The 50,188-nt window shown below is 67.3% G+C and carries 41 protein-coding genes, 1 pseudogene and 1 riboswitch; of the genes and pseudogenes, 18 read left to right on the top strand and 24 right to left on the bottom strand.

The features are described from left to right. Nucleotides 1–659: 659 nt before the first annotated feature. A complete protein-coding gene (locus tag ACTOWK_RS21535) occupies nucleotides 660–1,007 on the bottom strand; it encodes an antibiotic biosynthesis monooxygenase family protein (protein ID WP_441332133.1) in 348 nt (115 codons plus the stop codon). Further along, on the bottom strand, nucleotides 1,004–1,348 hold the full coding sequence (locus ACTOWK_RS21530) for an NIPSNAP family protein (protein WP_441332132.1): 345 nt from the start codon (nucleotides 1,346–1,348) through the stop codon (nucleotides 1,004–1,006). The genes ACTOWK_RS21535 and ACTOWK_RS21530 overlap by 4 nt, the downstream gene beginning before the upstream one ends. A gap of 104 nt (nucleotides 1,349–1,452) precedes the next feature. On the opposite strand from ACTOWK_RS21530, the gene ACTOWK_RS21525 reads away from it, so the two are divergent. Beyond that, the gene (locus ACTOWK_RS21525) at nucleotides 1,453–2,142 is read left to right on the top strand and encodes an ArsR/SmtB family transcription factor (protein WP_441332131.1); all 690 of its coding nucleotides are present in this window, start codon (nucleotides 1,453–1,455) and stop codon (nucleotides 2,140–2,142) included. A gap of 40 nt (nucleotides 2,143–2,182) precedes the next feature. Here ACTOWK_RS21525 and ACTOWK_RS21520 read toward each other — a convergent pair whose 3' ends face one another. The 12 genes from ACTOWK_RS21520 to ACTOWK_RS21465 form a co-directional block, all read right to left on the bottom strand. Next, a complete protein-coding gene (locus tag ACTOWK_RS21520) occupies nucleotides 2,183–2,962 on the bottom strand; it encodes a YdcF family protein (RefSeq protein WP_441332130.1) in 780 nt (259 codons plus the stop codon). A 16-nt stretch (nucleotides 2,963–2,978) separates the two neighbouring features. Beyond that, entirely contained in the window at nucleotides 2,979–4,232 is a 1,254-nt protein-coding gene (locus tag ACTOWK_RS21515; protein ID WP_441332129.1) for a glycosyltransferase family 4 protein, read from the bottom strand. A gap of 6 nt (nucleotides 4,233–4,238) precedes the next feature. Then, nucleotides 4,239–5,891 carry a heparinase II/III family protein gene (locus ACTOWK_RS21510; RefSeq protein ID WP_441332128.1) on the bottom strand — a complete coding sequence of 551 codons (1,653 nt, stop codon included), beginning with the start codon at nucleotides 5,889–5,891 and terminating at the stop codon, nucleotides 4,239–4,241. A 43-nt stretch (nucleotides 5,892–5,934) separates the two neighbouring features. Further along, nucleotides 5,935–8,088, bottom strand: a complete 2,154-nt coding sequence (locus ACTOWK_RS21505; protein WP_441332127.1) for a bi-domain-containing oxidoreductase — start codon at nucleotides 8,086–8,088, stop codon at nucleotides 5,935–5,937. Nucleotides 8,089–8,204: 116 nt separating this feature from the next. Continuing rightward, a complete protein-coding gene (locus ACTOWK_RS21500; protein ID WP_441332126.1) occupies nucleotides 8,205–9,302 on the bottom strand; it encodes a hypothetical protein in 1,098 nt (365 codons plus the stop codon). After that, entirely contained in the window at nucleotides 9,299–10,630 is a 1,332-nt protein-coding gene (locus ACTOWK_RS21495; protein WP_441332125.1) for a hypothetical protein, read from the bottom strand. Before ACTOWK_RS21495 ends, ACTOWK_RS21500 begins: the two co-directional genes overlap by 4 nt. Nucleotides 10,631–10,694: 64 nt before the next feature. After that, on the bottom strand, nucleotides 10,695–11,285 hold the full coding sequence (locus ACTOWK_RS21490) for an acyltransferase (protein ID WP_441332124.1): 591 nt from the start codon (nucleotides 11,283–11,285) through the stop codon (nucleotides 10,695–10,697). Continuing rightward, nucleotides 11,282–12,571, bottom strand: coding sequence for an oligosaccharide flippase family protein (locus tag ACTOWK_RS21485; RefSeq protein ID WP_441332123.1), 1,290 nt, complete (start codon nucleotides 12,569–12,571; stop codon nucleotides 11,282–11,284). Before ACTOWK_RS21485 ends, ACTOWK_RS21490 begins: the two co-directional genes overlap by 4 nt. A gap of 34 nt (nucleotides 12,572–12,605) precedes the next feature. After that, nucleotides 12,606–13,862: a UDP-N-acetyl-D-mannosamine dehydrogenase gene (gene wecC / locus ACTOWK_RS21480; protein WP_031372786.1), complete on the bottom strand. Its 1,257-nt coding sequence runs from the start codon at nucleotides 13,860–13,862 to the stop codon at nucleotides 12,606–12,608. A gap of 171 nt (nucleotides 13,863–14,033) precedes the next feature. Then, on the bottom strand, nucleotides 14,034–16,274 hold the full coding sequence (gene wecB, locus ACTOWK_RS21475) for a non-hydrolyzing UDP-N-acetylglucosamine 2-epimerase (RefSeq protein ID WP_441332122.1): 2,241 nt from the start codon (nucleotides 16,272–16,274) through the stop codon (nucleotides 14,034–14,036). A 1,133-nt stretch (nucleotides 16,275–17,407) separates the two neighbouring features. Beyond that, a complete protein-coding gene (locus tag ACTOWK_RS21470) occupies nucleotides 17,408–19,633 on the bottom strand; it encodes a polysaccharide biosynthesis tyrosine autokinase (RefSeq protein WP_441332121.1) in 2,226 nt (741 codons plus the stop codon). A 36-nt stretch (nucleotides 19,634–19,669) separates the two neighbouring features. Next, on the bottom strand, nucleotides 19,670–20,086 hold the full coding sequence (locus tag ACTOWK_RS21465) for a low molecular weight protein-tyrosine-phosphatase (protein WP_441332120.1): 417 nt from the start codon (nucleotides 20,084–20,086) through the stop codon (nucleotides 19,670–19,672). Here ACTOWK_RS21465 and ACTOWK_RS21460 point away from each other — a divergent pair. From ACTOWK_RS21460 to ACTOWK_RS21445, 4 genes are all read left to right on the top strand, one after another. Further along, the gene (locus tag ACTOWK_RS21460) at nucleotides 20,076–20,720 is read left to right on the top strand and encodes a hypothetical protein (protein ID WP_441332119.1); all 645 of its coding nucleotides are present in this window, start codon (nucleotides 20,076–20,078) and stop codon (nucleotides 20,718–20,720) included. The genes ACTOWK_RS21465 and ACTOWK_RS21460 overlap by 11 nt on opposite strands. A 358-nt stretch (nucleotides 20,721–21,078) precedes the next feature. Next, the gene (locus ACTOWK_RS21455) at nucleotides 21,079–22,185 is read left to right on the top strand and encodes a polysaccharide biosynthesis/export family protein (protein ID WP_441332118.1); all 1,107 of its coding nucleotides are present in this window, start codon (nucleotides 21,079–21,081) and stop codon (nucleotides 22,183–22,185) included. 34 nt (nucleotides 22,186–22,219) lie between these two features. Continuing rightward, nucleotides 22,220–23,131, top strand: a complete 912-nt coding sequence (locus tag ACTOWK_RS21450; protein WP_441332117.1) for a capsule biosynthesis GfcC family protein — start codon at nucleotides 22,220–22,222, stop codon at nucleotides 23,129–23,131. A gap of 41 nt (nucleotides 23,132–23,172) precedes the next feature. Beyond that, nucleotides 23,173–25,524 carry a YjbH domain-containing protein gene (locus ACTOWK_RS21445; RefSeq protein WP_441332116.1) on the top strand — a complete coding sequence of 784 codons (2,352 nt, stop codon included), beginning with the start codon at nucleotides 23,173–23,175 and terminating at the stop codon, nucleotides 25,522–25,524. Nucleotides 25,525–25,615: 91 nt separating this feature from the next. Here ACTOWK_RS21445 and mmsB read toward each other — a convergent pair whose 3' ends face one another. From mmsB to ACTOWK_RS21420, 5 genes are read right to left on the bottom strand one after another with little or no spacing between them, the layout of a single operon-like run. Beyond that, complete coding sequence (gene mmsB / locus ACTOWK_RS21440; RefSeq protein ID WP_441332115.1) at nucleotides 25,616–26,506, bottom strand: 3-hydroxyisobutyrate dehydrogenase; 891 nt, start codon at nucleotides 26,504–26,506, stop codon at nucleotides 25,616–25,618. Next, nucleotides 26,503–27,675 carry an enoyl-CoA hydratase/isomerase family protein gene (locus ACTOWK_RS21435; RefSeq protein ID WP_441332114.1) on the bottom strand — a complete coding sequence of 391 codons (1,173 nt, stop codon included), beginning with the start codon at nucleotides 27,673–27,675 and terminating at the stop codon, nucleotides 26,503–26,505. Before ACTOWK_RS21435 ends, mmsB begins: the two co-directional genes overlap by 4 nt. Further along, nucleotides 27,672–28,481 (bottom strand): enoyl-CoA hydratase, encoded by an 810-nt coding sequence (locus ACTOWK_RS21430; RefSeq protein WP_441332113.1) that lies wholly within the window; start codon nucleotides 28,479–28,481, stop codon nucleotides 27,672–27,674. The genes ACTOWK_RS21435 and ACTOWK_RS21430 overlap by 4 nt, the downstream gene beginning before the upstream one ends. Beyond that, nucleotides 28,478–29,656, bottom strand: a complete 1,179-nt coding sequence (locus tag ACTOWK_RS21425; protein WP_441332137.1) for an acyl-CoA dehydrogenase family protein — start codon at nucleotides 29,654–29,656, stop codon at nucleotides 28,478–28,480. The genes ACTOWK_RS21430 and ACTOWK_RS21425 overlap by 4 nt, the downstream gene beginning before the upstream one ends. Nucleotides 29,657–29,667: 11 nt before the next feature. Continuing rightward, nucleotides 29,668–31,182 carry a CoA-acylating methylmalonate-semialdehyde dehydrogenase gene (locus ACTOWK_RS21420; protein ID WP_441332136.1) on the bottom strand — a complete coding sequence of 505 codons (1,515 nt, stop codon included), beginning with the start codon at nucleotides 31,180–31,182 and terminating at the stop codon, nucleotides 29,668–29,670. 138 nt (nucleotides 31,183–31,320) lie between these two features. After that, nucleotides 31,321–31,540, bottom strand: a riboswitch (cobalamin riboswitch). A gap of 552 nt (nucleotides 31,541–32,092) precedes the next feature. Between ACTOWK_RS21420 and ACTOWK_RS21415 the strand changes: the two genes are divergently transcribed. Beyond that, a complete protein-coding gene (locus tag ACTOWK_RS21415) occupies nucleotides 32,093–32,338 on the top strand; it encodes a hypothetical protein (RefSeq protein ID WP_441332112.1) in 246 nt (81 codons plus the stop codon). A gap of 461 nt (nucleotides 32,339–32,799) precedes the next feature. Here ACTOWK_RS21415 and ACTOWK_RS21410 read toward each other — a convergent pair whose 3' ends face one another. Continuing rightward, nucleotides 32,800–33,747, bottom strand: coding sequence for a Vps62-related protein (locus tag ACTOWK_RS21410; RefSeq protein WP_441332111.1), 948 nt, complete (start codon nucleotides 33,745–33,747; stop codon nucleotides 32,800–32,802). A gap of 444 nt (nucleotides 33,748–34,191) precedes the next feature. Between ACTOWK_RS21410 and ACTOWK_RS21405 the strand changes: the two genes are divergently transcribed. The 5 genes from ACTOWK_RS21405 (at nucleotide 34,192) to ACTOWK_RS21385 (ending at nucleotide 38,881) form a co-directional block, all read left to right on the top strand. Next, nucleotides 34,192–34,821: a hypothetical protein gene (locus ACTOWK_RS21405; RefSeq protein ID WP_441332110.1), complete on the top strand. Its 630-nt coding sequence runs from the start codon at nucleotides 34,192–34,194 to the stop codon at nucleotides 34,819–34,821. 163 nt (nucleotides 34,822–34,984) lie between these two features. Beyond that, entirely contained in the window at nucleotides 34,985–35,617 is a 633-nt protein-coding gene (locus ACTOWK_RS21400) for a hypothetical protein (RefSeq protein WP_441332109.1), read from the top strand. Further along, nucleotides 35,614–36,072, top strand: a complete 459-nt coding sequence (locus ACTOWK_RS21395; RefSeq protein ID WP_441332108.1) for a hypothetical protein — start codon at nucleotides 35,614–35,616, stop codon at nucleotides 36,070–36,072. Before ACTOWK_RS21400 ends, ACTOWK_RS21395 begins: the two co-directional genes overlap by 4 nt. Beyond that, nucleotides 36,072–36,884: a hypothetical protein gene (locus ACTOWK_RS21390; RefSeq protein WP_441332107.1), complete on the top strand. Its 813-nt coding sequence runs from the start codon at nucleotides 36,072–36,074 to the stop codon at nucleotides 36,882–36,884. Before ACTOWK_RS21395 ends, ACTOWK_RS21390 begins: the two co-directional genes overlap by 1 nt. After that, the gene (locus tag ACTOWK_RS21385) at nucleotides 36,881–38,881 is read left to right on the top strand and encodes a carboxypeptidase-like regulatory domain-containing protein (protein ID WP_441332106.1); all 2,001 of its coding nucleotides are present in this window, start codon (nucleotides 36,881–36,883) and stop codon (nucleotides 38,879–38,881) included. Before ACTOWK_RS21390 ends, ACTOWK_RS21385 begins: the two co-directional genes overlap by 4 nt. Here ACTOWK_RS21385 and ACTOWK_RS21380 read toward each other — a convergent pair. Then, nucleotides 38,845–39,384, bottom strand: a complete 540-nt coding sequence (locus tag ACTOWK_RS21380; protein WP_441332105.1) for a hypothetical protein — start codon at nucleotides 39,382–39,384, stop codon at nucleotides 38,845–38,847. The two genes, ACTOWK_RS21385 and ACTOWK_RS21380, sit on opposite strands and share 37 nt — an antisense overlap. A gap of 131 nt (nucleotides 39,385–39,515) precedes the next feature. On the opposite strand from ACTOWK_RS21380, the gene ACTOWK_RS21375 reads away from it, so the two are divergent. The 6 genes and pseudogenes from ACTOWK_RS21375 to ACTOWK_RS21350 all read left to right on the top strand — a co-directional run bounded on the left by ACTOWK_RS21375 (nucleotide 39,516) and on the right by ACTOWK_RS21350 (nucleotide 45,823). After that, on the top strand, nucleotides 39,516–39,944 hold the full coding sequence (locus tag ACTOWK_RS21375; RefSeq protein WP_441332104.1) for a CBS domain-containing protein: 429 nt from the start codon (nucleotides 39,516–39,518) through the stop codon (nucleotides 39,942–39,944). A 203-nt stretch (nucleotides 39,945–40,147) separates the two neighbouring features. After that, nucleotides 40,148–41,206, top strand: coding sequence for an SDR family oxidoreductase (locus ACTOWK_RS21370; protein ID WP_441332103.1), 1,059 nt, complete (start codon nucleotides 40,148–40,150; stop codon nucleotides 41,204–41,206). 176 nt (nucleotides 41,207–41,382) lie between these two features. Then, nucleotides 41,383–43,086, top strand: a complete 1,704-nt coding sequence (locus tag ACTOWK_RS21365) for an ABC1 kinase family protein (RefSeq protein WP_441332102.1) — start codon at nucleotides 41,383–41,385, stop codon at nucleotides 43,084–43,086. Nucleotides 43,087–43,298: 212 nt separating this feature from the next. Further along, on the top strand, nucleotides 43,299–44,075 hold the full coding sequence (locus ACTOWK_RS21360) for a hypothetical protein (RefSeq protein ID WP_441332101.1): 777 nt from the start codon (nucleotides 43,299–43,301) through the stop codon (nucleotides 44,073–44,075). A 212-nt stretch (nucleotides 44,076–44,287) separates the two neighbouring features. After that, nucleotides 44,288–45,412 (top strand): annotated as a pseudogene (locus tag ACTOWK_RS21355) (PAS domain S-box protein); the annotation flags it as partial. After that, nucleotides 45,401–45,823, top strand: a complete 423-nt coding sequence (locus tag ACTOWK_RS21350; RefSeq protein WP_441332135.1) for a response regulator — start codon at nucleotides 45,401–45,403, stop codon at nucleotides 45,821–45,823. The pseudogene ACTOWK_RS21355 and the gene ACTOWK_RS21350, both read left to right, overlap by 12 nt. Nucleotides 45,824–45,987: 164 nt before the next feature. Here the strand turns inward: ACTOWK_RS21350 and ACTOWK_RS21345 are convergent, their stop codons facing one another. Further along, the gene (locus ACTOWK_RS21345) at nucleotides 45,988–46,152 is read right to left on the bottom strand and encodes a DUF1328 domain-containing protein (RefSeq protein WP_441332100.1); all 165 of its coding nucleotides are present in this window, start codon (nucleotides 46,150–46,152) and stop codon (nucleotides 45,988–45,990) included. A gap of 3 nt (nucleotides 46,153–46,155) precedes the next feature. Between ACTOWK_RS21345 and ACTOWK_RS21340 the strand changes: the two genes are divergently transcribed. Continuing rightward, nucleotides 46,156–46,740, top strand: coding sequence for a hypothetical protein (locus ACTOWK_RS21340; RefSeq protein WP_441332099.1), 585 nt, complete (start codon nucleotides 46,156–46,158; stop codon nucleotides 46,738–46,740). Here ACTOWK_RS21340 and ACTOWK_RS21335 read toward each other — a convergent pair. Together ACTOWK_RS21335 and ACTOWK_RS21330 are read right to left on the bottom strand one after the other, a co-directional pair. Then, entirely contained in the window at nucleotides 46,715–47,977 is a 1,263-nt protein-coding gene (locus ACTOWK_RS21335) for a hypothetical protein (protein WP_441332098.1), read from the bottom strand. The two genes, ACTOWK_RS21340 and ACTOWK_RS21335, sit on opposite strands and share 26 nt — an antisense overlap. Next, nucleotides 47,970–49,988, bottom strand: a complete 2,019-nt coding sequence (locus tag ACTOWK_RS21330; protein ID WP_441332134.1) for a catalase — start codon at nucleotides 49,986–49,988, stop codon at nucleotides 47,970–47,972. The genes ACTOWK_RS21335 and ACTOWK_RS21330 overlap by 8 nt, the downstream gene beginning before the upstream one ends. Between the last annotated feature and the right edge of the window lie 200 nt (nucleotides 49,989–50,188).

The following is a 50,188-nucleotide window of genomic DNA, read 5'->3' as shown; positions in this document are numbered from 1 at the left end:
AAGCTTTACAGGCGGCCGGTGAACTTCTCTATTGAGGACGTGCTTGCGGTGGGGTGATGCACTTGGATGTTGACTCCGCCTTACCTTTCTTTTGTTGCTTATGACAAAAGAAAGTAACCCGCCGCTTTAGTGGCGGAAGCTTTTGGCGTTTGATCTAGATCTTGCTTGAGCGAGACGCTGCAAGACCGTCGCAACGATGTCGCGGCTTGCGCCGCTCCTACCCTGGCTCCAGCCGGAAGCATCGCGAGGTTGAGGCGCCGTGGTCGCCGCTTCTAGGGTAGGAGCGACGCGAGTCGCGACCACGCCCTGTCGGCCTCCGGCGTTTCGATCAAGCAAGAGCAAAGCTTCCGTCCGCTGACGCGGCCGGGTTACTTTCTTTTGCTAAGCCCAAAAGTCCCACAGGGAGTTCCTTCGGTCAAAGGTAACCAAAGAAAAGGGCTCTCCTTGACGAAGCTCCCCTGCGAGTTCGATGCGCGCGCGGGGATTTTTCGATAAGACGTCCCTGTCTTATCGAAAAACGGCGCACGTCCTGTGCGCCGCCCTCCGGGTCTACGATCGCATCGGGAGTTCGGTACTGCGCCAAGCTCATCACGGCAACGGCAACGGCAACGGCAACGGCAACGGCAACGGCAACAGCAACAGCAAGCGTGTCGCTTCGATCACCCACCATGCCGCAGCCGCGAATCCTCCGGCGCCTGCGCACGATCATCCAAACCGTAATCGCGCCGCACCTCGGCCACACGCAGCCGGTAGTCGGCGAAGATCGAATGCCGGCCGGCCTCCTGGATCTGCCGGTGCAGCTCGAGGTTGCGCCATTGCCGGACGGCGTCCTCGTCGCGCCAGAACGACAGCGACAACAGCTTGCCGGGTTGGCTCAGGCTCTGGAAACGCTCGATCGAAACGAAGCCGTCGATCTGCGCAAGCAAGGGCCGCAAGCGTTCGGCGGCATCGAGATAGTCCGACTGCCGATGCGGCTGCGGCAGCGCCTCGAAGATCACCGCGATCATGCCGCCGTCCCGCTCGTGGAGGGCATACGAAACGCGGCATCGACGATCTCCAGCCAACTGCGTTCTTCGCGCAGGATGAAGCGGTGTTCGCAGGCGAAGGCGAAGTTGCCGCGGCCTTCGGCATCGTTCCTGAGGCGGGCGCGGTAGGCCTCGTAGTCGGCCAGGCTGTCGAAGGCGATCAAGCCCCAGGCGATGTCGTTGCTGCCTTCGTGCGGCAGGAAATAGCCGACCAGGTCGCCGCCACAACGCGGGATGATGCGGCCCCAGGCCTCGGCGTAGCGGCGGAAGGCATCGAGCTGGAAGGGGTCGAGCTGGTATCGGATCATGCAGGCGATGCGCATCGTTCGGCTCCGGTGTCGGTGGCCGGCACCATAGCGATTGCCGTCGGGGCGATGCTTCGCTCAGTATCGAAGTATTCCCGCCGGGTGTGATGCAGGATCGCCGCATGGATATTTCCGCCAACCTCAACCGGGTCGCCGCGCTGATCGGCGACCGTGCCCGCGTCGACATCCTGACCGCGCTCATGGCCGGACGCGCCCTCACTGCGACCGAGCTGGCCGAGGCCGCGGGCGTGGCCCGGCCGACCGCCAGCGCGCATTTGTCGGCGCTGACCGAGGCGCGCCTGCTCAGCGTCGAGAAACAGGGGCGGCATCGTTATTTCCGTCTTGCCGACGACGACGTGGTGCACCTGCTCGAAGACTTGATGCGGGTGGCTTACCGCATTGGGGATGCGCCGATCCAGGTCGGGCCGAGCGACCGGGCGTTGCGCCAAGCTCGGGTCTGTTACGACCATCTGGCCGGCGAGTGGGGCGTGCGCGTGCACGACAGCTTCGTGCGCCGCGGGTTCCTGCGCCTGGGCGAGGACGACCTGCAACTCACCGACAGCGGCCGCGGTTTCGTCGCCGAGGCCGGGATCGCGCTCGATGCCCTGCCGCGCACGCGTCGGCCGCTGTGTCGTGCCTGCCTGGATTGGAGCGAACGCCGCCATCATCTCGCCGGCGTGCTCGGTGCGGCCTTGCTGGATCGTTTCATCGCCCAGGGCTGGTTGCGCCGTATCCAGTACTCGCGCGCCTTGAACGTGACCGCGCGCGGCCAGCGGGGCCTGGCCGCGTTCGTCGACGATCCGGCGCGCTAGCCGCGGCGTCGCATCGTCGCATCGGCACCGACGCGGCGGGTCAGTCTTCGACGCCGAGCCCGGCCGCGAACAGGCCCGCGTATTCCTTGAACGCCTCGCCGCTGCGGCGCAGGGCGCGGCGGGTCGGCCACCACGGTGGCGCCGCAGCGTGCTTCGGGACGGGCTCGAAATCCTTCTCGGCCGAGGGCAGCGGCAGCACTTGCAGGCCTTGGCGCTCGAACAGCGCACGCGCGCGGCTCATGTGCAGCGATGAGGTCACCAGCGCGACCCGGCGCCAGCCATGCCGGCGCGCCAGTTGGGCGCTGTGGCGGGCATTGTCGCCGGTGTTGCGGCTGCGCTCGTCGAGCACCAGCGCACGTTCGGGTACGCCGAGCTTGCGCATCGCCACGGCCATGTCGCGTGCCTCGCTGACGCCGTGGGTGCGCGCGGTCGGGCCGCCGCTGAGCAGGATCGCCGGCGCGCGTCCGCTATGCCAGGCGCGCGCGCCGAGGGCGACGCGGTTGCCGGCGAGGCGGGGATCGTCGGCATCGCCTTGTTCGAACCAGGCGACGCTGCCGATGCCGCCGCCGAGCACGACGATGGCATCGACCGGAGGCAAGGTTCGTTCGGACCGCGGCGGATAGCGCAGCGCCAAACTATTGCGCAGGGCGTTGGAGGCCGCCGGCAGCGACCACAACAGCGACCAGGCCAGGCTGAGGCCGATCAAGGCGAGCGCGCTGCGGCGCCGGCGCAGGGCGAACGCGAGCAGCGCCAACACCAGCAAACAGCACGACAGGTGCAGCGGTTCCAAGGGCCACGCCAACCACCGGCCGATGTTCATGATGCGGCCGCAGGCCTTACTTCGGCACCCGCGCCAGGTCGGCGGTGTCGTCGTCGAGCAGGCGCGCCAGCGCGTCGGTCATCAACGCGGCCTGGCGGTCGCGCGAATACGAGGGCGCCGCGGCGAGGCTGGAATCGCGCAGGCGGCGCATGCGGCCGGGGTCTTCGACCAGGGCCAGGATCGCCGCGGCCATCGCCTCGGCGTCTTCCGGCGGCACGCACACGCCGCAGTCGGTGCTTTCGACGATGCGGGTCGCTTCGCCGCGCGGCAGCGACATCAGCGCCGGAATGCCCATGCCCATGCCTTCGAACAGCTTGGACGGGATCACCCCGGAGAACACCGGGTTGTTGCGCAGCGGGATCAGCGAGATGTCGCACAGGCTCCACAGCTTCGGCATCATCTCCTTGGGCTGGCGCGGGATCATGCGCACGTTGCTGAGCCCGCGCTCGGCGACCAGGCGTTCGACCCGCGCGCGTTCGGCGCCGCTGCCGGCGAAGAAGAAGGCGATACGCGGGTCGTGTTGCAACCGTTCGGCGGCGTCGACGACTTTCTCCAGGCCGTGGGCCATGCCGTGGGTGCCGAGGTAGCCGACCACGAAGCGTCCGTCCAGGTCGTACTGGCGGCTCAGTGCCTGGTCGCGCGCGGCCGGTGCGTAGCGTTGCAGGTCGACGCCGTTGAGCACGACGTGGATCTTGTCGGCGGCGATGCCGCGCTGAATGAGTTCTTCGCGGAAGGTGTGGGTGACCGGCACGATCGCGTCGGCGCTGCGGTACAGGAACATCTCCAGGCGTTCCAGCGCACGCACCGCGGCGCTGCGCTGCATGGCGCCGACCGCGGTGATCGAGGCCGGCCACAGGTCGCGCAGCTCGAACACGAACGGCCGCCGGCGCAACCGCGCCAGTGCCCAACCACCGAGCGCGCAGAAGAACTGCGGCGAGGTCGCCACGACCACGTCGTGGCGCGGCTCGAACAGCCCGGCGACGACCGAGGCGGCCATGAAGCTCAGATAGTCGAGGGTGCGCTTGACGAAGCCTTCGTTGGCGGTGATGTAGGTCTTGACCCGGACCACGCGGATGCCGTCGACGGTCTCGACGCTGCGCCAGGCGTTGCGGTAGCCGTCGAACAGCTTGCCCTCGGGGAAATTCGGCGCGCAGGTGATCACCGTCACCTCGTGCCCGGCGCGCACCCAGCGCACCGCGTGCTCGTAGGTGCGCGTGGCCGGCGCATTGCCTTCGGGCGGGAAATTGTCCGACAGAAACAGAATGCGCATGAGAACTCAGCAATCCCAGTGGAACGTGGTGGTGAGCGCGCCGGCCTCGGGCGTCAGCGCGATTTCGAGGACGTCGCAGGCTTGGCTGAGGCCGAAGCCGGGGTGATAGGTGCTGCGGGCCGCGGCGGTCGTTGCGGTCGCCGGTTCGACCTGCCAGCGCACGGCGCTGGATTCGTCCAGGCGCAGTTGCGGGCCGTCGAGACGGACGCCGGGCATCAGTCGGAAGCGGGCCACGGCGCGCTCGAACTCGCCTTCGATGCGGTCTTCGATGCGCAAGCCGCCGGCTTGCAGTACCCAGCGCCGGCGATGCAGCGGCCGGCCCTTGAGGCGCCGGTAGCCGTCGTGGGCGGCGCTGAGCCACAGTCCCTGGTCGTTATGGCCGTGTTCGACCGCGAGCGGATGGGCGCGGCGGGCGACGCGGAAGCTGCTCCAGACCTCGGAGGAGTCCTCATCGTCGATCTCGACCGTGTTGTGCGAGGCGGTGCCGCGCTGCCACAGGCGTTCGGCGCCGATGTCGTAGCGCGAGGTGCCGGCGTTGACCAGCACCCGGCGTCCGCGGATCGACAACTCGAAGCTGAGGGTGTCGGCATGGGCATGGCCGGGCAGATAGGCCGGTCCGATTTCGCCGACATCGGCGATCAGCACCGCATTCGCGCACTGCAGCCGCACATAGCCCGACACCGGCAACAGCTGCACCGCATCGTCGGATGCCGGCGGCACGGCGACGCCGAGCAAGCGCGCATACGTCTGCAACTGCGCCAGAGTCGGGGCGATGCCGTGGGCGGCGTCGTTGAAGAAGGCGATGCCGCCGTCCGGATGGGTCATCACCGCCAGCCAGCCGAGCATGCGGCTGGCGCGGTTGCGCCATAGCTCGACCTCGCGCTCCGGAAACGCGCCCGGGAACAACGCGGCCAACTGCACCAGGTCGAGCAGGTCCTCGAGCAGGATCGCGTGATACATCGGGCTGCGTTCGAAATGACCGCCGTCGGCGAGGATCTGCTCGTCGATCTCGGCGCGCAGGCCGCGCAGGCCGACGTTGCGCCAGCGTTCGGCCTCGGCGCCGTCGAAGAAGGCGCCGGCGAACAGCAACGCCTTGTAGTTGGCCCACAGATGGTTGCCGAGCAGATGCCGTTCCAGGCGGCCGCGTAGATAACGCGCCTGAGTCGCCAGGCTGTTGAGCACGCTGCGGCGCAAGGCCGGGTCGGTGACGGTGTCGCCGGCGCAGCACCATTTGACCCAGTTGACGATGCGCAGCGACAGGCAATACGGCTCCCAGCCGTTGCCGGCGGCCGGCGGATTGGCCGCGATCCACTGCCGGATCAGGTCGCGATGCCAGGCCAGCCGCGCCGCCGCGTCGTCGGCGTTGAGGTCGTCGAAGTAGTGCAGGTTGTACAACCACAGTTTCGGCAGGGCGGTGCTGTTCCAGTCGTCGCCGGCGATCTCGTGCTCGTCGTTGAGGAAACGGAAACGCTGCGCGCTCAGCATCGAGGCCGCGCGCGCGCAGCCGCGCCAGCGATCGCGCACGACCGCCGGCGGCGGCGCCGGCGAATCGTCGATGCGAGGCCGGTGCAGGCGATGCCAGGCGCGCCCGTAGATCTGCACGGCGCGCAGATGGCGCACCGTATGCCACAGGCGCGGCACTCGCGACGACGAGGTCACGACCGTACTCCGCGTGAAGGCAGGATCAGGCGGCGCATGGCATTCAGACCGAGGCGTCCAGTTCGATGGTCACGCGCGCCACCTCGAACACGTCTTCGGCCGGGATCGGCGGCGCGGCCTGGCCCTTGACCGCCTGGATGAAGGCCGCGGCGCACTGCGCCTGGCCCTTGTCCTGGCGCCACAGGTTCATTTTCTTGAAACCCGGCCAGCCGTAGCCGCGCAAACGGCGGAAGTTGTCCAACTGCAGCACGCGGCCGGCGGTGAACACCTCCAGGCGCTCCTTCGGGAAACTCTTGTCGCCGTTGGCCAGGTAATGCACGGTGCCGAACGAGCCGTCGGCGAAACTCAGGGTGAAGCTGACCCGGTCGCTGCGGATGCCGGCGCCGGGGACGTTGCCGACCGCGGTGAGTTGGTGGCCGACGATCGGCGAATCGGCGAGGAAGCGCAGCAGGTCGACGAAGTGGCAGGCCTCGCCGATCAGGCGTCCGCCGCCGAGCTGGCTGTCCTGAGTCCAGTGATTGGCCGGAATCGCGCCGGCGTTGACCGTCATCACGAACGACTTGGGCTCGCGCACGCCGGCCAGCAGGCTGCGCATCTTCTGCACTTGCGGGGCGAAGCGGCGGTTGAAGCCGACCATCAGCACCGGCGGGCGGCCGTAGACCGAATGCTCGGAGTAGGCCTTCTCGATCGCCTGCAACTCGTCCAGGGTCAGGCACAGCGGCTTCTCGACGAACACGTGCTTGCCGTGGCGCAATGCCTTCAGGGTCAGCTCGGCATGGCTGCCGTGCTGGGTCGCGATCACCACCGAGCCCACGCCGTTCTCGCGCAGGGTCGCATCGGTGTCGGTGCTGGCGTTGCGGAAGCCGAACTTCTTGCCGAAGTGGACGCTGCTGACGCCGCCGCTGGACACCACCGTGTGCAGCTCGGCGCCGGCCTTGGCGAAAGCGGGGATCAACACGCGGCCGGCGTAGTTGCCGGCGCCGATGAAGGCGATCGCGTCGCCGCCCTTGTCGTTGCCGGCAGTCGCGGCCGAGGCCTTGACCGACAGCGGCACGGTGCGGCGGACCAGGGTTTCCGGAATCGCCTTGTCGCGGCCGTAGTCGAGGACGATGCCGAGCGAAGGCTCATGACCGCCGAGCAGGGCATAAGCCTGTTCGGCCTCGGCGATGGAATAACGGTGGCTGATCAGCGGCGGCGCGTCGATCGCGCGGCTGGCCATCATGTCGAGCACGGCCTCGAAGTTGCGTTGCTCGGTCCAGCGCACGAACGCGACCGGGTAGTCGTTGCCGCGTTCCTCGTAGGACGGGTCGTAACGGCCCGGGCCGTACGAGCACGAAACCTGGAACGACAATTCCTTCTCGTAGAAATCCGCGCGCGACAGCTCCAGGCCGGTCACGCCGACCAGGACGATGCGCCCGCGCTTGCGGCACATGTGCGCAGCCTGCGAGACCGGTTCGTTGCTCTTGGTCGAAGCGGTGATCAGCACCGCATCGACGCCGCGTCCGCGCGAGAACGCCTGCGCCGCGGCCAGCGGGTCTTCGCCCTTGGACAGGTCGACCGTCTCGGCGCCGTAGCTGCGCGCGATGGCGAGCTTGGAGCTGTCGAAGTCGATGCCGAGCACGCGGCAGCCGTGGGCGCGCAGCAGTTGCACGGTGATCAGGCCGATCAGGCCCAGGCCGGTCACCACCACCGCCTCGCCGAGGCTCGGCTGGACCAGGCGGATGCCTTGCAGGGCGATCGCGCCGAGCACGGTGAAGGCCGCGGCCTCGTCGCCGACGTTGTCGGGAATCTTCACGCACAGGTTGGACGGCACCGCCACCACTTCGGCGTGCTTGCCGTTGGAGGCGATGCGGTCGCCGATCTCGAAGCCGGTCACGCCGGCGCCGACGCCGATCACCGTGCCGACGTTGCAATAGCCCAGGGCCAGCGGCTGGTCGAGCTTGCTGCGCACCGCGTCGACGGTGGTGGCCAGGCCGTCGGTGCGGATCTTCTCCAGCACCATGCGCACCTTGTCGGGTTGCTGGCGCGCTTTCTGCAGCATGTTGGCCTTGCCGAACTCGACCAGCATGCGCTCGGTGCCCGCCGACACCAGGGTGACGTGGGTGCGGATCAGCAGATGGCCGCGACGCAGGGCGGGGGCGGGCACGTCGGCGATTTCGGTGCTGCCGTCGCGCAGGTTTTGCAGGACCTGTTGCATGGTGATTCCAGTACGTATCGAGAGGGGGGATGCTGCGCCGGCCTTGGGAGCCGCGCGGCCGATCGGTAGGCTTGCTCAGTGAAGCAGGGAGATCCGGCGGGTTTCGCGCTGAAGGCTCATGGGGTCAGGCTCGCGCATTCGGCGATCACTCGCGCCATCGCCGTGTCCCAGGCTTCGTAACGCAAGGTGCGCAGACCGGCGCGGCGTTGTTCGAGCAGGGCCGGCTGGTCGGCGATGCGCAGCAGTTGCTCGCTGAGCTGGCGGCTGTCGCCGTAGTCGCAGAGGAAACAGGCCTGGGCGTCCTCGAACGGCTGCGAAGTGCTCAGGCCGGGGTTGGTGAAGAACGGAATCTCCAGCGCCGCGCAATCGAACCACTTGTTCGGTTCGGCCAGGCGGTTGATCTCCAGCGAGGGGTCGTAGAAGGCCAGCACCACGTCGGCGCTGAGCAACAGCGCCAGCGCGTCTTCGTTGCTGACGATGCCGCGGTAGTGCGGACCGAGCAGCTCGGCCAGACGCTTGGCGTCGTCGCCGAGCAGGCGCCCGGCGGCGACGAACTCGATGCGGCCGGCGGTCTGCTCGATCGCTTCGCGCATCATGGTCGCGCCGCGTTCGGGCGAGATCAGCCCGCTGATCAACACGCGCAGGCGGCCGCTTTTCGGCGGCAGTCCGGCGGCCAGGCTGCGGGCGCGCTCGATCACGTCGGTGTGCGGGGTGTTGCGGACGATGCGGATGTTGGCGGCGTCGCCATCGACCGCGCGCGAGGCGCCCGGCAGCACGTGCAGGGAAGCGCGGCGGCCGACGAAGCCTTCGACCCATTCGATGATCCGCTTGATCGGCTTCGGCCACGCGTAGCTCTTGGACAGCTTGTCGCGGTCGAGGAAGACGTATTGGCAGCGGCGCACCGAGGCGACCAGGGCGCAGGGCAGGGCCGCATCCAGGCGCGAGCAGAAGTAGATGCCGGCGCGCGGTTGCACGAACACGCGCAAACTCAGCCAAGCCACCCAAAGCGCGTAGCCGAGCGCATTGACCGCGCCGCCGCCCCAGGAGCCGAAGCTCAGCAGCACTTTCACCCGTGGCAGTTCGGCGGCCTGCTTGTCGCGGCTCCAGATCCAGAACTCGTAGGGAATCGACGCGCTTTCGAGCACCTTCGACAGCTTGCTCAAGTACGGATTCTTCAGGTACGGGTTGCCCTGGCCGAGAATGATCGCGTTCATGCCGTCACCAGCCTGGAGCGGATCGGCCGGTTGCCGAGGTAGCTCACCGCGAACAGCAGCAACACGGTGATGAAATAACGGCTCCAGCCGCCGAGCAGTTCCATATACAGAAATCCAATCGAGAACATGAAGATCGAGAAGCTGTAGATCACCACGCCCACCGGGGTGACCGTGCGCAGCCGCGAATAGGCGTTGCGTATCAAGGCCAGGCAGATGCCGTTGACCGCGCCGAACAGGATCAGGCCGAGCATGCCGAAGTTCATGTAGCCCTCGGTCGGCAGGCCGGTGGTGTAGGAGGTCAGCTTTTCGCCGTCGAGGGTGTAACTGCCGGGATAGATCATGTTGCGAAACGCCGGGCCGCCGCCGAAGGGCTTGTCGGGCCAGATCGCGCGCGGCACCGGATTGACCGCGGCGGCGAACAGGGTCTCGCCCCACAGCGGCTGCCAGGCGTAATCGTGCTGGGCCAGCCAGATCAGGTTTTCGCTGTTGCCGAAGGCGCCGTTCAAGCCGTACACCAGCAGTTCGGTCGGGTCTTGCCCGCTCAAGGCGGACGGGCCGGCGCTGTCGAGGGTGGTGCGGATCTTGGCCCAGGCCGAGAAGCCCAGCGCCAGCGCCAGCATCACCGGCAACAGCATCAGCGCCTTGCGCAGACGCCCGGGGAACATCGACAGCGAAGCGAACAGGATGATCGCGATCAGGCTGAAGACGAAGTTGCGGTTGCCCATCGCCACGAACGCCACCGCGATCACCAGCACCGTGGCCGAGATCGTGATCAGCCGCCACAGCGCCGGGCTGCGTCCGCGTTCCTTCTTCTCGGCCAGGTAATTGGTGACCAGGATCGCGCCGTAGCAGATCGCGGCGAAGGCCAGCACCACCGCCGGGCCCAGGCCGCGCCGGATCACGATGCGGTCGCGCATATAGTCGGCGAGGTCGTGGCTGGCGATGGTGCGCGCCAGGTACAGCACCGCGGCCATCGCCGGGATGCCGACCAGCACCAGCACGCGGCGGCGTTCGCGCGCGGTCAGGCTGCGCACCTTCGGCAGCGACGGCGTCGAGAACCCGCCTATCGCCAGATAGCCGCCGATGCCGGAGATGCAGAACATCACCGACAGCATCAGCGCCATGGCTTTGGCGTCGGTCGAGTAATAGAACGGATAGGACTGGATGCCGCGCAATTCCTTGACCCACGGCATGAAACCGTAGATGAAAGCCATGCCGAGCAGGAAGGCGTAGATCGGCTTGACGAACATACGGTCCATCCGCCCGCCGACGCGCAAGAACGTCACCAGGGTCAGGCTCGTGAAGAAGATGAAATAGAGAATCGCCAAGACGACGCCGTGATTGATCCGTCAGTGCTGCGGTGAAGGGAGGGGCATGAAAGAAGGGGCCGGCTCAGTGCGCGTTGCCGCGGTTGCGCCAGGAGCTCGGTTCGGGTTCCGAGTGCGGATGCGCGGTGTCGCGCACCGCGCTCGGCAGCAGATGCGGGTGGGTCTTGGCCAGGTAGTCGGTGACCGAACCGACCACCTGGGCCGGGCTGCCCATGACGATGCTGAGCGGGGCGATCTTGCCGCGCACCACGCTGCCGGCGGCGACGATGCAGCCAGCGCCGATGTCGGCGCCCGGCATGATGATCGAGCCGGTGCCGATGAAGCTGAAACGGCCGATCCGCACCGGCTTGATCCGGATTTCCGGCGTGTCGAAGCGGATGCCGAGCTCCTTGGCCACGGTGTTGATCGCCGCGTCGTGGGTCAGGATGCGCACGTTGCTGGAGATGGTGCAGCCCTCGCCGAGGGTGATCAGCGAATAGTCGGTGCCGTCGAACCAGATCTTGGCCGACAGATAGTTCGGCATGCCTTCGATGTGCGCGCCTTCGGAACGCAGGAACCAGGCGAACAGGCGCGTCACCAGGCCGGGCTTGATGAACCAGCCGATCCGGATGATCGACAGCACGACGGATTTTTTGAGCAGGCGCGATACGTTCATTGGGGGCTTCCAGGCAGCGCTTTGCGGAACTCGCCGCGATTGCACAATGCGAAGGTCGACAACTGGGCGGTGGTGGCGACGACGTAGGCGATCGCCAGACCGCTGGCGCCGCCGTGCAGGTGCAGGGCCAGCACGCTGGCGCCGAGCAGAGCGGCCGAGAACACCGCATTGCCGGCGAACAGCACGCCGGGCCGGCCGTCGGCGGTGGCCTTGCGCATCAGGATGGTGGTCGGCGCCATCGCTACGGTCGACAGCAACAGCCATTGCAGCGGCACGATCGCGCCGGCATAGGCCGGGGCGAAGCGATGGATCAGCGGCGGCGCCGCCACCGCGACCAGGCCGGCGATGGCGGCGGTAACCGTGACCAGCAACAGGATCGATTGGCGCAGGGCGGCGTGGGCTTCGTGCTTGTCGCCGCGCGCCAGCGCCGCCGCCAGCAGCGGCAGAGTGGCATTGGCGACCACGCCCATGCCGAACATCAGGATCGAACGCGCCTGGTTGCCGAGCGAGAAATTGCCGAGGCTGGTGGCGCCGCCGGCGCTGCTCGACAGCATCACCATCGACAGCCAGATGCTCGGCATGGTCAGCAGGCCCGACACCGACGAGGGCAGGCCGAGCTTCCACAGCACGGTCCAGTCGCCGCGTTCGGTACTGCGCAACGACAGGCGGTGGCCTTGCTCGCGCCGGTAGCGGCGCAGGGCATGTTCCTGGCCGAGCACGATCACGATCTGCGCGGCGATGTAGCCGTAGATCGCCCAGGCGATGTCGCGGCGCAATGCCGCCAGCACGATCGCCAGGAACACCAGCGGCGCGCTGAGCAGATTGGCCAGCGCCTGCTGTTTGACCTTGTGCAGGGCGAGCGCGACGCCGTTCTGGATCGCGGTGAGAAAGCCGGTCAGCACCAACAGCGCCGAGGCGGCGTACACCGCGACCAGGTCGTTCGACCCGCCGACTTTTACCGCCAGCGGATACGACAGAGCCAACAACAAGGCCGCGAACAGCAAGGAGGCGAACAGCGCCGAACCGTAGGACACGGTCAGCGCCGTGGCGATGCGGCGCGGATCGGTGGCCGCGGCCTCGGCGACGATCTTGGTCGCCATCTGCCCTAGACTCAGCGCGCAGAAGGTGGTGAACAACAGCGCGGTGGTCTGGATCAGGGTGAACTGACCGAACGCGGTGGGCCCCAGCGAATGCGCGGTGAACAGGATGCCAGCGAACACCGCGCCACGCGAGGCCATGGCGCTCAACGCCGACAGGCTGGCCGTGGTGATCAGTCGCCGCATCATCGTGGTCGTGTCCGGGTCGAGCGCCTTGCGGCGCTCAGGTCCAGATGCCCTTGGTGTCGATGATCTTCAGGTGCGCCGGCATCGACAGCTCCTTGAAGGGCTTGTGATCGACCAGCAGCACGGCGATGTCGGCCTGCGCGCTCGCGGTCGGCAGGTCCACCAGGATCACGTTCGGCGAGTTGAGCTTGTCCGGCAGCACCGAGATGTGCGGCTCGACCGCGAGCACGCGGCCCGGATGGCGGTTGGCCAGTTCGATGGCGATGTCGAGCGCCGGGCTTTCGCGCAGGTCGTCGATGTCGGGCTTGAAGGCCAGGCCGAACACGGCGATGGTCAGGTCCTTGCCCTGCTTGCCGTCGGCCTGCGCCTGCTCGATCGCTTCCTCGACCTTGTTCATGACCCAGGCCGGCTTGCCGTTGTTGACCTCGCGCGCGGTGCGGATCAGGCGCGCTTCTTCCGGCGCGCTGTCGACGATGAACCAGGGGTCGACGGCGATGCAGTGGCCGCCGACACCGGGGCCCGGCTGCAGGATGTTGACGCGCGGATGGCGGTTGGCCAGGCGCACCAGGTCCCAGACGTTGATGCCGAGCTTGTCGCAGATGATCGACAGCTCGTTGGCGAAGGCGATGTTGACGTCGCGGAAGGCGTTCTCGGTGAGCTTGCACATCTCGGCGGTACGGGCGTTGGTGACCACGCATTCGCCGCGCACGAAGCTCTTGTACAGCTCGCAGGCGCGTTCGGAACAACGCGGGGTCATGCCGCCGATGACGCGGTCGTTCTCGATCAGCTCGCGCATGACGTGGCCCGGCAGCACGCGCTCGGGGCAGTAGGCGACGTTGACGTCGGCCTGTTCGCCGGCCTGCTGCGGGAAGCTCAGGTCCGGGCGCGCCGCGGCGAGCCAGTCGGCGAGGCGTTCGGTGGCGCCGACCGGGGAGGTCGACTCCAGCACCACCAGGTCGCCCTTCTTGAGCACCGGCGCCAGCGCCTTGCCGGCCGCTTCGATGTAGGCCAGGTCGGGTTCGTGGTCGCCCTTGAACGGTGTCGGCACGGCGATCAGGAAGGCGTCGGCGGGCTCGGGCTGGGTCGAGGCGCGCAGGAAGCCGCCGGTGACCGCCGCGCGCACGGCGACGTCGAGTTCCGGTTCGACGATGTGGATCTCGCCCCGGTTGATGGTATCGACGGCATGGCGGTTGATGTCGATACCGATCACCTTTTTACGCGCTGCGGCGAACGCGGCGGCGGTGGGCAATCCGATGTAGCCAAGGCCGATGACCGAGACGGTTTCGAAACTCATGAAAGACTCCGTTGAATGCCCGCGGGGGAGGGCGTTGCTGCTGGATTGAGAGAGGTTGCGAAGAGGGGCAGACGAACCTGAAAATGCGCATGCACAGCGGAGGCGGACGGGCCGCCTGCGTTGCGCATGCGGCGCGCAGGCGCAAGCCCGCGGCGCCTGCCGACGCGGGCGTCAGGCCGCCAGCTGCGAGGCCGTGGTCTTGAGCCCGGCCAGCGCTTCGACGATGCGCTGGCAGGCCCGGCCGTCGCCGTAGGGGTTGTGGGCGATGCTCATGGCCTGGTACGCGGCGGGGTCGTCGAGCAGCGCGGTGATGCCGTCGGCGATCGCCTTGCGGTCGGTGCCGACCAGCTTGACCGTGCCTGCGCCGACCGCTTCCGGGCGCTCGGTGGTGTCGCGCATGACCAGCACCGGCTTGCCGAGCGAGGGCGCTTCTTCCTGGATGCCGCCGGAATCGGTCAGGATGATGTGGGCCGCGTTCATCAGGTACACGAACGGCAGATAGTCCAGCGGCTCGATCAGGTGGATCTGCGGCATGTCGCTGAGCAGGCGGTTGACCGGCTCGCGCACCTGCGGGTTGAGGTGCACCGGATAGACGATGTCGACGTCCGGATGGCGCAGGGCGATGTCGCGCAGGGCGTGGCAGATGCGCTCGAAGCCGCCGCCGAAGCTTTCGCGGCGATGGCCGGTGACCAGCACCACGCGGCGCTCCGGGCGCAGGAATGCGAACTGCGCCGACAACTCGGCGCGCAGCGCCGGGGTGCGTTCGATGCGCTGCACGACCTGCTTGAGCGCATCGATCACGGTGTTGCCGGTGATCTCGATGCGGTCGGTCGGAATGCCTTCGGCGCGCAGGTTGTCGCTCGACGACTCGGTCGGCGCGAAATGGATCGCGGCGAGCGCACCGGTGAGCTTGCGGTTGGCTTCTTCCGGCCACGGCGAATACAGATTGCCGGTGCGCAGGCCGGCTTCGACATGAGCGACCGGAATCTGCTGGTAGTACGCCGCCAGGGTGGTGGCCATGGTGGTCGAGGTGTCGCCGTGCACCAGCACCACGTCGGGCTTGAGTTCCGACAGCACGCGCTTCATGCCGGTCAGGATCGCGGTGGTGACGTCGGTCAGGTCCTGGCCCGGCTTCATGATCGCCAAGTCGTAATCGGGCTGGATGTCGAACAGGGTCAGCACCTGGTCGAGCATCTGCCGGTGCTGGCCGGTCACGCACACACGCGCTTCGAAGCGCGGGTCGCCGGCGAGCAACAAGGCCAGCGGCGCCATCTTGATCGCTTCCGGGCGCGTGCCGAACACGCACAGGGTCTTGATGCGGTAGGCCGATTGCGGCATCGCCGCAGTCGAGGCCATCGCCGGCAGGCTTGCGGCGTCGTCGCCGAACAACTCGTTACGGCCGAAGCTCAGGGTCGTGGCTTCGGAGGCGAGTGCCGTGGCCGACGCGGTGGCGGTGTCGTTCTCGGGCTGCCAGGCCGAAGCCGGCTGCGGCTTCCAGCCGTGGGTGGTCGCGGTGGTGTAACCGCCGAGCAAGCCGAAGAACAGCAGCAGGTTCAGACCGAGCCCGGCGCTGCGCAGCGAATAGCCCAGCGCGGTCAGGGCGCAGGCGGCGGCGATCAGGATCAGCAGGGTCGTGCGCGGCGAGCGGCCGGAATCGAGCAGCATGTAATGCAGGTGCTGGCGATCGGGCTTGAACGGCGAACGCCCCTGGCGCACGCGGCGGTACATCACCGCCAGGGTGTCGATCACCGGCAGGGCGACGCACCACAGCACGGCGGCGGCATGGATGCGCGGGGTGCCGCGCTGGTTCATGTAGATCAGGCTCCAGGCGAGCACGTAGCCCAGCAGCATGCTGCCGGCGTCGCCCATGAAGATCTTGCGTCCGCGCCAACCGCCGAGGTTGACGAACAGATAAGGGATCAACGCCGCGAACAACACCGGCAGCAAGGGCAGGGCGCCTTGCGAGAGCAGGCCGGCGCGATCGAACAGCAGGATCGCGGCGATGCTGACCAAGGCCAGACTGCCGGCCAGGCCGTCGATGCCGTCGAGCATGTTGAAGGCGTTGATCAGGCCGACCACGCCGATCACCGTCAACGGAATGCCGAGCAGGCCGAGGTGGATCGGGCCGGTGCCGAAGACGTTGCCGACGTCGTTGAGGTAGAGACCGCTGCCGGTGATCATCAGCCCGGTCGCCAGCACCTGCACGAACAGGCGCGAGCGCACGCTGAGGTCCTTGGCGTCGTCGATCGCGCCGACCACCACGATCAGCGCGGCGCTGCCGAGCAGCGATAGCGCGTAGCGGTCGGCCAGGCCGAGATAGACCGCGCCGGCGAGCAGGCCGGCGAAGAAACACAGGCCGCCGATGACCGGAATGTGGCCCTGATGCCGCTTGCGCGCATTGGGTCGGTCCACGAGTCCGATGTGTTCGGCCAGAGGATGCATCGCGTACATCGCGACACAGGTGACGAATAGCGCGAGGGCGCACGCTATCGCAAATTTTTCATCCAGCATGACGATGAGTCCGGGGGTAGTCTTCGTTGACCTGGCCGACAATCGCCGCCCCCCACGGTGATCGTCCCTTTGGCGTTTCTAGTTGTTCTTGCGGTTGTTCGCGGTGCGTCGACCGGTCGATGCCGGTCGATTCGAATAATGGCTTTCGGAAAAAACAAAAGTGGAATGACTGATCGACATGTCCGGCGGCCGTGGGTTCAGATGCGCTGTGCTTCGCATGTCGCTGGGATCGCCTGCCTGCGGCGGCGTCCGTTTGCATGCGTGCTCGTGCGCGACTGCTTGCCTTTGTACTACACGGTGAGCTGCATACGTGCGCCTAGGTTGCCATTTCGAGTTTGGGAAATACTGTGAATCTGTAAGGGCTTTCACGGTGACGCCGTCCCAAGCAACGCGAATCCGATGTTTCGTTCATTTGTCGTTCGCATTCGCGGCGAGTGAGCGAGCGTGATTCCGTTCTGGGTTGCGCTTCGCATGCGAACTGCGACGTCCGATTACGCATTGGTTAGCGCTGCGTAAAAACATCCAATGGTCAAAATTTGTCCATGCGCTGCCGCGGCTTTCCGTATCGTCGTTTTCCACGGGAAAAACGGGTTTTTTCGAATCCGGCAATAGATTTCGCGGTGCCAGGAATGCGGCCTTTCCTGCTCCGTCGCCGGATCGGCCGGCGCTCCGTGCGCGCTGCCTGCGCGCGAGTCGCGTTGCGTATTCATGCGGCGACGCCGCAGCGCCGACAGGCTGCCCCGCTTGCATGACGATGCAATGTCATCGGCGAGGTGAATGAGCGGAAACGTTCGCCTTGCATCAAACCGCGCCGACACTGCGACTGTGCCGCAGTCGTCGGCAGATCCAAATAACGCGTGGGCATAAGCGACAGCGCGCCGTGCATGGCTACGCTGTTCGACTGTCGGCTTGAACCGCTTGGCATCGCGTCTGCGACGACATCGGCGGAACCGCGCGCCGACGAATGTGCCCGGGCGCAGGATGCATCGTCGACGTTCGCTGCGCCCGGGCCTCCCGGCGCAGCGAGCGCCGGCTCAGCGCTCGGGTACCGGTTGGTATTCGTAACCGTAGGCGTAGGTGCTGTCATGGCGCTTCTCGACCGCGTTGAGAATGGCGCCCCTGAGCTCGATACCGTTCTGCTCGAAGCGCTGCTTGGCGAGCGCCAGTTCCTTGGCGGAGTTGAAGCCGAAACGCGCGACCAGCAGGCTGGTGCCGGCGTAACGGCCGATGATCGCCGCGTCGGTCACCGCCAGGATCGGCGGGGTATCGATGACCACCAGGTCGTAGCGCTGCGACACCGTGTTCAGCAGCGTGGCGAAGTTCGGGTGCATCAACAGCTCGGACGGATTCGGCGGCACCTGTCCGCGCGGAATGAAGTCCAGGCCCGGGATGGTCGAATGACGGGTGGCGCCGGCGATATCGGCGCGGCCGACCAGCAGATCGGACAAGCCGTTCTGGTTGGTGTGGCCCATGACCCGATGCAGGGTGCCGCGGCGCAGGTCGGCGTCGATCAACAGCACGCGCTGGCCGCCCTGGCTGATGACGGTGGCGAGGTTGGTCGAGACGAAGGTCTTGCCGGCGCTCGGGCCCGAACCGCAGATCATCAGGATGTTGTTCTTGGCCTCCATCATGGCGAAGTGCAGGCCGGTGCGCAGGCTGCGCATGGCCTCGATCGCCAGGTCGTTGGGCGCGTCCAGCGACAACAGGTGCGGCTTGTCGTGGCGCTTGCCGTTGCTGCGCAACTGCTTGCCGAGGCTTTCGTGGTCGCGCTGGTACTGGCTCATCGGAATCGAGGCGTAGACCGGCAGGCCCAGCTGTTCGATCTCCTTGGCCTCCTCGACGCCGCGGTTGAGCATCTGCCGCACCAGCACCCAGCCGATCGCCGCGAACGCGCCGAGGAAGGTGCCGATCAGCACCAACTGCAGGCGCTTGGGCTTGACCGGCTCGGCGACGTCGACCACCGAGGGGTCGATGACGCGGGCGTTGCCGACCGTGCCGGCGCGCGCGATGTCGAGCTGCTGGGCCTGGTTGAGCAGGTTGGTATAGGTCTGGGTGCTGACCTGCATGTCGCGGGTCAGACGCAGCAATTCCTGTTGGGTCTCGGGCAGGCCGCCGATGCGGTCGCTGAGTTCCTTCTTGCGCGCTTCGATCTCGCCGAGCTGTTCCAGCAGCGCCCGGTAGGCCGGGTGCTTGGGCGTATAGCGACGGCTGACTTCGGCCTGCTGCATCTTCAACTGCGAGATGCTGTTGTCGAGGGCGACGATCTGGTCGAGGTAGGACTTGGTCTCGACGGTGATGTCGACGGTGTGCGCCTGCGACTGATAGGCGTTGAGCGCCTGCTCGGCCTTCTCCAGGTCGCGGCGCACGTTCGGCAACTGGCCCTTGACGAACTCCAGGCTGTTGGCGGCTTCGGCGGAGTTGCGTTCGACGTTCTGGCGGGTGTACTGGCGGGTGATCGCGTCGAGGGTCGCGGCGGCCTGGCCCGGGTCGCCGAGCAGATAGCTCAGCTGGATGATGCCGGAGTCCTTGGCGCGCTCGGTCGCGGTCAGGTTCTTCTGCAAGGCGGTGATGATCGCCAGGCTCGGCAGCTTGACCAAGTCGAAGCGCATGCCCGGGTTGGCCGCCATCTCCTTGATCTGCAGCTTGACGCCACCGCCGGCGGCGGGCTCGCCGACCTTGCCGGTCAACAGCAGGGTGTCGTCTTCGTCGTACAGCCGGTAGGCGCCGGCGTTATCGGCGACCAGGGTCAGCGGCAGGCCGAGCAATTCCCTGGACACGTCGAACTGGAACACGTCGAGGCGTTCGCCGCCCCAGCCGTAGCTGCTCAGGCCCAGCCACGGCGAAGCGACTTCGCCCGGCGTCGAGGGGCTGAAACGCCGCGACAGCACGCCGCCGATCAGCGGGAACTGCCTGGGTTCGACCTGTATGTCGAGCTTGAGGTCCTGGACCGCCTTGCCGACCACCGCGCGCGAGGTCAGCAGCGCGATCTCGGTGACCGCCTGCGGCGCCGAATCGGTCAGCACCTGCGAGACCGCATTGAGGCCGGGCAGGGTCGGGGTATTGGATTCGACCTGGATCATCGCGTTGGCCTGATAGACAGGCGCGGCGAGCAGGGCATAGGCGACGCTGAGGGCGAAACCGGCCGCGGTGACGCTGGCGATCAGCCACTTGTGGTCGATAAGCGTGCCGAGTAGCGCGGCCAGATCGATCTCATCGTTATCGTCCTGAGACGGACCAGGAGCCGCGGATGTTTTCGACATTGGGGTGAGACCTGCTGAAGAGTGGATCGTGCTCTGTCAAAGATGGGCCGCCCAGCTACTCACCCCTGAGTTGATCAGCTGATAGGCCTGTTCGAAAGCGCTGCGAGGCTGCCGGTACGGGTCCGGAACAGCGGTGTCGTCCTGCCATTTGCCCAGCAGGTAGGTCTTGCCACGTGCGTGCGGCGCCAACTGCAGCACCGCGTTGAGGTGTTTGCGCTCCATCGCCAGGATCAGGTCGGCCGAATCGATCATCGCGCGATCGATCTGCCGCGCCACGTGCGACTCGCCGTTCAGGCCGTGCTCGTTGAGCAGGACTTGCGCGGTGGCGTCGATCGGATGACCGACCACCGCGGCCAGGCCCGCCGATTCGACGACGACGTTCTTGCCTTGCAGGCGGTGACGCAGTAGTACTTCAGCGGTCGGACTTCGGCAGATATTGCCGATGCAGACCATCAAAACCCGGTTGAACACGTGCGCTAGGTCTCACCTTGGATGGGGCGTCGGAACGGCCCGGGAAAGTTGCGACCTCGCATGCGCGATGCCGGCGGCTGCAGAATCGGTCCGCCCGATGATGCGGCCATCGTTCGGGCGTTTCATCCGGCTCCGTGCCGTCGGCGAGTCGATGCACGCAACGAGTTGCAGTGCGCCGAAAGTGACGGTGCGGAATGTAAGAGCTGATTCTTGCAGGGTCAACACGAAGCAAGCCCGTGACTTCAAAGACGTGACGCGAGTCACTCGCCGACTGCGCACGTCCGAAACGAATTCGCTTCGAATACGACGTTTTAACGATGTTTTGACGGATCGGCGACGGCGCGAGCGTGCGGCACGGCTGCATCGGCGATGGAGGATCGACGATGCGATCACGTATCGCAACGCGAAACTTAAGCCTTCGCTGAACATCGCCGATGCGATCGGGTGTATGCGCAAGGCGCGCAAGGCCTTGCTGCAAGCGATACGGCGGTTCGCCCGCGTATCGCGCATCGGCGAAAAACGTGATGCGGTACCGTTTGCCCGAACGCGCGTGAACGGCGAGGGGCCAATCGCCGCGCGCTGTCGCTATACTTCGGAAAGGGGACTGCACTGCTAACGATCGTATCCGCTAGGAGCCCACGTCTCATGAAGTACCTCGCCCTTGTTGCCGCAAGCCACCGCGCCGATCCACCCGACCGCGCCCCTGGCTTCGCCTCCCGCAACGCATTGGGCCGCGCCGGATCGCCCGGGCCCTTCGTCCGCCGCAGCGCTGCAGCCCGACCCGGGTGCGGGTGCGGGCGGCCAACGCATTGATCGAGCCGATCAAGGTTCTTTGACGCGGCAACGTCGGCATCGGCCGACTTCATCCCGACCTCCCATCGACATCCATGAAGTCGGCCGTCCATCGACAGGCCGATGTACGAACCCGTCCGGCGCGGTATCCGCGTCCGCGACATCGAGAGACTGAATCGCATATGAGAAAGCTTTCTGGCTGGGTGGCGATCGCCGCCGCCGTCGTCGGACTCAACGGCTGCATGTGGGCTCCGGGCCAGCACATGAGCCCGAAGCAGTTCGTGAGCGACGCGTCCCTCGACGAGGACCACGTCGAAATCGTGCCGATCACGCCGAAGCTGCTGGCGATGGACAAGGCCGACGCGCCGGCGGCGGAAGTGCCGGCGGAGCTGTTGGGCTACAAGCCCGAGCCCTACCGCATCGGCGCCGGCGATACGCTGTACATCACCATCTGGGACCACCCCGAACTGACCTCGCCGGCCGGCACCCAGCAGCAGACCGCCGCCAACGGCCGCATGGTCGGGCCGGACGGCACGCTGTTCTATCCCTATATCGGTTCGCTGCAGGCGCAGGGAAAGACCATCGACGAACTGCGCACCTTGATCACCGCGAAAATCGCCCAGGTCATCGAAAGCCCGCAGGTCGACGTCAGCATCATCGATTACGGCAGCCAGCGCGTGACCTTGCAGGGCGCATTCGTCAAGACCGAACGCCAGTCGATCACCGCCACGCCGCTGACCCTGTCGCAGGCGATCGGCAGCGCCACCATCGACCCCTTGCGCGCCGATCTGTCCGGCCTGGTGCTGACCCGCGCAGGCCAGCACTACCGGATCGATCTGGATGCGCTCAACCGCGGCAAGCAGATCGCGCCCGACATCTATCTCAGGGCCGGCGACCATATCTATCTGCCGTACAACGACCGCAAGGAAGTCTATGTGGTCGGCGAAGTGATCCGGCCGATGGCGATCAACTTCAAGACCAGCGACATGACCTTGTCGCAGGCGCTCGGACGCACCGGCGGTCTCAATCCGCTGACCGCCAAGGGCGATGCGGTCTACGTGATCCGCGGCGTCGAGGACATGCAGAAGCAGCCGGCCAAGATCTACCACCTCAGCGCCAAGTCGCCGGCATCCTACGCCTTGGCCAGCCAGTTCACGGTCCGCGCCGGCGACGTGGTCTTCGTCGGCCCGGCCGGGGTCACCCGTTGGAATCGATTCGTCAACCAGTTGTTGCCGTTCTCCAACATCCTCAACAACTCCGCGAACACGCAGGACCTCCTCGAGCGCTGAGCCGGGAGGTTCGAGCAGCAAGGCGATCGAGCGGATGGGTAATCGCAGCACCAATGCAGCGCTCGTGGGCGGCCGATTCCTTCGGACGCCCAGGCTCGCCTGCGCTTCGGCCTGCACGCTCGCGACGCGTTCGGCAGCGGCGACACTGTTGCTGATCGCGCTGTGCGGTGCGCCGGCGAGCGCGCAACTGCGGGTCGCGGTGAGCGGCGCGGTGGAGCGTCCGGGCGAGCAGACGTATGCGGGCAAGGCGCGTCTGCGCGATGCGGCGCTGGCGGCTCGAGTGCGGCCGCAAGCCTATGTGGCCGGCGCGGCCTGGCTGCGTCCCAGCCTGGTCGAGGCGCAGCGACGCTTCCAGGTCGGGGTGTTGTTCGACCTGTCGCAAGTCATCGCCGATGCGAGCGCGCGCAACGACGAAGCGCTGCTGGCGCTGAGCGAACGCATGGCCGCTACGGTGCGGGCGCTGCCGGCGACCGGGCGGCGCATCGTTTCGCTCGATCCGAAAACGCTGGAACGCGATCGCGCGAACAATGCGCCGCTCGCCGAGGGCGACCGCCTGCACTATCCCGAGCTGCCGAAGGAGGTGCGCATCGTCGGCGCGGTAAACAAGGACTGCGTACTGCCGCATGCGAGCTGGCGCGGCGTGCGCGACTATCTAGACGATTGCCCGGCGATGGCCGCGGCCGACCGCGATCGGGTGCAGCTGATCCAGGCCGACGGGCGCGTCGTCGAATACGGCATCGCCCTGTGGAATCGCGGCGAACCGCTGCGCCTGGCGCCGGGCACGACGATCTACCTGCCGATCGATGATCGCCTGGTGCGACGGATCGCGCCCGATCTCAATCGCGAGTACGCGCAATTCCTGGCCACTCAGCCTTTGCCCGAAGCGGGCAGCGCAGCGTCGCCGCCTGAAGCAGCCGCTGCCATTCGCACCGCGAGGCCGCTCTGAATACCGGCCGACCGCCTCCGCGCCACAGCCAGATCGCGCTGTTGGTCGTCGCCACGCTGGCCGCGCGTTTCGCGCATGCCGGCGACCAGGCGCCGAGCCAGGGCGACTTCGGCGGCGCCGGCCTGTGGCAGACGCCGACCGCACGCATGGCCGACGAAGGCGAACTCGCGCTCTCGGTCAGCCGGGTCGAGCCGTACGCGCGCTACAACTTCACCGCCCAGCCCTTGTCGTGGCTGGAAGGCACCTTCCGCTACACGCGTTTCGACGACGATGCCACGCCCGTCTTGGACGGCAGGCGTTCGAACTCGGCCAAGGCCTTCGACGCCAAGGTCCGCCTGAGCCGCGAGAGCCGGTACCTGCCGGAAGTGGCGGTCGGCGCGCGCGACATCGCCGGCCGTCGCTATTTTTCCAGCGAGTATGTGGTCGCCAACAAGCGTTTCGGCTCGGTCGACGCCAGTCTGGGCCTCGCCTGGGGCAATCTGGGCGCGCGCGGCAATCTGGCCAACCCGCTGTCGGCGCTCGACGATCGTTTCGATCACCGTCCTTCGCGCGGCGGCTTTGACGACGACCGCTACCAGTTCGACCGGCCGCGTTATTTTCACGGCCGCGCCGCGGTGTTCGGCGGCGTGGCCTATCGTCCGGCCGGCAAACCCTGGGAAGTGAAAGTCGAATACGACGGCAACGATTACCGGCACGAACCCGGACCGCGCCGGATCAAGCAGAGCTCGCCGTTCAACGTCGGCGTGGTCTATCGCCCCAATCGCCATCTCGACCTGAGCCTGGGCTTGCAACGCGGCAATACCGCTTCGTTTGCGCTGACCCTGCACACCAATGCGGCGCGCCTCGCCGAGCCGATCAAGGCCAAGGACCCGCCGCCGGTCGCGCGCCGCTACGACGATGCGCCGGCGATTCCGACGATGGCGAATGCGGCGCCGGTAGCGGATTCGTCGGCACCGTCCGCATTGAGAGCCGCGCCCGCTGCGGCGACGACTGTGACCTTGCGCGCTTCGGGGATCTTGGCCGACGCAAGCTCCGCTTCGCCGTCGTTGCCGCAGGCGGCGCCGTCCATGGGGCTTGCGCCGCTGATCGCGGCCGGCGAATCCAGGGCAACGCCGCAAGCCGGTTTGCCGCAGACCGCATCGACGCAGACCGCATCGGCACCGACCGGGCCCGAGCCGGTCGCGCCCGAGCAGGTCGACTGGGAGCAGGTCAGCCGCGAGCTGTACGACAACGCCGGGGTGAGGGTCAGCAAGATCTCGCGGCGCGGCAGCGAACTGTTCGTCACCGGCGAGCAGACCCGTTATCGGCATTCGGCCAAGGGCCTGGGCCGCACCGCGCGCATCCTCGACGACAAACTCGATGCCTCGGTCGACTGGTACACCCTGGTCTCGACCCGCGCCGGCATGGAGGTGGTCGAGACCAGCGTGCAGCGCGAGCGTTTCGGCGAACTGCTCGATGGCGAGGTCGATCTCAAGACTTTCCGCCTCGGGGTCGAACGCAATCGTCCGCAGGCACGCCGCGAAGAGCTGCTGTATCGGGCGCCGCTGGACCGCTACAGCGGCGGATTCGGCCTCAGCCTCGGTCATGAACTCGGCGCGCCCGACACCGCGGCCTTGTACAAGATCGGCATGGCCTACGACGCCGACTACCGGTTCGCGCCGAACCTGTGGCTGAGCGGCCGCATCGAGGCCTTGATCGCCGACAACTACGACCGCTACGACGGCGGTGCGATCACGACTTTGCCGCGCGTGCGCAGCGATGTGCGCGAATACGTGACCTCCTCGCGCGTGACCATGCCGCAGTTGCAGTTGACCGCGGCCGGTTCGCTCGGCGCCGATTGGTACGGCATGGCCTATGTCGGCATGCTCGAAAGCATGTACGGCGGCGCCGGCGCCGAGACTTTGTACCGGCCGTTCGGGCAGCGCTGGGCGATCGGCGCCGACGTCAACTGGGTGCGCCAGCGCAGCTTCGACCAGGACTTCTCGTTCCGCCGTTACCGCACCGTCACCGGCCATGTCAGCGCCTATGTCGACACCGGCTACAAGGACATCAGTCTGAAGGTCAGTGCCGGGCGCTATCTGGCGCGCGACTGGGGCGCGACCGTCGACGTCTCGCGCCAGTTCGACAACGGCGTGCGCATGGGCGCCTATGCGACCTTCACCGAATACTCGCCGCGCCAGCCCGGCGACGGCGGTTTCGATCGCGGCCTGTATCTGTCGATTCCGTTCGACCTGGCGCGGCAGCGTTCCAGCCGCAGCCGCGCCGACTTCGCCTGGTCGCCGGGCATCCGCGACAACGGCGCGCGCTTGAACAAGCGCTACGGCTTGTACTCGCTGACCGAAGACCGCGACCGCGCCAGCTTCTCCGGCAACCTGCAGCGGATCGTCGAGTAAGCGATTAGACCCGGCGTGCCGGGTCCGTGCTCGACCGGCGACCGGTCGTCGCTGCCGTCGCGACGTTACCTCAGCGCGACTCCCTTGCGGCTCACAGGTCCTTCGCCACCAACTTGACCACGCTGGAGAAGTCCAGGCCGCCGTGGCCGGCGCGGCTGTTCATCGCGTACAGATTGCGTGCGAGTTCGCCGAGCGGGATCGAGGCGCCGGCGCTCATCGCCGCTTCCGCGGCCAGGCCGAGGTCCTTGAGCATCAGGTCGTTGCCGAAGCCGCCGCTGTAGCCGCGCGAGGCCGGCGCGTCTTCGAGCACGCCCGGCCAGGGGTTGCAGACCTCCGTGGCCCAACTGCGGCTGGTGCTGACCGCCATCATCTGCGACAGCACCTTCGGGTCGAGCCCGTGCGCGCTGCCGAGCGCGAGCGCTTCGCCGGTCGCGGCCATGATCACGCCGAGCGCCATGTTGTTGCACAGCTTGGCGACCTGGCCGGCGCCGCTGGCGCCGACGTGGAAGAGGTTCTTGCCCATCGCCTGCAACAGCGGGCGCGCGCGTTCCAGCGCGGCCGCTTCGCCGCCGACGATGAAGGTCAGCGTGCCTGCCGCGGCGCCGGCGGTGCCGCCGGAGACCGGTGCGTCGATCATCTGCAGGCCGCGCGCGGCGGCCGCGGCCGCGACCTTCTGCGCCGAGGCCGGGGCGATGGTGCTGCAATCGATCACCAACGCGTCCGCCGGCATCTGCGCGAGCAGGCCGGCATCGCCGAGGTAGAGGCCTTCGACGTGGCGGCTCGCCGGCAGCATCGAGATCACCACCTCGGCGTCGACGACGGCGTCGGCGGCGTCGATGGCGGCATGGGCGCCCGCCACGACCGCGCTGGCGACCAAGGCCGGTGCGAGATCGAACACGCGCAGGCTGTGGCCGGCCTTGAGCAGGTTGGCGGCCATCGGCCCGCCCATGTTGCCCAGTCCGATGAAAGCGATGCGGCTCATGCGGCAGTCTCCGTGGTGGCGCCCAGGTCGGCGAGCGGATGCGCCTGCGCCGGCCAGGGGGCGGTGAAGAAGCTTTCGGCCCAGGCCGGCGTGGCCTCGGCCAGGCGGGCGGGGTTCCAGTGCGGCGTGCGGTCTTTGTCGATCAACAGGGCGCGGATGCCTTCGACGAAGTCGCCGTGCGCGGCGCAATGCAAGGAAGCGATGCATTCGAGGCGGAAGGTGTCGGCCAGCGACAACTCTGCGGCGCGGCGTTGCAATTCGAAGCCGAGCCGGGCCGAGCCGGGCGCGCCGGCGGCGAGGGTCTTGCGCGCGTTCTGCAGCCAGGCGTCGTCGCTGTCGAGCGCGCAGATCGCTTCGACTACCGCGGGCAGGTCGTCGTGCGCGCAGGCCGCGGCGATCGATGCGGCGTGTTGCTGCAAGGGGCCGGGCGGGGCGGCTTCGGCGCAACCTTTCAGCACCGCGCTGAGCCGGCGCGCATCGTCGCCGTCGTCGGCCCAGTTGACCGCGCTCAGTGCGGCGTAGACCGCTTCGCGCTGCGCTTCCGGCAGGTAGTGATCGGCGAGGCCGGCCCGGATCGCGTCGCCGGCGTTGAGCGGTGCGCCGGTCAAGGCCAGGAACAGGCCTGCGCGCTGCGGCACCCGGTTCAACAGCCAACTGCCGCCGACGTCCGGGTACAGACCGACGCTGATTTCCGGAAACGCCAGCTTCGAGCGCTCGCTGACCACGCGGTGGCTGGCGCCGGCCATCAGGCCGATGCCGCCGCCCATGACGATGCCATGGCCCCAGCACAGCAGCGGTTTGGGGTAGGTGTGGATGCGGTGGTCGAGCCGGTATTCGGTCTCGAAGAACGCGCGCGCATGGACGTTGTCGCGAATGTCGCGGCTGCCGCTGGCGCGATGTTCGAGCATGCCGCGATACAGCCCATGCAGGTCGCCGCCGGCGCAGAAGGCTTTCTCGCCGGCGCCTTGCAGCACGACTACGGAGACGGCGTCGTCCTGCGCCCAGGCCCGCAACTGCGCGTCGAGCAACTCGGCCATGGTCAGCGACAGGCCGTTCAAGGTCGCCGCCGCGTTCAAGGTGGCGAAGCCGATCCGGCGGCCGTGGTCGGTCGCGCGCTCTTCGAACAATACGGGGGCCACGGCGACTTCGTTCTCGAGCACGGCGTTCATGCGTTCTTCCACTGCGGTGCGCGCTTTTCCAGGAAGGCGGCGACGCCCTCGGTCTGGTCGTCGCTGTCGAACAGATCGACGAAGGCTTCGCGCTCGCGCACCAGGGCGGTGTCGTGGCTTTGGCTGCGGGTCGCCTGGATCAGCGCCTTGCAGGCGGCGACGCTGGTCGGGCTCTGCTTCTCGGCCTGTTTGGCCCATTGCAGCGCGCGTGCCTTGGCTTCGCCCTTGCCGACGATCTCCTCGACCAGGCCGATACGCAGCGCGGTGGCGGCGTCGACGCGCTCGCCGAGCAACATCATCCGCTTCGCCCAGCCTTCGCCGACCAGGCGCGGCAGGTGCTGGGTGCCGCCAGCGCAGGGCAGTAAACCGACCGTGGCTTCGGGCAGGGCCAGCTGGGCTTGTTCTTCGACGATGCGCAGATCGCAGGCCAGGGCGCATTCCAGCCCGCCGCCCATGGCGTAGCCGTTGATCGCGGCGATCGACACGCCGCGGAACGCGCTGAGGGTCTCGAAGGCTTCGCCGAAGCGGCGCGCGGCATCGCGCGCGAGCGCCTTGTCGCCGTTCGCGAACTGCTTGAGGTCGGCGCCGGCGGAGAAGAATTTCTCGCCTTCGCCGGTGACGACCAGGGCGTAGACCTCGCGGTCGGTGTCGAGGTCGCGCACCAGCTCGCGCAAGGCGGCGAGGCTGTCGCGGGTCCAGGTGTTGGCGGGCGGATTGCTCAGGGTGACGACGGCGGTGTGGCCGTCGATATCCAGCTTCAGCCCGTCATAGACCTTTCCGGTGTGCTGCTTGTCGGCACGGCTCATCGCAATTCCTCTTCGGTGTTCAACAGATGGCGCGCGATGATCACGCGCATGATTTCGTTGGTGCCTTCCAGGATCTGGTGCACGCGGCAGTCGCGCAGCAGCCGTTCGATCGGGTACTCGCGCATATAGCCGTAGCCGCCGTGGATCTGCAGGGCCTCGTTGCAGATCGCGAAGCCGGCGTCGGTGGCGAAGCGCTTGGCCATCGCGCACCAGACGATGGCGTCGCCGCTGCCGGCATCGAGCTTGCGCGCCGCGGTATGCACCATCTGCCGCGCCGCGACCAGTTGCGTGGCCATGTCGGCGAGCTTGAATTGCAGCGCCTGGAACTCGGCGAGCGGTTTGCCGAACTGGCGCCGCTCGCCGAGATAACGGCGAGCAGCATCGAGCGCGCCCTGGGCCGCGCCGAGCGAGCAGGCGGCGATGTTGAGGCGGCCGCCGTCGAGGCCTTTCATGGCGATCTTGAAACCGTCGCCTTCGCCGGCCAGCAGATGCGCGGCCGGCACGCGCACATTGTCGAACACCACCCCGCGCGTGGGCTGGCTGTTCCAGCCGAGTTTTTCTTCCTTGCGCCCATAGGCGATGCCGGCGCTGTCGGCCGGCACCGCGAAGGCGCTGATGCCGCGCGCGCCGTCGCCGCCGGTGCGCGCCATTACCACCAGCATGTCGGTGGCGCCGGCCCCGGAAATGAAGGCCTTGGCGCCGTTGATGACATATTCGTCGCCGTCGCGCTCGGCGCGGGTGCGCAGCGAGGCCGCATCGGAACCGGCGCCGGGTTCGGTCAGGCAGTACGAGGCCAGGCATTCGCCGCTGGCGAGGGCAGGACCCCATTCGTCGCGCAGGGCGGGGGACGCGTGCGCGGTCAGCATCCAGGTGGCCATGTTGTGGATGCTGATGAACGCGGCCGTGGACGGGTCGAGCGCAGCCAGCTCCTCGAACACGACCACCGCGTCGAGCCGGGTCAGGCCCGAGCCGCCGGCAGCTACGTCGACGTAGAGGCCGCAGAAACCGAGTTCGCCGGCCTTGCCGATGACCTCGCGCGGGAAGATGGCTTGCGCGTCCCAGTGCGCTGCGTGCGGCGCCAATTCGGCCAGGGCGAAATCGCGCGCGGCTTCGCGATAGGCGAGTTGGTCTTCGCCGAGCTGCGGTGGCGGTGGACTGACCGCCTGCAGGTTCATGACGGCGGCCATCACTTCAGACTGATCGTGGTGTTGACGCCGTGGCCGAGCGTGTCGTCGTCGAACCAACGCGCGGTGACCGTCTTGGTCTGGGTGTAGAACATCACCACTTGCTTGCCGTAAGGGCCGAGGTCGCCGAGCTTGGAGGCGCGCGAGCCGGTGAACGAGAACAGCGGCACCGGCACCGGGATCGGCACGTTGATGCCGACCTGGCCGACGTCGATCTCTTCCTGGAAGCGGCGCGCGGCGGCGCCGGACTGGGTGAAGATCGCGGTGCCGTTGCCGTTCGGATTGGCGTTGATCAACTCGATCGCGGCGTCGAGCGTGTCGACGGCCAGCACGATCAGCACCGGGCCGAAGATTTCCTCGTCGTAGATGCGCATGCCGGGCTTGACCCCGGAGAAGATGGTCGGGCCGACGAAATTGCCGCGCTCGTAACCCGGCACCGACGGATTGCGGCCGTCGAGTTCGAGCCTCGCGCCTTGCTCGACACCGGACGCGATCAGGCTTTCGACGCGTTCGCGCGCGGCGCAGGAAATCACCGGGCCGACATCGGTGCCGGGTTCGGTGCCGGCATTGACCTTCAGCGTGCGCGCCTTGGCGACCAGCTCGGGAATCCAGGCCTGGGCTTCGCCGACCAACACGGCGGTCGAGGCGGCCATGCAGCGTTGCCCAGCCGCGCCGAAGGAAGCGCCGGCGAGCGCATTGAGGGTTTGCTCCTTGTTGGCGTCGGGCAGCACCACCGCGTGATTCTTCGCGCCCATCATGCACTGCACGCGCTTGCCCGCCAGCGAAGCGCGGTTGTAGACATGGGTGCCGACCTGGGTCGAACCGACGAACGACACCGCCTTGATGTCGGGGTGGTCGCAGATCGCATTGACCACGTCTTCGCCGCCGTGCACGACATTCAGCACGCCCCTCGGTACGCCGGCCTGCAGCGCCAGTTCGACCAGGCGCATGGTCACCAGCGGGTCTTGTTCCGACGGCTTGAGCACGAAGGTGTTGCCGGTGGCGATGGCCATCGGGAACATCCACAACGGAATCATCGCGGGGAAGTTGAACGGGGTGATGCCGGCGCAGACGCCGAGCGGTTGCAGCAAGGTGTAGGTGTCGACGCCGTTGGCGACGTTGTTGGCCAGCTCGCCGAGTTGCAGGTTGCCGATCGCAGCGGCGTGCTCGACCACTTCCAGGCCGCGGAACACGTCGCCCTCGGCATCGGCCAGGGTCTTGCCCTGTTCGGCGGTGAGGATGGCAGCGAGCTCGCCCATGTGCTCGCGGATCAGCTGCTGGTACTTGAGGAAGATGCGTGCGCGTGCGCCGATCGGGGTCTTGCGCCAGCTTTTGAAGGCCTGCTGCGCCGAACGCACCGCAGCGTCGACTTCGTCCGCGGTCGCGAACGGCACGCGCGCCAGCACCGTCTGCGTGGCCGGATTGACCACGTCGCGCCATTGTTCGGACCGGGATTCGACGAACGCGCCGTCGATCAGCAACTTGACCGTCGCGACTTCGGTCGCGACGCGATTCATATCGTTCATTGTTTCAGCTCCGTGTCGCTCACCCGCGTGACGGGGATTGCGGAGCAAGACAAGTCGGTTCCACGCAACGGACATCGCGTCGAGCCAGCCCGTCCGGTTGCCCACCGCAACACCCGAGGACGGCATCGCATGCGATGCCCGCCACTGGCCGGTCTCCGGGCTTGCGAGCGATGCGCTCGATCCGCATCACCCCGACACCTTCCCGCGAAATCGCAGTGGTATTGAGTCGGGTGTTCTCGCCTACCGTTGCGGGGGCAGCGCCGGAATGGAGTCTGTCGACTCGCACCGGCTTCCCGTTTCACCCTGCTCGCCGGTACGGCGGCAGGACACCTGTGGCCGGCGGAGTGTAGGCGCCGGATCGCATGCGGACAAGCTGCGCTGCGCAAAGCTGCGCGCTCGCTCGCACGATGACCTCGTCGAATTCGTCCGGTGCCGCATTCATCTTGTCGTCGGCGTGCTCTGCCACGCGTCGTGCATCGCACCGCACCGCGGCGAATGGAATGCGGGGCGATGCGTTTATCGCCGGACTGCGCCGATCGGCGCAGTTGACCATGCTTCGCGCATCGACCGAGCTGCGTATCGCCATCTCGCAAGCCGCCGCCTGTGCTCGGTCGGACACGAAACGTCGAGCGTCGATCGATACTGTGATGGGCGGCGGATATTCCGTGCAGCGATGCAGGCGAAATGGCTGGTGCGGCGGGGATGGCTGCAGCAGGGGCAAATTCGACAGGCGCGCGGGACCGCGATGGGGAGCATCGGCGGCGTTCGCTCGGCTGGCGTCGGCTGAGGTTGGGACTGGACCTGCATGAATCCGGCGCGGGACTGCGACCGGGGTGACATTCTCAGGTCATTGCAAGATCATGGCGTAAGCGCAATACCTATCTCCGAGGAGCAGTACCCGATGGTCGATCGCGAACGACGCGGAACCGGGCAGACCAGCACGGTGGCGCTGCGCGCCGGGCTGACCCCGGAGCAACGGGACGCGTTGACGACTCTGGAACATTTCCGTTGGGAGCTGCGCTTCGTGCGCCGGCCGCTGTTCCGGGAACCGATCCCGGTGGTGTTCCATCCCGATGGCGAGCGTTATGCGGTGTTGGAGGCGGATGGGTCGCTCAATGAGAACCCGGGGTTCGAGATACGCCGCTGAGGAGTGATGGGGACAAGGATCGGGCTGAGCGACGGTGCGCAGCACTGTAATGTCCTGACGCCTGCAGGGCCTGTCTGTAGGAGCGGCGTGAGTCGCGACCGCGGGACGCGCTGCGGCGACAACGCCGATGTCGCCCATCGAAGCGGTGTCCTTTCGCGGGGGTAGGAGCGGCGCAAGCCGCGACCGCGTTCTTTCGATCTTGCGGCGTATCGCTCACGCAAGATCAAGATCAAGATCAAACGCCAAAAGCTTCCGCCACTTTAGTGGCGGAAGCTCTTCGCGTTTGATCTTGCTTGAGAGAGGCGCCGCGAGGCCATTGCGACGCGGTCGCGACTTGCGTCGCTCCTACCCCGCGAAAGGACGCCACTTCGATGGATGGCGTCGGCGCTGTCGCATCTGCGCATCCCGCGGTCGCGACTTGCGTCGCTCCTACAAAGGGGGGCATGCCTCCGCCCCCGCGCTCAGCGCGGGAAGAAGAACGGCGGATACGGACCGTAGAAGGGGAAACCCGGTTTCTCGTCGATCGGCTGCAGCGACGGGTCGGCGTCGCCGGCGACGATCGGTCCCTTGTCGGCCGACGGTCCGGTCGGGCCGGTGGTCTCGCCGATACCGAATTCCTGGCCGCTGCCGCGTTCGCCCCACAGCACGTGGCCGCCATACCACTCCTGCGTGGTCACATCGATGGCCGGCTGGCCGGCCAGGTCGAAGCGCACGCCGCCGGTCTCGGCGGAATCGTTGATGCCGGGCGCCTTGGATTTCCAGGAGCCGGTCTCGGGGAAGTTCGCATGCGAGCCCTGGCCGACGTAGGACACCGGGCGGCCGTCTTCCTTCGGCGTGTCGGCCCAGGAGCGCTCGGCGTTCAAGCCGCCATGGGCGCTGTAGCGCACCGCGGTCGGCTGGTACTGGTCGTCGAGCTGCACGGTGATCTTTTCCCAGTCGCCTTCGTGGTTCTGCACGTCGCCGAGGCCGGGCGGGCCGTCGTTGTAGGAATAGAACAGGTGGTAGGTGATGGTGTTGGTTTCGGGGTCGTATTCGTAGAGATTCTTGCTGTTGCCGAGGTCGCCGTCGCGAACGCCGTCGCCGAGTTCCTCGTTCTGGTGATCGAGGAACAACTGGCTGTCGGCGCTCTTGTTGTCGGGGCCGATCTGCGCCAGTTCGTCCGCCGGCACCTCGCCGAGCCCGTGCAGTTCCTTGTCGCCCCAGAAGTCGCGTTCCTGCCGCAGGGTCGATTGCTCGATATACGTGTTCGGGTCCTGCAGGAAATTTTCTTCCTGGGGATGGAAGTAGAGGATCGGGGCATAGCGCTGGGCGAGCTCCTGCTGCTGCACCGGGGTCAGCGGCGCCGGCACGACCGGGTCGATCGGCGGCAGGCATTGACGGGAGGGGCCGGAAATATCGGAGGGATACATGGCACTGCTCCAGGGCGGGAGGTCGCCACGGCAGTGTAGTGAGGCCGTTCCGGCGGCAGCATTCGGGCTGACCGTAGGGCGGGGCGGCAGGCTGACGAGGGGCATCGGCCGCATCGGCATGGAGCCGTGGCGAAGGGCGGAATCGGAGGGCCGGCGTCGGCCGCGGACGGCGCGGTCTCGATGCGTTGAACGAGTCGAAAGCGGCTGCCGACCGATCGCTGCGGGACGCCGCAACTGCGGAAGGGGCGACCTGTACAGAGCGTGGCCGGGATTGACAGGGCACGGCGAGGTGTGACGGAGAACGTCAGTAGTGTGACATTAGTCGCACGCGGCTCACGTATGCTTAACAAGCAATGTGCCGAATGTCACTCCTTGGCATACTTTGTGCGTTTTTATGGCCTGCGCCCGGAGCCCCGGCGCCTTCGACCTCCCTGGAACCCAATAATGCGAACGCTCACGAAGTCCCTTTTGGCCCTGTCGCTGCTTGCCGCCGTACCGATGCTCGCCCAAGCCGAATCGCAGTACACCACCGGCACCGGCACCCCGATTACCGCCAGCGCCAAGCTGGACTTCCAGATCACGATCCCGAAGATCCTGTTCCTGCGCGTCGGCAGCGGCGCGGACTACACGACCAACACCACGGTCAACCAGATCGCATTCGTCGTGCCGGCCGCTCAGGTCGGTATCGGTGGTACAGGCATCGCTGCCACCGCCGCCTCCGGCGACCTCAACGACGGCAAGGTCACCGCCAAGCTGGTCGGCAACAACGGCACCATCACCCTGACCTCGACCACCCTGGGCGCGCTCAACAACGGTGTCGCCGGCGACACCATCTCCTACAGCCAGATCGAAACGACCGAAACCATCCTGTCGTCGGCGACGGCGCTGGCCCATCCGACCCTGGCCGACGGCGCGACCACGACCTCGACCGTGGCGCCGGGCACCGGCAAGCTGGTCAACCGCGATGCGGTCTGGGCCTACAAGTACAAGAACAACAACGTGGTCGCTCCGGGCGTCTACGGCGGCGTCAACGCCAACAACAGCCGCGTCACCTACACGGCTTCGATGCCGTAAGCCGCAAGCCGGACGTCCTTTGCGACATCCCCGTTCCCGCGTCGCGGGAACGGCTCCGGTCCACCCCGCAGTGCAGGAACGGCTCCGGTCCGCCCCGCGGTTGCGGGAACGGTTCCGACTCGATCCGCAGTGCGGCAACGGCTCCGACTTCCGAGGCCCCGACATGGCTTTGTCCTTACGCCCGGCGTGCTGGGTGCTGCTCTTGCTTGCGCTGGGCTGGTTCGACACCGCCCAGGCCTTCGTCGTCACGATTTCCCCGGGCGCGCGCATGGTCTACCTGCGGGTCGGCAACGGCGTGTTCACCGGTAATTACTCCAGCGGCGGCACGCCCGGCCGCGGCGGGGCGATCAACAAAGTCTCGGTGACGGTGCCCGCGGCCGTGCTCGGCAACGGCGCCGATCAGGTCATGACCACCGACGCCACCCAGGCCAACAGTTCCTACGACGGCTTCGCCTTCTGCAACGTGCCGGCGCAGATCTACGTCGGCGGTTTCTATCGTCTGCCCGGCAGCACCGGCACCGCGACCCTGACCGCGACCGCGCCGGCGGCGGGCCTGAGCAACGGCGCCGGCAGCACCATCGCGTTTTCGCAGATCAGCTGGACCAGCAGCGGCAACAACGACACCGGCGCCCAGCCGATCCTGGCCGGCACCTTCAGCGGCGGACCGCAGACCCTGGCGAGTTTCCCGGTCAACACCTGGCGCGAAAGCTGCCACACCTTCAGTTACGCCAACGACGCCGTCGTCGCCTCCGGTACCTACACCGGCCAGGTGGTCTACACCTTGAGCGCGCCATGAAGCACGCCATCGTCGCCTGCATCCTGTTCGGCGCGATGTCGCCGTCGCACGCCGGTACCCATCGCGTCGACGACAGCGCCAGCCAGGTCACCGCCAACACCTTGCGCATGCAGTGGGACTCGGTCGCGCCGCGCAGCGGCGAGCGGCCGACGGTGTCCGGTGCGCTGACGGTGTGGGTGCGCTTGAACCTCGCGCCCTGGCAAGGCCGTAGTGGCCGCGTCTACATGACCCTGCCGGCGCAGGCCAGCGGCCCGATCACCGCCGCCTGGACCACCCAGGGCCGCTTGCTGCCGGGCAGCTTGCGCGCCGGCGAACGCACCCTGGTCTATAGCGGCGCCATGCCGGCCGGCCTGCTCGAAGACACCATCCGCCTGACCATCCAGGCCGACGGACAGAAGTTGGTGCGTACCGAGCAACTCAATTTCTCTTTCGAAATCGACGTGGAAGATCTCTGATGCGTACCGCTGTCCTGCGCCATGCCTTGACGTTCGCGGCGCTGTCGCTCTCGCTTGTGGCGATTCCGGGCCCTGGTTTCGCCCAGGGCTTCTCCGCCCTGGTCTCGCCGCCGCGCTTCGAAGACACGGCCAAGCCGGGCACCACCTATCGCAACGTGGTGGAGATTTCCAACATCTCCAATGCGGTCGGTCGCTACACCCTGAAGACCGCCGACTGGCATCTCGATGCGCAGGGCGCGGCGGTATTCGATGAAGCGCTTGCGGCCGACAGTTGCCGGCCCTGGGTCGGCCTGGAAGCGGCGCAGATCGAGATCGCGCCGAACGGCAAGCGCCGTTATCGCTTCGAGGTGGTGGTGCCGGAACACGCGGCGCCCACCGAATGCCGTTTCGCGATCCTGCTCGAAGGCGCGCCGGAGATGATCGGCGACCAGATCACCGTGCCGGTGTCCGGGCGCATCGGCATCATCGTCTACCTGGGCATCGGCGAGGTCGCGGCGCAGTTGCAGCACGTCGCCAGCCGGGTGCGCGAGGTCGACGGCCGGCGACTGCCGGTGCTCGACATCCGCAACACCGGCAAGGCCCATACCCGCCTCGAAGGGCTGGTCGACGGCGTCGACGCGAGCGGCCGCAAGTTCGCGCTCGCACCGTCCAGTCTGCCGATTCTTCCCGGCGAAACGCGTTCGATTGCGCTGGTGCCGGAAGGCGACGACCCGGCCACGCCGGCGCCGCCGATCGTCTATCCGCTGACCCTCAAGGGCGCACTGGAATGGGGCCGCCAGCGCCTCGAACTCGACGTACGCATCGACAAATGAGACCCGCCCGAAGGCTCGCCCGGCGCAGACTGGCGATCTGCGTCGCCTGCACGCTTGCGTCGGCCGCGCCCGCGGCATCGGCGGCCGACGCGCCGGTGCCGGTCTACCGCGACCGCATCATCGCCGCGCAGGCGTTGGCGCCGTTGCCGCCCGACGAAGACGAGGTCGTCGACGGCGACGGCCTGCCGCGTTCGTTCCGGGTCGAGCTCAACGCCGCCTACACCGAGCGCGGCGCCGAGCACTTCGGCGAGCAAGGCCTGGCCGCCGGTGGATTCCGGGAAACCGCGAACTGGGGCAGCCTGTCGCTCGACGCGACCGTCTTCCACAGCGACCGCGACCGCTTCGCCGACGACAGCGGCTGGGGCGGCGCGGCGACCGTGTGGCAGCGCAATCTGTTCGTCGACGGCGGTTGGCGCCTCGACAACGGCCTGGGCGCGATCAACACGCCGATGTCGCAGTTGCAACGCAACCAATACCGTTTCTTCCTGCCGAGCGTGGCGATGGCCGGCCTGAGCACGCAATGGACCCGCGACGCCAGCGGCCTGAGCGTGTACGGCGCGGTCGGCCGCGCCGGGCTTTACAACGGCACCCGCGTGGTCGGCTTCGACGTCGCCGACGGCCACGTCGGCGCGTTCGGCGCGCAATGGCAGGGCGGGTCGGGTTGGACCCATGCGGTCTCGGCCTTGAGCACCGACGGACGTATCGTGCCCGACGACATCGGCGAGCCGGGCCTGATCGACCGGCCCAGCCAGGCCGCGCATTGGGCGAGCGCGTGGCAGTCCGATCGCGACGCGGTGCAAGTGAATCTGCTCGGCAGCCACGACGGCGGCGGCAACGCCACCGGCGCCTGGATCGACGCGAGTGCGCGGCGCGGCCGTTATCGGCACAACTACGGTTTGTTTTCGCTCGACCCGGGCTTGAGCTGGGGCGCTTCTCCGATCAATCAGGACGTGCGCGGCGGTTATTACCGCCTGGCTTATCAGTACGGCCGCTGGAGCTGGAACGCTGGTCTCGACGACATCCGTTCGATCAGCGGCGCCGGCTTCGACGGCCAGTACGCCACCGCGTTCGCGCGCTACCAGGCCAGCAGCGTGTTCGGCTACGGCGCCAGCCTGAGTCTGCGCCACGCCGACGACGATACCTACGCGGCCCAGTTGTTCGCCGATCGGCGCAACGGCTGGGGCCAGACCCGCGTCCAGTTCGATCACGCCGGCGGCGAAGGCGGGGTGGGGCGCAGTTGGCAGGCCAGCATCGACCAGGCCCTGCCTCTGCGCGAAGGCCGGCGGTTGTCGGTGTCGCTGGGTTACGGCGAATGGGGCGAGCGCTACGAGGTTTCGACCGGAGCCACCACCCGCGCCACGACCCGCACCACGACCTTCTCGATGTACGGCGGCCTGGAGCTCGGCGACCGTGTGTCCGTGGACGGCACCGCGCGCTGGACCCACGGCGAAGGCCCGGCGGCGATGCGCGGCGTCGACATGAATCTCGGGGTCAACTGGCGCATCGCGTCGCGCTGGTCGCTGACCGCCGCGCTGTATCAGAGCCAGGGCTCGCAGCGTTCGCCGTTCGTGCTCGATCCGCTGATCGTCGACTCGCCGTTCCTGACGCTGCCGCGCGAACGTTCGGCGTTCCTGACCTTGCGTTACGAGCGCCAGTCCGGCCGCGCATTGCCGGTGATCGGCGGGGCGCCGGGTTCGGCGGTCGGCGGCATCGACGGCTCGCTGTTCCTCGACGACAACGACGACGGCGTGCGCGCCGCGTCCGAACAGGCCGCGCCGAACGTGACCGTGGTGCTCGACGGCCGTTATGCGGTGCGCACCGACAGCAACGGCCAGTTCTCGTTCCCGCGGGTGTCGGTCGGCAAACACACGATCGCGGTGATTCCCGACAACCTGCCGTTGCCGTGGGCGGTGCGCGACGACCACGGCCTGCAGTCGGTCGAAGTCGGCGTGCGCCGCAGTCAGCGCGTGGATATTCCAGCGACGCGGCAGCGCTGAGGCGAACCCGGCGGGCGCCGCCTCAACGCTGAACGCAGCAGCGGTTGTTGGGCGTTCGTGAACGCCTTGGCGGTCGAGCACGACTCCTGCTTAACCTGGCCCGGGCCACCGTCGTCGAGGATCGCCCCGATTCCGGCGGCGACGAGGTGGCGGACATGGGCAACAAGAGCAACGGCAATCCACGCGATGGCGGGCAGCACGAGGGGCGGCCTCCGCACGGCCAGGGCCACCAACCCTTGCCCGGCGAGAATCCCCCGCAGGAAGGCGAGCACGAGAAGCGGAAAGTCCAGAACGCCGATTTGCCGCAAGGCGAGGGGCATCAACCCTTGCCAGGCGAAGACTCGCAAGACCCGGCCCCGAAGCGCTAGCTCCCGGCCGCCGAATCGTCGCATCGGCGGTGCGGGGCGACCGATGACAGTGCGTGGGCGGCGTAGCGCAAGCGTTGCCATGCGCGGGCGGAACAGCGCAAAAAATAATAGTTGCGCGCGCTGGCGGGCATTCATTGCGCTGCGCGCGCTGCGAACGTCATTGCCGCAACGTGAAGGCCGCCCTCGCCGCGGTTCACGGCGATCGAACGAAACGCGGACGACAATCCGCTTGCACTGCATCCTTACACTCACTGCGGAGGAGCATCGTGATCACTGCGAAAACCCTGATGACCCCGGATCCGGCGACCTGTTTCATCGGCACGCCGGTGCGGGAGATCGCTCGCCTGATGCTCGACAACGACTGCGGCGAGATTCCGGTGCTCGATGAGCAAAGAAGGCCGCTCGGTGTGGTGACCGATCGCGACATCGCGATCCGGATCGTCGCCACGGGAGGCGACGGCACCGCCACCGCCGGCGAAGCGATGACCTCACCGGTGAGGACGGTGAGCGAGGAAAGCGATCTGCGCGATTGCGTCGCGGTGATGGAGGCGGCGCAGGTACGCAGGGTGCCGGTGGTCAACGCCGCCGGCGAGCTGGTCGGCATCGTCTCGTTGGCGGATATCGCGTTGGCCGGCAAGAGCCGCGCCACCGCCGAAGTGGTCAGAGAGGTATCGACGCCGGCCGGCACGCACTAGGCGAGCCGCAAGCTTGCGAACCGCGTGCCCGCTGCTGCACGGCACGGCGACGGGTGTCCATCGTCAGTCACAGCGCGGTGCCAGCCACCGCGTTGGTTGATCGGGGATTGGTTGCGCACGGGTGAACGCGTTGCATCGTTCACGTCGGCCGAATGAAGCCGATTTTATCGTCGAAAGCCTGTCTCTACCGTTGCGGTGACCTCATGGCCAGCAAGAAGGCATCCAAGTCGCTCAGGCAATCCGCCTCGAAACCGTCGGCTCGTCCGGCTTCCACCGCCGCGATGGGATCGGCGCCGGCCGAGCGCACGGCGGCGCGCCAGCGTGCGATCCAGAAGGGCATCGATGCGAAGCCCGAAGCGCCGGCTTCGAAGAAGGCGGCCAAGCAGACCGCGGTGCAGGCCGGGCCGCACAGCCAGCCCGAAAACCCGTTGCCGAAGCAGCATCTGCTCAAGCCCGGCCGCGAGCGTGAGCTCGAACCGCGCCCGAAATTCGCCGCCGAAGGCTATCTGGGCAGCGCCAAGCTGGACGGCATGGCGGCGATCGTGACCGGCGGCGATTCCGGCATCGGACGCGCGGTGGCGGTGTTGTTCGCCCGCGAAGGCGCCGACGTCGCGGTGTTGTATCTGAACGAGCACGAAGACGCCCTGGACACCTGCCGATACGTCGAGCGGGAAGGGCGCCGCGCCCTGGCGATCGCCGGCGACGTGCGCGACCCGACGTTCTGCGAGGGCGCGGTCGCCCAGGTCGTGGCCCAGTTCGGTCGTCTGGACATCCTGGTCAACAACGCCGCATTCCAACTGCATGCCGACTCGCTGGAGGACCTGAGCGATGCGCATCTGCAGGAAACCCTGCAGACCAACATCGCCGGCTATTTCCATATGGCGCGTGCGGCCTTGCCGCATCTGGGGCAGGGCGCATCGATCATCAACACCGGATCGGAAACCGGCCTGTTCGGCAACAAGCACCTGTTGGATTATTCGGCGACCAAGGGGGCGATCCATGCGTTCACCAAGTCGCTGGCCAGCCAGCTCCTGCCGCGCGGGATTCGGGTCAATGCGGTCGCGCCCGGCCCGGTGTGGACGCCTCTGAACCCGGCCGACAAGCCTGCCGATGCGGTGGCGAAATTCGGCGAAGACAGCGACATGGGACGGCCCGCGCAACCGGAAGAAATCTCGCCCGCTTACGTATTCCTTGCCGCACCGATCTGCTCGTCCTACGTCAACGGCGTGATCCTGCCGGTCATGGGCGGGCCGAGAGGCTGATCCTCAATCGCTGCACGACCGCGAGGCGAGCTCGCGTGCGGGTTCTGCAGCAGGAGAGCGAACCGCAGAGCGGGCGATGCCGCACGCGGGCCCTCACGAGCCGTTGCCGAGGCATGCGGAATAGTCCAGCCGTCCGTTCTCCCGTCGTGGCTTGCCACCTGCCAGGAGTCGCCAGCATGAGCCCCAGTCTCGGCCCCAGCCAAAACTCCAGCCCCGGTCCGTTGACCCGAACCGCGCAGTTGGTCGGCTTTCTGCTGAAGTACCGCAGCTCGGGCGTGTTCACCGGTCTGGACTGGGATGCCGCGACCGACCTGGACGTGGAGGCGCCCGAAGAAGGGCGGCCGGCGGATTTCGTGCGCGACCTGGAAGCGCTCGGCCCGACCTTCATCAAGATCGGCCAGGCGCTGTCGACGCGCCCCGACATGGTGCCGCCGGCCTATCTGGCGGCACTGGAGCGCATGCAGGACGACGTCACCGCCCTGGATGCGGCGACCATCGAGGCGGTGGTCGAGAGCGAACTGGGCGTGCGCCTGCACAGCGTGTTTCCGCAATTCGACCCCAAGCCGCTCGGCTGCGCCTCGCTGGCGCAGGTGCACCGCGCCACCTTGCGCGACGGCCGCGAGGTGGCGGTGAAAGTACAGCGGCCGAACGTCGCGCAGGTCATCCGCAGCGACCTCGACACCTTGCAGATGCTGGCCTCGAAGGCCGACCACAACACCCAGGTCGGCCGGCGCCTGCACTTCGCCGACTGGGTCCAGGAGTTCCGCAAGACCCTCATGGACGAACTCGACTATCGGCTCGAAGCCGATCATCTGGAACGCTTCGGCGAACACCTGGCCAAATACCCGACCCTGGTGGTGCCGCAGCCGCTGCGCGACCTGTCCAGCGTGCGCGTGCTGACCATGGAGCTGGTGACCGGCAGCAAAGTCACCGAGCCGCTCGGGCTGCGCCGCACCGAGCATTCGATGCGGCCTTTGGTGGTGGATCTGCTGCGCGGCTATCTCGACCAGATGTTCGTGCACGGCGAGATGCATGCCGACCCGCATCCGGGCAACCTGCTGATCACGCCCGACCATCGCCTGGCCATCTTCGATCTGGGCATGGTCGCGCACATCCCGCCCAAGATGCGCGGGCGTTTGTTGAAGCTGGTGTTCTCGGCGGTGGACGGGCGCGGCGAAGCGGTCGCCGACGAGTTGATCGGCCTGGGCGTGCGCCTGCACGATTTCGACGAAAGCCGCTTCGTGCGCGAGGTCGGCCAGCACGTGGCGCGCTACGCGGCGCACGGCCATTCGCAGGATTGGTCGGAAGGCCGATTGCTGCTGCACCTGAGCCGGCTCAGCGCCTTGTGCGGACTGCGCACGCCGCCGGAGTTCAACCTGCTCGCCAAGACCCTGCTCAACCTCGAAACCGTCTGCATCGCGCTGGACCCCGGGCTGAGTCTGAAACAGACCGTCGAGGATCATCTGCAAGGCCTGTTGCGCGACCGGCTGCTGCAGTCGCTGTCGCCGGCGAACCTGGCGAGCGAAGCGATCGAGCTGCAATCGCTGGTACAGGACGCGCCGCGCAAGGTCGGCACGGTGCTGTCGCTGCTGGCCGAGAACCGCCTGCAGGTGCGGATCACCGGCTGGCAGGATTCGGCGATCATGGAGAACCTGCAGAAGATCGCCAACCGCATCGCCGCGGGCATCGTCGTGGCCGCCTTGCTGATTTCCAGCGCCTTGCTGTTGCGCTCGGGCGTCGGGCCGTTCCTGTTCGGCTACCCGGCCTTCGCCCTGGTGCTGTTCGTGATCGCCGCCGGCCTCGGCCTGGCGATCGTGGTCAGCGCCTTGCGCAACGATAAAAAGCCGCGGCCGCGCGAAGAGCGTGGCACTCGCTCGTGACGGCGCGGCCTGCGCGGCCCTGCCAGGTGCTGCAGGCCCGAGCCTTTCGTCCCCGCGTTCACGCCCGGCGTCGACAGCCTGAGCGATTCAGATTCGTTTAGAACCTGCGCGAAGAATTTAATGGCGTCTTCGCGTCTCGCCGACGCCGTGCACATCCTCCAGGCGCGACGCTTGCATGCACTGGCCATGCAAGGCCATAACCGGGAGGCACTATGACGAACTCCAACGAAAGCCGCGATCTCAATCGCGATCCGATCAGCGGCACGCCGGGATCGCACCCGGTCGGGGTCGGGCTGGGCGGCGCAGGCGGTGCAGCGGCGGGTGCGGTGATCGGCGCGCTGGCCGGTCCGATCGGCATCCTGATCGGCGGCGGCGTGGGCGCCATCGCCGGCGCGGCGGCCGGCAAAGGCATCGCCGAACGCCTCGATCCGACCGGAGAGACCGAGTACTGGCAGAACGCTCACACCGCTCGACCGTACTACGACTCGAAATTCGACTACGCCACCGACTACGCGCCGGCCTATGCCTATGGCACCGAAGCCCGCTCGCGCATGCACGATCGCGGCTGGGACCCGTCCACCGAAGCGGAACTCGAACGCGACTGGGCCGGCGCGCGCAATCAGTCGCGGCTGGACTGGGCCGATGCGAAGGCGGCGGTACGCGATGCCTGGGACCGCACCGACCGGACCTACCGCACCTACGATGCGGCCGACCGCTACTACGAGTCGAGATTCGACCAGGCCAACTACCGCGAAAAGAATGCGAGCTACGACGACTACCGGCCGGCCTATCGCTACGGCGTGCAGGCACGCCACGGCGCCGCCTGGCGCGAGTGGGACGACCGGCTCGAGGACGAACTCGGTCGCGGTTGGGACAAGGTCAAGGGACAGTCGCGGCTCGGCTGGGAAAAAGCCAAGGAAGCCACCAAGGAGGCCTGGCACACGGTCGAACGCGCCCTGCCGGGCGATGCCGATCGCGACGGGCGCTGATCCTCGTCGAAGGAACACAATCGCCGGCGTCGACACGACGCCGGCGAACTCGGCGATGCGCCGCTGCGGTCGACGAACTTGCGCCGACCGTGGTGGGCCGGATCGGAGCTCGATTCCGGCCTTGCCGCGAGGGGCGATTTTCTCGCCGGCTTAACATCTGACGATGAATCTGGGGGCACTGTAATAGGAGTTTCCCAGCCTCCTACCGTGCCATGGACACTTCGTTTCGACTCGATACCGCACCCAATAAAGACGGCGATGGCGTATCCCTGATCCAGCAGTCGCGACAACTCGAATTGTTGATCATGGGCGTGGTCGATTACGCGATCTACATGCTCGACGTCAACGGCAACATCGCCAGTTGGAACTCCGGCGGCGCGCGCATCAAAGGCTATGACGCCGAGGAAGTGATCGGACGCCATTTCTCCATTTTCTATACTCAAGAAGACGTGGCCGCAGGGGTGCCGCAGGCCGCGTTGGCCCGCGCCTCGACGACCGGGCAGTTCGAAGCCGAGGGCTGGCGCGTCCGCAAGGACGGAAGCCGCTTCTGGGCGAGCGTGGTCATCGACGCCATTCGCGAGGACGGCGAACTGTTGGGGTTCGCAAAAGTCACCCGCGACATCAGCGAGCGCAAACGCTCCGAGCAGGCGCTGGAAGAGGCGCAGAACGCGTTGTTGCAGGCGCAGAAACTCGAAGCGGTGGGGCAGCTCACCTATGGCATGGCGCACGACTTCAACAATCTGCTCACCGTGGTGGGGCACAGCCTGGACCGCCTGCGGACGGTGCGGAACGACGAGGACAAGTTCGATCGCACGATGGCCACCGCGCGCCGCGCATTGGACCGCGGCACGCGCCTGACCAAGCAGTTGCTGGCTTTCTCGCGCGGACAGGTGCTGCGGCCCAAGGCCATCGACGTCAATGCGCTGATCCGCGACGCCGAGGTACTGTTGAGCCGCGTCTGCGATGAGCGCGTCGAGTTGTCTCTGGGTTTATGCGCCGGCACGGCGACGATACAGGCCGACCCGACCCAGTTGGAGGCGAGTCTGCTCAATCTGGTGATCAATGCGCGCGACGCGATCACCCGGTCGAACGGCCGGATCAGGGTGTCGACCGAAATTCATGGCGAGCATCTGACCGTGTCGGTGTCCGACAACGGCAGCGGGATGACCCCGGAAGTGGCGAAGCGCGCTACCGAGCCGTTTTTCACCACCAAGGAGGTCGGCAAGGGCTCCGGCCTGGGCCTCAGCCAGGTTTACGGCTTCGTCAGGCAGACGGGCGGCTCTTTCGAACTCAAGTCGGCCGCCGATGGCGGCACCACCATCGCGATGCACTTCCCCCTGAGCGGCGTGGTGGAGGCGGCGGCGCAACCGACCGTTCTGTTGGTCGACGACGACGAGAACATCCTCGACGTGGTGCAGGACAGCTTGCGCGATGCGGGCTATGCGGTCATCACCGCGGCGAACGGTGCGCAGGCGTTGCAGATACTCACTGAGGACGCCGGCAGGGTCGACGTCGTGTTCAGCGACGTCTCCATGCCAGGCGGCATGTCCGGTATCGATCTGGCCAAACATGCCTACGAGGTGCGGCCGGCGCTGTGGGTGATCCTGACCTCCGGCTACTCGCCGAACTGGTTGCCGGAACTGCCGCTCAATTGCGAGTTCCTGCCCAAGCCCTATGAAATGTCCGACCTGGATCGCCGGCTGCGGCGAAAGCGCCACCCGGTCGATCAGGCGGCGCCTTCGCCTTAGCGATCCGCGCGCGACTGCAGGCTTTCAGGATGCGCCTCGTCGATCGCCTGCGAGCCGCGCTGGCGCGGCTCGCAGGCGCATATGAACGATCGCGTGGCGCCGGCGGCACTCCGCCGCCGCGGCATCGGTGACGTCATTGAGCCTGTTCCACGATTGAGTTTGTTCTAGGCGACCGGGCCGCGGCCGCGGAAGAACGAGATCGCGGCCAGGATCAGGAACACGATGAACAAGATCCACGCGATGTTGCTGGCGGCGCCTGCGATTCCGGTGAAGCCGAGAACGGCGGCGACCAGGGCGATGACCAGGAAGACTACGGCGTAGCTGAGCATGGCATGTCTCCTTTCTTCGATGATGAGCTGTTCGACGGTGCGGTGATGTTGTGTGCAGAAGTGCAGCGCAGATGTGCAGCCGATGGCCGAGGGCCTGCCGGCGAAACGCTGCGCTGCCAGGAGCGGACGCTAGCGGCCGTTGCCTGGCCGGTCGCCGTCGGGCGACTTGGGATGGGCGTGGCCGTGTCGAGGTTCCTGGTCCTGTTGTTGCTTGGTCTGAGGGAGCTTCTGCTCTTGCGGAGGGTTGCGTTGCGGCTCGCGCAGATGATCGCCTCGGCCTTGCGGGTTGTGCCCCTGATGTTTGGTGTCAGTCATGATGGTCGCCTTATCGTTTACCCATATCGTTACCGTTCCGGGCTGGTTCGGCTGATACCGACACTGAGCCATGGCCTGTTAACCAGCGGTCGCTCGGGCAGGCGCTTGGTTTCACCGCAACGAAACATAGGCACACGTCGTCTTCATGATTCCGCGTGGATGCCGAACGCGGCGCGGCCTTGTCGTCGGCCCATGAATCGTTCATGCGTTGCAAGCCGATCCGATTACCAGGATGCGGCGCCGCGGTTCAGCCTGCGCGCCCGCATTGCCTGATCCGATGCGCGAGATAGCGCTCGTACAGCGTAGTCTGCAGATTGTGCAAGGCCAACTCCACCCGGAACGGTGTGCGCGGGTTGCGGTCGAGCAGACGGACGATGTGGAAACCGACCGGTTTGACCCCTTGCTTGTGCACGTAGATCTCGAAGCCGCGGTAGAACGGATCGGCGAGCGCGGTGTCGAGCCGGGCCAGGGTCGCCTGCGCTTGCACAGGCAGGCCCTCGCGCAGTGCCGGGTCGCGTTCGTACAGGGCGCGCTCGAAGAAGCGCTTCGACCGGTAAGGCTGCAGCGAGCGTGCGAGCCGCCATATTTCGCGGTTGCGCCGGTTGTAGAACTCGAAACCGCCGTGGTTGCGCAAGGCGGCCGCGGCTTGCGCGTCGACGTCGTAGACGACGAAATTCTCGGCTTGGTTGTTGAGGTCGTCGAGGCTGCTGCGATCGAATACATGGAACACGAAGCCGGGCCGTCCCATGAAGGCCTGGCGGCCCTGGCGCGCGGCGGCGACGGCACGGCCGTCGTGGACGAAGCGGCCCGCCGAACTGCCCAGCAGGATGCTGCGGGTGGAATGCAGGCGGTTGAAGGTGCCGATCACGATTTCGTCGGCATCGAACTCGGCGTCGAACCCGGCCATGCCATAGAGTTCGGCCTGCGCGCCGTATTGCGCGATTTGCCGTCCGAGCCCGCACTCGCCGCGCACTTGTCCGTTGTAGAAACCTTCGATCGCGCGCGAGTTGGCGCCGCGGGGGCGGTAGCCGCGGCCGAACAAGGAAATCGGTCTCCAGCCGTCGCGTGCCGAGCCGCTGGGGCCGAAGCCGATCCAACCGACTTGCACGGCGGAAAAGCGAAATCCGCGATTGCCGACCAGGCGATCGACCGCGCGTCGCGTCGCCGCGCCCAGGAGGAAGTCGTAGGCGCAGACGCTGGCCGGATGCGCCAACAGCTCGTCGTGGAGGCGGTCGCGCGCGCCGCCATCGAGGCCGGCCGGCATCTTGACCACCAGATCGCCCGCGGCCTGGGCCTCGCTCAGCCCGGCGCGGTCGCAGGGAGCGCCCGGGTGGATCTCCACCTCGGAGGCGGCGACCGGAACGAAGCGCCAGCCCAATTCGTGCAGCAGCCGCGCCTTGCAATCCGCGGACGCGGCCCAGGCCGTCGCGCAGACGGCATGGGCCAGCCCCATCGCCGCCACGGCGACGAAGCGCAGGCGCGACGCTCGGCTCGGGCGGTGCTCAGGCAAGCGTCCGCAGCGTCGGTTCGCGGTCCCATTGCCGGACCTTGGCGAGTTTGACGAAGGCCGCGGTCCGGTCGGCCGCGACCACGCCCGCATCCGGCTCGACCCCGGCCGCACGCAGCAGGTGCCGCGCGCCGGCGTCGACCGCGATGGCCTTGAGGTGGCCGTAGGCATCGCGGACGAAGTCCACCGCGGCGGCTTCCTTCGCCAGGCGCTTGCCGGCGGCGTCCGACAGGACCAGCGCGACCGCATCGAACAGCAGCGAAGGCGTGCCGGCCAATTGTCCGTCGGCGGCCTGCGGCTTGCCGTCGCTGAGTTTGGCGCCGCCGAGCTTCGGCGCCACCAGCTTGACCCGCGCGCCGGCGGCTTCGACCGCCTTGCGCAAGGCCTTGAGGGCAGCCGCATCGGAACCGTCGTCGATCAACACGCCGACGCAGCGCCCGGCCAGGGTGTCCTTCATCTTGCCGATCAGCCGCAGCATCGGCGACGGCGGCAGATCGATCGGCTCGACCGCGGCCGGCGGCGCCGGCGGCAGCCGCTCCAGCCCGAGCCCGGTGGCGACGCGCTTGGCCAGGTCGGGATCGACATGGCGCAGATGCCCGACGATGGCTTCGCGCACGTGCGCAGTGCCGACCTTGGACAGCTCGAACACCAGCGCCGAAGCCATATGCGCCTGTTCGGGCGCGCTCTGGCTGCGGAAGAACAGCCGTGCCTGGGAATAGTGGTCGGCGAAACTCTCCGCTCGGATCCGCCCCTTGCTGCCGTCCTCGCTCGGCGCGGCGGCACTGCGGAAACCGGCCGGCGTCTCGCGCGGCGATTGGGGGTCGAGCGAGCTGGGTTCGTAATTGACCCGGCCTTTCGGCACGCCCATTTGCATATGGCCGTCGCGCTGCAGGTTGGCGAACGGGCACTTGGGCGCGTTGATCGGCAGCTGATGGAAATTGGCCGAACCCAGGCGCGAGAGTTGCGTGTCGAGGTAGGAAAACAGCCGCCCCTGCAGCAGCGGATCGTTGGAAAAATCGATGCCCGGTACGATATGCGAAGGGCAGAAGGCCACTTGTTCGGTTTCGGCGAAGAAATTGTCGGGCCAGCGATCCAGGACCATCCGCCCGATCACGGTCAGCGGAATGGTTTCCTCGGGGATGAGTTTGGTCGGGTCGAGATGATCGAAGGGCAGGGCGTCGGCCTGCTCCTGGGCGAACAGCTGCACGGCGAGCTCCCATTCGGGGAAATCGCCGTTCTGGATGGCCTCGAACAAGTCGCGCCGATGGAAATCCGGATCGGCGCCGGCGAGCTTGACCGCTTCGTCCCAGAGCGTGGATTGCAGTCCCAGCACGGGGCGCCAGTGGAATTTGACGAAGGTCGAAGCGCCTTTGGCGTCGAGCAGGCGGAAGCTGTGCACGCCGAAGCCTTCGATCATGCGCAGCGAACGCGGAATGGTGCGGTCCGACATCGCCCACATGATCATGTGGATCGCCTCGGGCGTCAGCGAGATGAAGTCCCAGAAGGTGTCGTGGGCGCTGGCGGCCTGGGGAAACCCGCGGTCGGGTTCCATCTTCACCGAGTGCACCACGTCGGGGAATTTCATCGCGTCCTGGATGAAGAACACCGGGATGTTGTTGCCGACCAGGTCCCAGTTGCCCTGTTGGGTGTAGAACTTCACCGCGAAGCCGCGCACGTCGCGAGGGGTGTCGATCGAGCCGGCGCCGCCGGCGACCGTGGAAAAGCGACAGAACACCGGCGTGCGCTGCCCGACCTGGGTCAGGATGTCGGCGGTGGTGTATTTCTTCAGCGAACGAGTCAGTTCGAAGTAACCGTGCGCCGCGGTTCCGCGCGCGTGCACGATCCGCTCGGGAATGCGCTCGTGGTCGAAATGGGTGATCTTCTCGCGCAGGATGAAGTCTTCCAGCAGGGTCGGTCCGCGCTCGCGCGCGCGCAACGAGTTCTGGTTGTCCGACAACGGCAGGCCCTGGTTGCTGGTGAGCGGCGGATGGCGCCCGGAGGCGGATTGGTGCAATTCGTCGCCGTTGCCGCGGCGGTCGCGTTCGGCCTTGGCCGGTTTGGACGTCGAGGGGGATGCCTTCTTAGTGGGGCGGTCTCTAAGCTTAAGTGCATCACCCACCGAAGGGTTCTGCACATGGGCCACCACTACACCCACCTGAGTCCCGAAGAGCGCGGCGCCATCATGGCCTGGGTCCGCCAAGGTCTCAGCGCCCG

Source organism: Lysobacter sp. CA196, from assembly GCF_052078695.1.
Lineage (GTDB): Bacteria > Pseudomonadota > Gammaproteobacteria > Xanthomonadales > Xanthomonadaceae > Lysobacter.
Note: the sequence above shows the minus strand (reverse complement) of the source record. Positions and strands in the feature narration are given on the sequence as shown.

Bases quoted from the DNA above. Each gene is read 5' to 3' on its own strand.
- ACTOWK_RS21455 (WP_441332118.1), top strand. From the start codon at position 21,079: ATGAGAAAGCTTTCTGGCTGGGTGGCGATCGCCGCCGCCGTCGTCGGA.
- mmsB (WP_441332115.1), bottom strand. From the start codon at position 26,506: ATGAGCCGCATCGCTTTCATCGGACTGGGCAACATGGGCGGGCCGATG.
- ACTOWK_RS21530 (WP_441332132.1), bottom strand. From the start codon at position 1,348: ATGCGCATCGCCTGCATGATCCGATACCAGCTCGACCCCTTCCAGCTC.
- ACTOWK_RS21460 (WP_441332119.1), top strand. From the start codon at position 20,076: ATGCAGACCATCAAAACCCGGTTGAACACGTGCGCTAGGTCTCACCTT.
- ACTOWK_RS21535 (WP_441332133.1), bottom strand. From the start codon at position 1,007: ATGATCGCGGTGATCTTCGAGGCGCTGCCGCAGCCGCATCGGCAGTCG.
- ACTOWK_RS21415 (WP_441332112.1), top strand. From the start codon at position 32,093: ATGGTCGATCGCGAACGACGCGGAACCGGGCAGACCAGCACGGTGGCG.
- ACTOWK_RS21500 (WP_441332126.1), bottom strand. From the start codon at position 9,302: ATGAACGCGATCATTCTCGGCCAGGGCAACCCGTACCTGAAGAATCCG.
- ACTOWK_RS21525 (WP_441332131.1), top strand. From the start codon at position 1,453: ATGGATATTTCCGCCAACCTCAACCGGGTCGCCGCGCTGATCGGCGAC.
- ACTOWK_RS21365 (WP_441332102.1), top strand. From the start codon at position 41,383: ATGAGCCCCAGTCTCGGCCCCAGCCAAAACTCCAGCCCCGGTCCGTTG.
- ACTOWK_RS21370 (WP_441332103.1), top strand. From the start codon at position 40,148: ATGGCCAGCAAGAAGGCATCCAAGTCGCTCAGGCAATCCGCCTCGAAA.
- ACTOWK_RS21380 (WP_441332105.1), bottom strand. From the start codon at position 39,384: ATGAATGCCCGCCAGCGCGCGCAACTATTATTTTTTGCGCTGTTCCGC.
- ACTOWK_RS21400 (WP_441332109.1), top strand. From the start codon at position 34,985: ATGGCTTTGTCCTTACGCCCGGCGTGCTGGGTGCTGCTCTTGCTTGCG.
- ACTOWK_RS21520 (WP_441332130.1), bottom strand. From the start codon at position 2,962: ATGAACATCGGCCGGTGGTTGGCGTGGCCCTTGGAACCGCTGCACCTG.
- ACTOWK_RS21485 (WP_441332123.1), bottom strand. From the start codon at position 12,571: ATGATGCGGCGACTGATCACCACGGCCAGCCTGTCGGCGTTGAGCGCC.
- ACTOWK_RS21350 (WP_441332135.1), top strand. From the start codon at position 45,401: ATGCACTTCCCCCTGAGCGGCGTGGTGGAGGCGGCGGCGCAACCGACC.
- ACTOWK_RS21435 (WP_441332114.1), bottom strand. From the start codon at position 27,675: ATGAACGCCGTGCTCGAGAACGAAGTCGCCGTGGCCCCCGTATTGTTC.
- ACTOWK_RS21385 (WP_441332106.1), top strand. From the start codon at position 36,881: ATGAGACCCGCCCGAAGGCTCGCCCGGCGCAGACTGGCGATCTGCGTC.
- ACTOWK_RS21425 (WP_441332137.1), bottom strand. From the start codon at position 29,656: ATGAACCTGCAGGCGGTCAGTCCACCGCCACCGCAGCTCGGCGAAGAC.
- wecC (WP_031372786.1), bottom strand. From the start codon at position 13,862: ATGAGTTTCGAAACCGTCTCGGTCATCGGCCTTGGCTACATCGGATTG.
- ACTOWK_RS21420 (WP_441332136.1), bottom strand. From the start codon at position 31,182: ATGAATCGCGTCGCGACCGAAGTCGCGACGGTCAAGTTGCTGATCGAC.
- ACTOWK_RS21430 (WP_441332113.1), bottom strand. From the start codon at position 28,481: ATGAGCCGTGCCGACAAGCAGCACACCGGAAAGGTCTATGACGGGCTG.
- ACTOWK_RS21465 (WP_441332120.1), bottom strand. From the start codon at position 20,086: ATGGTCTGCATCGGCAATATCTGCCGAAGTCCGACCGCTGAAGTACTA.
- ACTOWK_RS21490 (WP_441332124.1), bottom strand. From the start codon at position 11,285: ATGAACGTATCGCGCCTGCTCAAAAAATCCGTCGTGCTGTCGATCATC.
- ACTOWK_RS21360 (WP_441332101.1), top strand. From the start codon at position 43,299: ATGACGAACTCCAACGAAAGCCGCGATCTCAATCGCGATCCGATCAGC.
- ACTOWK_RS21395 (WP_441332108.1), top strand. From the start codon at position 35,614: ATGAAGCACGCCATCGTCGCCTGCATCCTGTTCGGCGCGATGTCGCCG.
- ACTOWK_RS21345 (WP_441332100.1), bottom strand. From the start codon at position 46,152: ATGCTCAGCTACGCCGTAGTCTTCCTGGTCATCGCCCTGGTCGCCGCC.
- ACTOWK_RS21340 (WP_441332099.1), top strand. From the start codon at position 46,156: ATGTCTCCTTTCTTCGATGATGAGCTGTTCGACGGTGCGGTGATGTTG.
- ACTOWK_RS21450 (WP_441332117.1), top strand. From the start codon at position 22,220: ATGGGTAATCGCAGCACCAATGCAGCGCTCGTGGGCGGCCGATTCCTT.
- ACTOWK_RS21390 (WP_441332107.1), top strand. From the start codon at position 36,072: ATGCGTACCGCTGTCCTGCGCCATGCCTTGACGTTCGCGGCGCTGTCG.
- ACTOWK_RS21515 (WP_441332129.1), bottom strand. From the start codon at position 4,232: ATGCGCATTCTGTTTCTGTCGGACAATTTCCCGCCCGAAGGCAATGCG.
- ACTOWK_RS21405 (WP_441332110.1), top strand. From the start codon at position 34,192: ATGCGAACGCTCACGAAGTCCCTTTTGGCCCTGTCGCTGCTTGCCGCC.
- ACTOWK_RS21410 (WP_441332111.1), bottom strand. From the start codon at position 33,747: ATGTATCCCTCCGATATTTCCGGCCCCTCCCGTCAATGCCTGCCGCCG.
- ACTOWK_RS21505 (WP_441332127.1), bottom strand. From the start codon at position 8,088: ATGCAACAGGTCCTGCAAAACCTGCGCGACGGCAGCACCGAAATCGCC.
- ACTOWK_RS21470 (WP_441332121.1), bottom strand. From the start codon at position 19,633: ATGTCGAAAACATCCGCGGCTCCTGGTCCGTCTCAGGACGATAACGAT.